The sequence below is a fragment of the Rhodococcus mengyinensis genome (genome assembly GCF_048381435.1).
GTDB classification, from domain to species: Bacteria; Actinomycetota; Actinomycetes; order Mycobacteriales; family Mycobacteriaceae; genus Rhodococcus_F; species Rhodococcus_F opacus_D.
In genome coordinates this window covers 55,086-99,930 of sequence record NZ_JBLWIT010000087.1, presented here as the reverse complement: position 1 = coordinate 99,930, position 44,845 = coordinate 55,086, and the positions used below count along the sequence as shown (strand labels likewise).

General features: G+C 67.5%; 35 protein-coding genes. 12 read left to right on the top strand and 23 right to left on the bottom strand.

Features of this window, described 5'->3' with window-relative positions; all coding sequences use genetic code 11:
* Positions 1-224 precede the first annotated feature (224 nt).
* The 5 genes from ACNJ7E_RS16405 to mobF form a co-directional block, all read right to left on the bottom strand.
* The gene (locus ACNJ7E_RS16405; RefSeq protein ID WP_418340445.1) at positions 225-806 is read right to left on the bottom strand and encodes a DUF6262 family protein; all 582 of its coding nucleotides are present in this window, start codon (positions 804-806) and stop codon (positions 225-227) included.
* On the bottom strand, positions 803-3,409 hold the full coding sequence (locus ACNJ7E_RS16400) for a site-specific integrase (protein ID WP_241962424.1): 2,607 nt from the start codon (positions 3,407-3,409) through the stop codon (positions 803-805). Before ACNJ7E_RS16400 ends, ACNJ7E_RS16405 begins: the two co-directional genes overlap by 4 nt.
* Positions 3,406-3,993 (bottom strand): tyrosine-type recombinase/integrase, encoded by a 588-nt coding sequence (locus ACNJ7E_RS16395; RefSeq protein ID WP_418340444.1) that lies wholly within the window; start codon positions 3,991-3,993, stop codon positions 3,406-3,408. The genes ACNJ7E_RS16400 and ACNJ7E_RS16395 overlap by 4 nt, the downstream gene beginning before the upstream one ends.
* Positions 3,956-11,422 (bottom strand): DEAD/DEAH box helicase family protein, encoded by a 7,467-nt coding sequence (locus ACNJ7E_RS16390; protein ID WP_418340443.1) that lies wholly within the window; start codon positions 11,420-11,422, stop codon positions 3,956-3,958. Before ACNJ7E_RS16390 ends, ACNJ7E_RS16395 begins: the two co-directional genes overlap by 38 nt.
* A 645-nt stretch (positions 11,423-12,067) precedes the next feature.
* Complete coding sequence (gene mobF, locus ACNJ7E_RS16385) at positions 12,068-17,728, bottom strand: MobF family relaxase (protein ID WP_418340442.1); 5,661 nt, start codon at positions 17,726-17,728, stop codon at positions 12,068-12,070.
* A 219-nt stretch (positions 17,729-17,947) separates the two neighbouring features.
* Here mobF and ACNJ7E_RS16380 point away from each other — a divergent pair, with 219 nt between their 5' ends.
* The 3 genes from ACNJ7E_RS16380 (at position 17,948) to ACNJ7E_RS16370 (ending at position 19,389) form a co-directional block, all read left to right on the top strand.
* On the top strand, positions 17,948-18,433 hold the full coding sequence (locus ACNJ7E_RS16380; protein WP_418340441.1) for a hypothetical protein: 486 nt from the start codon (positions 17,948-17,950) through the stop codon (positions 18,431-18,433).
* A gap of 190 nt (positions 18,434-18,623) precedes the next feature.
* Positions 18,624-19,136 (top strand): hypothetical protein, encoded by a 513-nt coding sequence (locus ACNJ7E_RS16375; protein ID WP_418340440.1) that lies wholly within the window; start codon positions 18,624-18,626, stop codon positions 19,134-19,136.
* Positions 19,137-19,188: 52 nt separating this feature from the next.
* Entirely contained in the window at positions 19,189-19,389 is a 201-nt protein-coding gene (locus ACNJ7E_RS16370; protein ID WP_418340439.1) for a hypothetical protein, read from the top strand.
* A 143-nt stretch (positions 19,390-19,532) separates the two neighbouring features.
* Here the strand turns inward: ACNJ7E_RS16370 and ACNJ7E_RS16365 are convergent, their stop codons facing one another.
* Positions 19,533-20,528 (bottom strand): DUF4192 domain-containing protein, encoded by a 996-nt coding sequence (locus ACNJ7E_RS16365; RefSeq protein ID WP_418340438.1) that lies wholly within the window; start codon positions 20,526-20,528, stop codon positions 19,533-19,535.
* 435 nt (positions 20,529-20,963) lie between these two features.
* On the opposite strand from ACNJ7E_RS16365, the gene ACNJ7E_RS16360 reads away from it, so the two are divergent.
* A complete protein-coding gene (locus ACNJ7E_RS16360) occupies positions 20,964-22,286 on the top strand; it encodes a hypothetical protein (protein ID WP_418340437.1) in 1,323 nt (440 codons plus the stop codon).
* 154 nt (positions 22,287-22,440) lie between these two features.
* Here ACNJ7E_RS16360 and ACNJ7E_RS16355 read toward each other — a convergent pair whose 3' ends face one another.
* The 7 genes from ACNJ7E_RS16355 to ACNJ7E_RS16325 form a co-directional block, all read right to left on the bottom strand.
* On the bottom strand, positions 22,441-23,880 hold the full coding sequence (locus ACNJ7E_RS16355; RefSeq protein ID WP_418340436.1) for a ParB/RepB/Spo0J family partition protein: 1,440 nt from the start codon (positions 23,878-23,880) through the stop codon (positions 22,441-22,443).
* A gap of 94 nt (positions 23,881-23,974) precedes the next feature.
* On the bottom strand, positions 23,975-24,322 hold the full coding sequence (locus ACNJ7E_RS16350) for a hypothetical protein (protein ID WP_418340435.1): 348 nt from the start codon (positions 24,320-24,322) through the stop codon (positions 23,975-23,977).
* Between the two features lie 129 nt (positions 24,323-24,451).
* Positions 24,452-24,856 (bottom strand): hypothetical protein, encoded by a 405-nt coding sequence (locus ACNJ7E_RS16345; protein ID WP_418340434.1) that lies wholly within the window; start codon positions 24,854-24,856, stop codon positions 24,452-24,454.
* A gap of 27 nt (positions 24,857-24,883) precedes the next feature.
* Positions 24,884-25,099 carry a hypothetical protein gene (locus tag ACNJ7E_RS16340; RefSeq protein ID WP_418340433.1) on the bottom strand — a complete coding sequence of 72 codons (216 nt, stop codon included), beginning with the start codon at positions 25,097-25,099 and terminating at the stop codon, positions 24,884-24,886.
* 502 nt (positions 25,100-25,601) lie between these two features.
* Complete coding sequence (locus ACNJ7E_RS16335; RefSeq protein WP_418340432.1) at positions 25,602-26,855, bottom strand: zinc-ribbon domain-containing protein; 1,254 nt, start codon at positions 26,853-26,855, stop codon at positions 25,602-25,604.
* Positions 26,856-26,941: 86 nt separating this feature from the next.
* Entirely contained in the window at positions 26,942-27,118 is a 177-nt protein-coding gene (locus tag ACNJ7E_RS16330) for a hypothetical protein (protein ID WP_418340431.1), read from the bottom strand.
* 11 nt (positions 27,119-27,129) lie between these two features.
* Positions 27,130-27,765 carry a DnaB-like helicase N-terminal domain-containing protein gene (locus ACNJ7E_RS16325; RefSeq protein WP_418340430.1) on the bottom strand — a complete coding sequence of 212 codons (636 nt, stop codon included), beginning with the start codon at positions 27,763-27,765 and terminating at the stop codon, positions 27,130-27,132.
* Positions 27,766-28,133: 368 nt separating this feature from the next.
* Between ACNJ7E_RS16325 and ACNJ7E_RS16320 the strand changes: the two genes are divergently transcribed.
* Entirely contained in the window at positions 28,134-28,508 is a 375-nt protein-coding gene (locus ACNJ7E_RS16320; protein ID WP_418340429.1) for a hypothetical protein, read from the top strand.
* Positions 28,509-28,977: 469 nt separating this feature from the next.
* Here ACNJ7E_RS16320 and ACNJ7E_RS16315 read toward each other — a convergent pair whose 3' ends face one another.
* From ACNJ7E_RS16315 to ACNJ7E_RS16300, 4 genes are all read right to left on the bottom strand, one after another.
* Entirely contained in the window at positions 28,978-29,412 is a 435-nt protein-coding gene (locus tag ACNJ7E_RS16315) for a hypothetical protein (RefSeq protein WP_418340428.1), read from the bottom strand.
* 40 nt (positions 29,413-29,452) lie between these two features.
* The gene (locus ACNJ7E_RS16310) at positions 29,453-29,929 is read right to left on the bottom strand and encodes a hypothetical protein (RefSeq protein ID WP_418340427.1); all 477 of its coding nucleotides are present in this window, start codon (positions 29,927-29,929) and stop codon (positions 29,453-29,455) included.
* A gap of 405 nt (positions 29,930-30,334) precedes the next feature.
* Entirely contained in the window at positions 30,335-30,667 is a 333-nt protein-coding gene (locus tag ACNJ7E_RS16305) for a hypothetical protein (RefSeq protein ID WP_418340454.1), read from the bottom strand.
* The gene (locus ACNJ7E_RS16300; protein WP_418340426.1) at positions 30,667-31,464 is read right to left on the bottom strand and encodes a hypothetical protein; all 798 of its coding nucleotides are present in this window, start codon (positions 31,462-31,464) and stop codon (positions 30,667-30,669) included. The genes ACNJ7E_RS16305 and ACNJ7E_RS16300 overlap by 1 nt, the downstream gene beginning before the upstream one ends.
* A gap of 172 nt (positions 31,465-31,636) precedes the next feature.
* Here ACNJ7E_RS16300 and ACNJ7E_RS16295 point away from each other — a divergent pair, with 172 nt between their 5' ends.
* The 3 genes from ACNJ7E_RS16295 to ACNJ7E_RS16285 all read left to right on the top strand — a co-directional run bounded on the left by ACNJ7E_RS16295 (position 31,637) and on the right by ACNJ7E_RS16285 (position 33,138).
* Positions 31,637-31,798: a hypothetical protein gene (locus ACNJ7E_RS16295; RefSeq protein ID WP_418340425.1), complete on the top strand. Its 162-nt coding sequence runs from the start codon at positions 31,637-31,639 to the stop codon at positions 31,796-31,798.
* A 135-nt stretch (positions 31,799-31,933) separates the two neighbouring features.
* The gene (mihF, locus tag ACNJ7E_RS16290) at positions 31,934-32,257 is read left to right on the top strand and encodes an integration host factor, actinobacterial type (RefSeq protein WP_418340424.1); all 324 of its coding nucleotides are present in this window, start codon (positions 31,934-31,936) and stop codon (positions 32,255-32,257) included.
* A 383-nt stretch (positions 32,258-32,640) separates the two neighbouring features.
* On the top strand, positions 32,641-33,138 hold the full coding sequence (locus ACNJ7E_RS16285; RefSeq protein WP_418340453.1) for an N-formylglutamate amidohydrolase: 498 nt from the start codon (positions 32,641-32,643) through the stop codon (positions 33,136-33,138).
* Between the two features lie 133 nt (positions 33,139-33,271).
* On the opposite strand, the gene ACNJ7E_RS16280 is transcribed toward ACNJ7E_RS16285, so the two are convergent.
* On the bottom strand, positions 33,272-34,228 hold the full coding sequence (locus tag ACNJ7E_RS16280) for a hypothetical protein (RefSeq protein ID WP_418340423.1): 957 nt from the start codon (positions 34,226-34,228) through the stop codon (positions 33,272-33,274).
* A gap of 367 nt (positions 34,229-34,595) precedes the next feature.
* On the opposite strand from ACNJ7E_RS16280, the gene ACNJ7E_RS16275 reads away from it, so the two are divergent.
* From ACNJ7E_RS16275 to ACNJ7E_RS16265, 3 genes are read left to right on the top strand one after another with little or no spacing between them, the layout of a single operon-like run.
* The gene (locus ACNJ7E_RS16275) at positions 34,596-35,675 is read left to right on the top strand and encodes a tyrosine-type recombinase/integrase (protein WP_418340452.1); all 1,080 of its coding nucleotides are present in this window, start codon (positions 34,596-34,598) and stop codon (positions 35,673-35,675) included.
* Positions 35,672-35,995 carry a helix-turn-helix domain-containing protein gene (locus ACNJ7E_RS16270; protein WP_418340422.1) on the top strand — a complete coding sequence of 108 codons (324 nt, stop codon included), beginning with the start codon at positions 35,672-35,674 and terminating at the stop codon, positions 35,993-35,995. The genes ACNJ7E_RS16275 and ACNJ7E_RS16270 overlap by 4 nt, the downstream gene beginning before the upstream one ends.
* Positions 35,992-37,611 (top strand): hypothetical protein, encoded by a 1,620-nt coding sequence (locus ACNJ7E_RS16265; protein ID WP_418340421.1) that lies wholly within the window; start codon positions 35,992-35,994, stop codon positions 37,609-37,611. Before ACNJ7E_RS16270 ends, ACNJ7E_RS16265 begins: the two co-directional genes overlap by 4 nt.
* Before the next feature lie 144 nt (positions 37,612-37,755).
* On the opposite strand, the gene ACNJ7E_RS16260 is transcribed toward ACNJ7E_RS16265, so the two are convergent.
* From ACNJ7E_RS16260 to ACNJ7E_RS16250, 3 genes are all read right to left on the bottom strand, one after another.
* On the bottom strand, positions 37,756-38,745 hold the full coding sequence (locus tag ACNJ7E_RS16260; protein WP_418340420.1) for a tyrosine-type recombinase/integrase: 990 nt from the start codon (positions 38,743-38,745) through the stop codon (positions 37,756-37,758).
* 104 nt (positions 38,746-38,849) lie between these two features.
* Complete coding sequence (locus ACNJ7E_RS16255) at positions 38,850-39,878, bottom strand: alkylmercury lyase family protein (protein WP_418340419.1); 1,029 nt, start codon at positions 39,876-39,878, stop codon at positions 38,850-38,852.
* Positions 39,875-40,276, bottom strand: coding sequence for a MerR family transcriptional regulator (locus ACNJ7E_RS16250; protein ID WP_418340418.1), 402 nt, complete (start codon positions 40,274-40,276; stop codon positions 39,875-39,877). The genes ACNJ7E_RS16255 and ACNJ7E_RS16250 overlap by 4 nt, the downstream gene beginning before the upstream one ends.
* Positions 40,277-40,628: 352 nt before the next feature.
* Between ACNJ7E_RS16250 and ACNJ7E_RS16245 the strand changes: the two genes are divergently transcribed.
* The gene (locus ACNJ7E_RS16245) at positions 40,629-41,435 is read left to right on the top strand and encodes an alpha/beta fold hydrolase (protein WP_418340417.1); all 807 of its coding nucleotides are present in this window, start codon (positions 40,629-40,631) and stop codon (positions 41,433-41,435) included.
* A gap of 136 nt (positions 41,436-41,571) precedes the next feature.
* Here ACNJ7E_RS16245 and ACNJ7E_RS16240 read toward each other — a convergent pair whose 3' ends face one another.
* Together ACNJ7E_RS16240 and ACNJ7E_RS16235 are read right to left on the bottom strand one after the other, a co-directional pair.
* Positions 41,572-43,149, bottom strand: coding sequence for an alkaline phosphatase D family protein (locus ACNJ7E_RS16240; RefSeq protein ID WP_418340416.1), 1,578 nt, complete (start codon positions 43,147-43,149; stop codon positions 41,572-41,574).
* 324 nt (positions 43,150-43,473) lie between these two features.
* Positions 43,474-44,145 carry a M23 family metallopeptidase gene (locus ACNJ7E_RS16235; protein WP_418340415.1) on the bottom strand — a complete coding sequence of 224 codons (672 nt, stop codon included), beginning with the start codon at positions 44,143-44,145 and terminating at the stop codon, positions 43,474-43,476.
* Positions 44,146-44,845 lie beyond the last annotated feature (700 nt).

Genomic DNA, 44,845 nt, shown 5'->3' with positions numbered 1-44,845 from the left:
TTTACCGACCGCGGACGCCCGGATACGCCTTTGACCTGCGAGTATGCGTAGTTTACATGTTCGCGATGATGGCTTGGGTTTGGCGGCGCGGCGTGTCGGATCGAGTTTTGCGCGTAGGGGGCCGGGTTGGTCGAATCCCGAATTCGTCCCGCGAAGATGGTTCGGGATTGCGGGGAGTTCGACGGTCTGGCAGGTGGGCGGATCAGAGCGTGCCGGAGTGGTGATCATGGGCGAGTCCGTGCATCGGCCAGTTGTGCTTCGAGGTCGGCGATTCGCCTGTCTTGGAACCGCAGGTTGGAACGCGCGGCTGTCAATCGCTCGTCGAGGCCGCGGTTGTCGCCGGCGAGTTGGTGGACGCGTTGTTTGAGCGTGGTGTTCTCGGTGGTGACGCGCTGGATGGATTCCTCGGTCCATTCGGCTTCCAGGTCACGGATGCGGCCGAGGAGTTCGCCGATGCGGGTGCGTTGAGTCAGGATTTCGGTGTTGGCGGACTTGAGTCCGTGCTCGGCGTTGAGGGCCCGCTCGCGCCAGGTCGCCTCCTGCCGATCGTCGGGTTCGTCGCGAGGTTGGTGATGTTGTTCGCCTGCTGCGGCTTTCGCTGCGTCGATCGCGGTTCTGGCCTCGGCGTTGGTGTAGAGAAACGTTCGAGAAACTCGTGCGTGGCGGGCGACGGCGGCCGTGCTGACGGGGGTTCGTTCGCGGCGGAGCCGGGCGATGGCGTCGTGGACGCGGTCCACGGCGGCTTGGGTGGCGCGTCGGCGGGAGGCCAGCGCCGCGGCGGTGCGTGGCTGAGCCGGGGTGCTCATGCGTCGGTTTCTCCTTCGCTGTGGTCGTTCTCGGCGTGCGCGGCATCGGTGAGGTCGGCGGCGCGGAAGGCGACCGTCCAGACGCGGTGGAAGTAGTCCTGGGGTTTGCGCAGGTCGACCGCGAGTGCCTGGTCGAGGAGGCCGAGCCCTGCCAGGGCTTTCTCGAGTCCGTCGATGGCGCGGGCGGTGGGTTCGAAATGTTGGTGCAGGTAGTCGGCGGTGGCGTCGTCGGGTGCACCCTCGGCGAGTTGCCGCCATTGCTCGCGTTTGCGCCGCCAATACAGCAGGTCCGCGCCGGACAGGACGAACTTGTCGCAGTTGTGGCAGTCCAGGTTCCAGGGGCAGCTGCCGCCGTCGACGACGGGCTGGAAGGTGCAGAACCCGCCCTCGGCGGGGGTGCTGCGCCGCGACAGGTCGACCGCCAACGCCTGCGCCTGCTCACGGGTCATGGGTGTAGCGTCTCCGGCGAGGAATTCGCCGGGGCTGACCGCGCCGGGACCGGCGACCCAGACGTGCGCCAGCACCTCCTCGAGGTCTGAATTCGACAGGTGCACATAGTGTTCGGCCATTCGGTCGCTGACCTGACCCAGGTAGGTGCGGATGTGGGTGAGGGACGCGCCGGCGCGCAGCAGATTGGTCGCCAGGGAGTGTCTCGCCTGGTGGGGAACGGCAGGGCCGATGTCGAGGGAGTCGACCCATTCTTTGAACCGGCGGTGGAACCATTGCCTGCTGATCGACATGCTGCCGTCGGGGTTGAGGCGGGTGGCCGGGAACAATGCCATGCGTGCGCTTTCGGTGTCGGTGGGCCGGCGGCCGTGTTCGGCGATGAACCGGTCCATGGTCTTGCGTTTCCGCTCGGCGAGCAGGTCGTGGAGTCGTTGGGGGATGCGGATGGCGGCGTCGTAGTTGCCGACCTTGGTCTGGTCGTGCCAGAACATCGGCAGTCCGCCGTAGCGGCCCAGGCAGTCCCATCGGACGCCGACCACCTCGCCGATGCGGCGGCCGGTGATGACGGTGGTCTCCCAGATGTCGCGTAGTCCGCGGTCGAGCGGATCATGGATGTCGGCGAGGCGACGCAGGTTGTCGGGGTCGGCCAGGGCCCGGGCGACCTCGTCGGGGAACGGGCGGCGTGGGGTTCGCCCGGTGGTCGCTCCGGCGGTGGGGACGGCGACGATGAATTCGCGGCGCAGCCCGATCCGGTCGGCGCTGCCGTCGTCGAGGGCTTCCCGCAGTATCTTGCGGACGGCGTTGAACACCAGTGACCGTGTCGTGGTGGTCACGGTGCTGGCCGACCCGTCGGGGCGTTTCACTGCCAGCGACGCCAGGCCGTCGCGTTCGCGGCGGCGTTGGTCGGCGACGAACCGGCGCATGTGCTCGGTGCCGAGCACTCGTGGGTCGTGGCCGCCGTCCGGGGCGTCGATCTCGAGAAACGCTCCCAGTTCCACTGCTGCCCTGCGGGTTGCGTCGAACACGCCGCCGGTGCGGGGGCAGCGCGCAGAGGCCAGCAGGCCGGCCAGGTGGTCCCAGGTGAGGTCGCGCAGCCAGCGTTGGCCGATGTCGGTCAGATCGAAGTGGCTGCCCCGATGCGGGAACCGGACCCCAAAGTGATCGGTTTCGAGGAACCCGGCGTCCTTGGTGTCGGCCGGGGTGAAGTAGACCAGCCGCAGCTCGCGTTGCACTTCCTTGATGATCGCCGCGGCCGGTACCGGGGCCTCACCCGCGCTGCGGTCGAAGTCGGTCAGGGTGTCCAGTTCCAGGGCGCGGCAGGTGGTTACCAGCGAGCGGATCCATCCGAGATCCCAGCGTTGGGGCCGGGCGCGCCGGGCGTGGATGAAAAGGCCCCACTTGAGCTCCGCGCGCACCAACGGCCGCAACCCGAGCAGGTTGATCTGCCCGCGGAACGGCGGCGCTGCCGCGGCGGCGCACCACCGTCGGAATTCCTGCTCGTCGTCGTAGCCGACCGGGACCCGCCGGCCGTTGTTCTCGTAGCGGTGCCACCAGCTGCGCGGCAGTGCCGCGCCGCCGGGCTTGCCGTCTCGGGTGTAGCGGGCGCCGTGGCGAGAACACAGTCCCAACGGTGAGTCCGCCCGGTTGCCACACACCACCACCTGGCATGGCCCGTATCCGGGCAGCGCCTGCTGCCCGGTCAGCCACGTCTCGAAGTCGCAGCCTGCGCCTTCCGCCTTGCGGTCGCGGAGCCAGCGCATCGAGTGCGCTCGGCACAATTGTTGATCGGTCTGGGCGACCGGGCGGTCCGGACAGAGCCGACACGCGGCGTCGGCGACCCGGACGTGACGTGCCAATCCCGTCGCCGCGCTCAGGAACGCGGCCTTCCCGACACCATGTGCCCGCTCACGCGCCCACTGCTCACGATGCTGACCACACAGATCCAGGCCAGCGCTGGCGGGCCGCTCACAGTCGGCGACAAGACATTCCCACCGATAAACCGGATGACCCGGCGGAACCTCGATCACGTCGGGACGGAAGATCGGGTCGAACGACGGGCCGTTGATCAGCGCGGTCAGGATCTCCAGTCGGTCACGGCCCTCCCGGTCGTCTGGCTGTGTGAGGGCGGCCGGCAACAGTCCGATCGGGGCGTTCACCGCTGCCCTCCCCAGACCTGCCGCAGCGCTGCGTCGAATGCCGGGTCGTGCACGTCGATATGCCCGTAGACCTCGCCGACCATCGCCGCCGATGCCCAGCCGCCCGCGTCGCGGGCGATCAACAGGTTGCCCTTCGAGGCGTCGAGCACGGCACTGGTGAAGGAGTGCCGGAATTGGTGTGGTCGCACCTTTCCCAGTCCCGCGCGGTCTCCGGCCCGCGCCAGCATCCGGCGAGCGGCCACCGGCGCCCACGGCCGCCCCGCCGCGGCGCCGTGCAATTGCACCAGCAGCATTCCGTGATCTGTTCCACCACAAGGGTATTCGCCGGTGATGTAGTCGAAGTAGGTGTGGATCATCGCCGGGCTGACCCGCTTGACCAGGCCGCCGGTGATCACGCCGTCGTCGACGCGCCACGGATGCTTCGTCTTGGCCTCGGCCCGGTTCGGATTGTCCGGCCGGTGACACACGTGCAGGTGCGGTGCCCGGCACTGCCCGCAGTCCGCATCCTCGCGCAGATGCAGGTCGACCAGATGCAGCCCGCACAACTCACCGATCCGCAAGCCGGCATCTCCAAGCCAGGTCACCACCATGGCGTCCCGCGCCGAATTCATCACCGGCAGAAGAGCGTCCCGCGCCCCGTCCGGCAGCATCTTCGGATGTCGCCGCCGCGGCCCGGTCGGCGCCAGCGGATTCGCCGGCAGCGATGTCGCAACATGCCCCAGAAACGAGCGCCGCCGGTCCGCCCGGGTCGGCAGTCGGCGTTTGTCCAGGCCCGCGCCCAACTCCGGATTCATCCCCAGCGCGGCCTGATGCAGGTAGAACCCCTTCACGCACGCCGCCGCGGTCGTCAGTGCGGCATGCCCGTACGGGCGTTTGCCGACCCGCCACGGCTCGCCCAACGGCATCGCCACCTCGGCGCCGACGATGCCCATGTACCGCTCCAGATCCCGCAGCACCACCTTGTCCAACGTCAGGCACTCGCGTTCCAGCCAGCGCAGATGATCCACCAACAAGTAGGCATACGTCCGCTGCGTGCCCGACCCGTCGAAACAGCGCAGGAACCGGTCCGCCTCCCGATGCTCGCGCCCGTCCGGCCAGACGATCGTCCACGATCGCCGCCCGCCGGCGCGGTCGATCCGCTGAACCCGGAGGTCCCCGACCACCATTCGCAACACCACACGCCCTCCAAATCTCGACCCGAACATGACGGACATCCCGATCCGTGGTCGGTAAACAACCACGGGATGTCGGTGAAGTCACGCAGGACGAACGGCGTGTACGGATATATCTGCGGTCGGTAATGTCGACCCAGATTAAGTCACAACCGGACTGCTCGAATGTGAGTCCGACGTCGGATGCCTTGGACCGCACGAGCCGGTTCTGCTTGGTTTTCTCCCGTTGGATCGCCTTCTCGATTTCCTTGACGGTGTGCGGATTTCCGGCGGTCTTCGCGGAGTCGAGCGCCTCCCGCAGCTCCATCAGCTTCGTGTCGATGTAGTCGAGTTCGGTTTCCTTCGTGACGCCGATCAGCTTGAACACCGACTCGGGGACGATGACGAGATCCCAGTCGGTGACCGCGGTCTGCCCGATGAACCGTTGCCGGTCCCGGAAGCCGTCGAGGTCGGCGCCGACGAGTATCTTCGCGGCCGGGTAGGCGTCGCGGACCTCGCTGGCCCACTGGTCGACGAGGTGGTTGGGGGCGACGACCCACGGTTGGCGGACCTGTCCGAGACGGCGCATCTCCATGCTCGCGATCGTCATGGTGAGGGTCTTGCCGGAGCCGACGCAGTGGTCGAGCAGGATCGTCTCCCCGTGCAGCAGCCGCTCGACCGCACGCCGCTGATACTCGTAGGGCCAGTACTTCTCGGTGTTCAGGCCGGGATATTGCTTGTGGGCGGTGTCGTAGTGCGGGGTGACAAACCGGTTGAACCGTTCGTTGTAGACCGCCTTGAGGTGCTCGTACCGCTGCGGGTTCGACCACAGCCATTGCACGAACTTCTCTTCCAGCCGCACCGCCCGGTTGCGCAGGTCGGTGGTGTGTTTGGGGTGAAACCGCGGTTTGGGCTGAACGTCGAGTTCGTCATCGGTCTTGTTGACCTCGACCGGCTTGTTGTTGGCGATGGTTTCGAACAGATCGATGCCGGAGTAGCGGCCCGGGATGCCCCAGGTGTCGTTGTATCCGGATTCGGCGTTCTCCCAGTTCGCCAGCAGGTCGGTCTCGACCTTCCAGCTCGCGCTGACCGGGGCGTAGGAGACGCGGATCTTGTCGGCGGGGATGCCGAATTCCTCGGCGAGAAACTGCTTGTGGAGGTCGGTGCCGACCCATTCGGCGCCGGGCCGCACACCGATGCGTCCAGGGTCGAGCTCGGGCGGCACGACTTCTTCGAGGGCGTCGACGATGCCCTGGTAGACATCGGGGTTCTCGGCTTCGGCGATGCGGGCGCGGGCCAGCTTGCTGCGCACGTCACCGGAGAGGAATTCCGCGGCGAGGACGCAGCTGTTCGGGTCGGACAGGGACGGGTAGATCTTGCCGCGGGCCTGTTCGAGGACGGCGGTCGCATCGGTGCCCAGCAGCACCGCCATCCGGTCGGGATCGACGCGGCCGAGTTCGTCGACGCTGATCGCGATCGCCTCGTCGATGGTGCCGGCGGACTCGGCGACCCGCGCGGTCAGGGTGGCGTCCTCGGTGAAGATCGAGGTCTTCGACGCCTCCTGGGTCTCGTCGTTGAACAACTCCAGCGAGCGGACCATCGCGATGCGGGGATCGAAGCTGATCGCGCCCTGCAGGTGGTAGCGGTTCTTCCGCGGCCCCTGCGCCGGGGTGCGGGCCTGCTCGTGCAGGTCCTGGCGCACCTCGTCGGGCATCGTCCCGTCGTATGGCTCCAGGTCGAGATCGTCGAGCTCACCGGGGTCGGCACCGTTGTCGACGGCGAGGTTGCGGGCGGCGTGGATCCGCCACTGCGCTTCGAGTTTGGTGAAGTTCGCGGCCGTCTTCTCCGGGCTGTTCTCGGTGGCGTGGCTGGTCCAGGTGAACCGGTTGATATAACCGTATTTGCCGACGTAGTCGTCGTATTGGCGGCCCAGCTGGTCCCGCAGCCGTTGCCGGTCATCCGGGGTCGAGGACAGGTCGCGGGCGGCGTCACCGATCGCGAGGACGGAATCGCCCATGGCAAGCAACCGCTGCCATTGGTCGTTGACGGCGCGGCTCTTGCTCGGGGTGAGCACCCAACCGGCGCCGACCTGGTACTGCTCCCACCGCTGCGTGCGTTCGTCGAACCGCAGGGTGCCGGGCACCGCGGACTCGGCGTCAAGGCGGGTGTGCAGGCCGGGTTCGTCGAGGACGAGGGGCAGGGTGCGGTCGGGGGCCTTCGCGGTCACGTGTTGGCCCGAATCGAGTGCGGTGTCGATGATCCGGTCCAGGACCCGGGTAACAGCCAACGGCAGCGGCTCGGTGTCGTGGGCGATGACCTTGAGGGTGGCCGAGGAGTACATGCCGTGGCCGACCTCGTACCGGCCGAGCACCTGGTGCGGGCGGGCCTGGAAGTAGCGGTTGACCCGCACCTCGACCCGTTCGTCGCCGTGTCCGGTGGGCATGGGGGCGGACACGGTGTCGATCCACTGCTCGGTATCGACGCTCATCGGCCGGTCTTCCTCGCGCCGGCGGAAGATCAGGATGTCGGTGAGCACGTCGGTGGCGGCCTGCCGCCGGTGTGCGGTCGAGGGCAGTCGGACGCCGCCGACGAGGTCGCCGAGTTCGGCGATCTCCTTGCGCGCGTCCGCTCGTGCGGCGTCGGAGGTGAAGGCGCTGGTGATGACGGCGACGTACCCGCCGGGGGCGGTCAGGTGCAGCGACTTGATGAGGAAGTGGTTGTGGATCGTGCGGCTGTTCGGGTTGTGGACGTCGTCGTAAACCGGGTAGTTGCCGAACGGGACGTTGCCGATGGTGGCGGTGAACGTGCCGTTCTCGGCGAACTGGGCCTCGAAGCCGTGGTTGCGCACGTGCTGGCTCGGATAGAGCTGGTGCGCGATCCGGGCGGTGATCGGGTCGAGTTCGACGCCGACCATCCGGGCAGTGGCCGGGGCCAGCCCGAGGAAGTGGCCGCTGCCGCAGCCGGGTTCGAGGACCCGGGCCCCGTCGGGCAGGCCGGCGCGTTCGACCGCCCGCCACATGGCGGCCACCAGGGCAGGGTCCGTGTAGTGCGCGTTGACCGTGCTCAGTCGGGCCGCGTCGTATTCCTGTGGGGAGAGCAGCAGCCGCAGTTCGTCCCGCTCGTTATCGAACTCCGACTTCGCGGTGTCGAAGATCTGCGGGACGCCGCCCCACCCGGACCATTGCGCGAGGCTGCGTTGCTCGTCTGGTGTGGCGGGCCGGTTCTCGTCGGTGAGCGTCTGCACGACCGCGAGGGCGTCGAGGTTCGCCCGTGCCCGCTGTTTGGCGGCGGAGGGCGCAAGCACCTCGGTACCCAGGGCGAAGTTTGCGGCGGCAGTCGGGTCGGTGTCCGGGGCCTCGGGTTCGGTCGTTTCCTCGGCGGTGTGCCCGGCGACCGGGGTGATCGGGTCACCGCCGGGTTCGGGTGTGCCGGTGGTCATCGACTGGTCCCGTGCCTGCGGATCCAGTGCGGTGTCGGTGCCCGGGTCGGGGTCTGACTGCGGGGCGTCTGCGGCCCGGTACCGGTCGGCGGCCGCGGGCGCGAGGTAGACGGTGGATCCGTCGGGCCGGCGGGCGGGGATCAGGGTGCCGTTACGCCAGTGCGGGCTGGTCAGCGGCTCGCCGCGCTCGTCCTGAGGGACCTCCACCATCTCGTCGCCGGTCGCCACTTCCTCGTGGGTGGAAACGTCCTGCCGCTCTTCGATGCTCGCCGCGGCCGCGGTGTCGTCACGTTCGACGTCAAAACCGGCGGACCTAACGCTTCCGGACTCCGGCGCGGCCGGGGTGGTGGCGGCCAGGCGGGTGTCGAGGGCCTGGCGGGAGCGCCGCACCCCGTGCGTGATCTTCTCGTGCAGGGTGCGCAGCGGGTGGTGCTGGTCGGTGTCGGGGTCGCCGTCGCGGATCTCGGTGACGGCGGCATCGAGGGCGGTGAGCCGGTCGACCGTGGCACGCAGGGCGTCGGTGATCTCGTCGCTGCTGATCGTGCGGCTCGTCATCCGGCGCTGCGCTGCGGCCGCGGGGGAGAGAGCCTGCCCGAAGGCATCGGAGGTGGTGTCGGTCAGGGCGGTGAGATAGTCGCCGTCAGTGGAGAAGCTCTCGGCTGCTGCGGCCTCGAGGATCTGCCGGTAGTGCTCGGTGGTGTGGGCGTCGGCCAGGTCGGGTGCGGGTTCCGGCGCCGGGTCGGCTGCGACCCGGGTGTCGGCGGCCACCTCGGCGGCCGGGGTGGGCTCGACCTGTGGTGTGCCGGAGTGAGTACGCAGATGTTCCCGGGCCAGGGCGAGTGCCTGTCCAAACGGCAACCCTTCCGGGTGATCGATGCCGCGCAGGCTCCACCCGCGCGTGGAGTGCAGGTCCTGCAGGGTCACGTGGGTGCCTTCCGGGTCACCGACGATGGCGGTCCCGGCCCGGCGGATGAAGACCACGTCGGTGGGGAAGTCGCGGGTGAACAGCCCGCCGTCACCCTCGACCTCGGCGTAGAGCTGACGCAGCGCGGGCTGAATGGAGTCTTCGAGGAGCACGTGCTCGAGCGGGAGACCGGTCGAGTCGAGGATGGCCACGTCCTCGGAATGTTCCTGTCGCAGCCGTTCGATGGCCGTGGCCATCGCATCCCGGACGGGTGTGCAGTGGACGGCGTTGCTGATCCCGTACGGGTCGTGGCGGAAGACGTCGGAGGCGGCGACGATCTGCACGTGTTCGTCGTCGGTGAGCAGGTCCCGGGCGCGGGCGGCGAGCTGGTCGCGGGCGACCCGGACCTGCTGGTAGAGCTGTTCGCTGACCGGGTTCGGGTTGTCGCGTCCGGCGGCGTCGAACAGCGCCGCCATTGCGACGCGGTGGTCTTTGCCCCAGGTCCGGGTCTGTCCCCACCCGTCGGTGGTGACCTCCCAGAACGTGTCGGTGCGCGAGTACCGGTAGGCGACGCGGTAGTCGGGGCGACCGGCCACTGCCCAGCCGTCGTTGTCGTACAACGGCTCTCCGGTCTTGTCGCCGTGGCCGCGGGCTTCGTTCTCGTCGGCGAAGGCTTCGGCGATTTCCTGCCGGATCGCTGCTTCGACGCGGGGGCGGGTCTCGGTGGTGACCGCGGCCGCGAGGTCGGGGTGGGTGTGTGCGAATGCGGAGAGCCCGTCCTCGACCATTTCGTCGAGGACTCGGAGTCGCTCTCCGTTGATCAGGTACCGCAGGGCTGCCCGCGCGAGCGGGTCGGCGCGGAAGTGATCGAGTGTGAAGGCCCGCCAGGTGCTTTCGTGCTTTGGGTTGGTCCAGGGCAGCGGTCCTGCCTGGGCCAGAGCTCGGGCGACCGCCGGGCGGGCGGCGATCTCGGGGTCGGTGAAGTAGTTGTGGTCGCGCATGTGGGCGAGCGCGGCGGCGCGGGTGAGGTCCCCTTGGTCGTCGAGTGCGGCGATCTTGTGGGCGACGAGGTCTTCGAAGTCGTCGGCGTGAGCGAGTTGGCGTGGTCCGCGGCCGCGGACTATCGCGATCACGTCCGGGTCGGTGCCGATCTCGTGGGTCAGGATCGCGGTGCGGGTGGGTTCGGTGAAGGTGCGCCGCCCCGTGTCGTAGCCGGCGGTGAACTGCTCGCGTAGTTCTCGGGCCGTCTTGCTGTGTGCGCGGACGCTGGCGAGGACCTCGGCGGCGACCGGGTCTGTCGCCGGGTCGGCGGGCGCGAGGGGGTCGGCGGGATCGAATGCGGCGCGGCCGCGTTCGTGCCAGTTGGTGACGGTGACCGCGTCGTCGTCGGCCAGTTCCCGCTGGGTGCGCTGTTGGCGGGCGATCTCGCTCTCGGGCGTCAGGTCGGTGGTCTCGGCAGCGTCGCCGATCTTCTCGGACGGCGGTTCCTCGTCCAGTTCGGCGCGGGAGTCGGCGTTGTCCTGCCAGATCTGGTCGACCCATTCGTGGCGGAGGGTGTCGAGGCGCGACGGGTCGGCGAGCAGGTCCTGCGCGGCGCGGGCGAGCTCGGGGGAGGAATCGCCGGTGTCGGGGTCGACGAGGTCGGCCAGGGTGAGGGTGGCGCGGTCGCGGACTTCGTCGGCCGCCCAGCTCTTGAACTGGGCGAAGCTGTTGGACGGGGTCGATGCGGCCGCCACCAGGTCGGAGTCGGCGAGGAGTGCGTCGCGGACGCGGTCGAGGACGGCGGTGTCGTACTCGGTGGCGGTGAGGGTCTCGACGACGGCCAGCTCCGGTGCCGTGTCCTCACGTTCCCGGAGCGGCGCTGCACTCAGGTCGGGGGTCGATCCGGTGAGCAGGGCTTTGATGGCGGTGTCGGCCTGCCCCTTGGTGATCCGGGCGTCGAGAAGGTCCGCGGCCAGTCCCCGGGTGTCGAGCATCCGGCGCAGCGTGTCGATCTGCTTGTCCGTGGCCGGGTCGTCGACCCAGGTCGGGGAGGGTCGCCGCTGCGCCCGGTCGACGCGCTGTGCAAGGTCGCGGTCGATGGAGGCGGGGTCGATGCCGGCCGCCACCAGCTGGTTACGCAGGCGCCCCTCGGTGACGTCGGCCTCACCGAACTCGCCGAGCAGGCGTTGACGTTTGACCGACAGGTCGGCTATCCGCTGGGTCAGCGCGTCGATGCCGGCCTGGTTGTTCTGCTGGCGGGCCCGGTCGAGCGCGGTGTGCGCGGCGTCGAGGTGCTGCCGGACCCGGGCGCCGCGGCGCAGGATTTCGGTGCGGGCGGTGCGGGCGGTGGCCCACTGCGCCCGCAGCGTCAGAACGGAGTCTGTGGCGGGTTGGGGCCGATCACGGCGGCGATCTGCGCTGCCAGTTCGTCCGCCAGCGGATCCATCGCGTTCGTCGGTGTCGGCTGATCGTCCTCGAGTCGCTGCTGGATCAATGCCTGCGCCAGCAGGGTGAATCGGCCGGTCTGCCCCATCCACACCCGGTCGACGATCGTCTCGGCCAGCGGGCTGACCTGGACCGACAGGTCCTTCCAGCGATCCGGGTTCCGGGAGGTGCGCTGCTGGTCGATCGTCTCCTGGCGTTGATGCTCGATCATCTCGTCCGCTGCGGTCACGCGCTGGTACACCTCCTCGGTCACCTGCGGATACAGCTCCTCCGCCAGTACTTTCGAGCGTGCCGACACCCACGCGGTGCCCATCAGGGAGGCCACCGTCTGGTAATCCGGTGTCACCCCCGGATTCTCGGCCCGCCACCGATCGAGCAGGAATCCGTGTCCGCTGTCCCCGACCGCTTCCTCGACCATCTGCGTCAGACGGGCCGCTTCCTGCTCGATCCGCTGGTCCCGTTCGGTCTGATCCAGCTGCGGGTCCATCCCCACCCACTCGCCCCAGATCCGGCGCACCTCGTCGCGAATCACCAGATCCACGTTCTCCTGCGTCATCACGCGGTTCCTCTCCCATCGAAAACAGTGACGGCTGATCGTCGTGGCGCGAGGCCATGTCCCTCCCCTTGGCTCGTGGCTGGTGCGCGCGTTCCACCTGGTGCGCCACCGCGCTCGATCGGCGCGGTCACCGTGACTGCGTGAGTTGTTCGGCATCGTGTCATATCCGTCTTCATCCCCCTCATCGGTCGAGTCCGCGATCACGGTCACGGCGTGGGCCGGTGTCCGGGGTGCTGCGTCCGCGGTCGGTGCGTCGGTTCTGTTCGCTCAGGCGCTGGCGCACAGCGTCTTCGACTGTGCGCTCGTCGCGGGGCAGTTCGGCGCGGCGGGTCAGCTCGCCGCGGTAGCGGTCGACGGTGGCCTGACCGGTGTCGGTCGGGTTCATCCGCTGCGTGAGCATGGTCTGCTTGAGCTTCGACTTGAGCTCCGCGCTGGGCATCTGAACGGCCTTGTTTCCCTGTATGACCCGCGCTTCGACCGCGGCACGGTCGAGTTGCGGCCGCGCCTCGTCCTGGGCTCGGGTCTCCTGCTCCTCGTCGAGCTCAGGTGCGGTCTCCAGGTCCTGCGACGGCGCGACCGGCTGGTGTACGGCGGTGGGACGCTCGATGCCGCGGCGCGGGCCTGCCTGATCGACGTCCAGTCGCGGAAGGGTCGCGGTCGCTGCGGTTCCACGGTCGACTGGGCGTTGCGGCGCGGGCAGTTCGGTGTCGGCGGCCGCGTCGTGGGCGGCCAGGTGTGCGGCGTGGGTCTCGACGCGGACCAGCGCTCCACCGAGTGCGGTGACCTTTCGCCGGGCGGCAGCCAGGGCCTGCTCGTCGAGGTCGGCGGCCACGGAGCGGGCGATCTCGGCGTCGGAGGACGTGACGATGCCGGTGGGTCCGCCGGCGGCCTGCTCGAGCTGCTCCAGGGCGGTTTCGTACTCGCCCCGAGAACGCGCCTGCACCGCTTGCGCGTGCTCGCGCATGATCTCCACCAGGGACAGTTCCGCCTCGGCGGAGAGGGCATCGAGTTCGTTGCCCGCGTCCCGAAGCTGGCCAGCGGAGCGGGTGATCTCGGCGCACCGGTGGTCGAGGTCTTCGAGTTCCTGGGATGCGGTCATCCACACTTCGTGTGCGTCTTCGGCGGCGAAGTACAACGGCCGCAGGGCGTCGGCGCGCTCACGCATCTCGCGGATCATCGGCCACGCCGCGTTCATGTAGGTGCCCCGGTTCGCGCGCACGGCCGCTTCCTGCGCGGTCAGGTCGGCGCGGGCCGCAGCCAGGTCGGCGTGCAATGACGACAGCTGATCGTGGGTGTCGAGGTCGTGGTAGCCGTCCTCGGGCAGCGGTGCGGCCGCCACCGGGTGCGTGGCGTCCAGAGGCAGCTGTGCGGGCTCGTAGTCGTACTCGTCCGGCGGCGGCGGGAGGTCCGGGTCCGGCGGCACATCGGCGTCGGACAGCGGCGGGTAGTAGTCCGGCTCCGGGAGCGGGGGAAGCTCGCGGGTCGGTGTCGCTTCGGCGCCCGACAGCGGCGGGTGAAGGTCCGTCCCGGTGCTGCGAGGGGCTTGTTCGGCATCGGCGTAGGGGTCGTTTTTGCCTGCTCGGGCCGCGGCGGCCAGTTCCTCGTCGGGGTCGACGGGGGTGTGCTCGGTCAGCGGGATGTCGGTGTGCGCAAGTTCGTGGTGCGTCAGGGCGCTGATGCGCCAGGCGAGGGCGCGGGTCAGCTCGGTCGGGCGCAGCGCATCGTGATCGTCGCCGTCGGTGTCGGCTGCGTCGGCGACCGCGTCGCGGGCGAAGGTGAGGATCTCGTGGTGGGTCCGGTCGAGCGGTGCGGCGTCCATTGCGGATACAAGTGCAGGCCAGGCGGAGTCGTCCCGAACGCGGCGGGCGAGGTCGTCACCGAGCACGTCGTCGAGGACGTGCGCCCAACTCGGGGTGAGGTGTCGACCCGACGTTCCGGTCGCCAGCGCGGCGGGGGAGAGGGTCCGCGACAGCCGCCACCACAGTGCCGCCCCGGGCATCTCGTCGGGCAAGGCACTGTCGGCAGTCACCGACCGCACGAGCGTGGGCACATCCAGTCCGGCCCGGCGGGCGGTGGTCAACCGGAGCGCGAGCACCGGCCAGAAGGGGTCGGCGAGGATGCGGGGTTCGACCTTCTGGATCAGCTGCCGCCAGGTGGCCATCGCCGAGTTCGGTGATCCCACGACCTTCTCGACCCGGCGGTCGAGGTGACGTTGGTGGGCGCGGTGCGCGATGGCGTACTGCTCCGGCCCGGTCGGGCGCAGGTCCACGTCGGCGATACCGCGGGCCGCCCGCCAGACCGCCAGATCGGCGATCAGATCGGCATCGTCGAGCAGCGCCCGCGCCCACACCGGGGCGGTGTCGCTGTCCCAACTGCGGGCTCGCGCGGAGATGTCCTCGGACAGCTCCTGCATCAATTCGGATCGGCGTGTGAGGTAGCTGCCCCAGGTCGGGTCGTCGGCCAGCGCGGTGGGGATGCTGGGCAGCCACGGCAACTGGCCACTGCTGCGAGAGTGGCTTCCGCTGTGGTCGAGTCGCCAGTCGAGGACTGCGGCCACGTCGGCAGCGGTACCGAGTTCCCGTGACTTCGCGGACGCTGACAGCGCGGCCAGCGCGTCATCCCCGGACACCGCGATCGTCGCCAGGTGCTTGCGCAGCACCGGCCAGGCGGCCGCCTCGGTAAGCCCGGGATGACGCTGTTCGGCACCGGCGTCGATACGGGCCATCGCCTCGGCGCCGAGCACGTTCTCGGCGGCCGTGCCGACCGCGTCGTCGTACGCGGGCGCGGCGAGCGCCAGCCGCTCGGCGGGGTCGGCGAGGCGACGGCCAGCGGTGGTGGCGGATTCCTGCGCGCCGTCCCGGGCGAGGATGCGGGTGAGCAGATCGACCGCGGTCGGCGGTGCCAACGCGTCCGGGGTGATCATCGAATGGTCGTCGCCGTCGAGGGTCGACGCGAGATACGCGTGGTTGCCGAGCTTGCCGCGGGTGAGCGCGACGTAGAGAAGTTGCCGTGACTCGGAGCCGGTGAAGATCGTGTGGCAGGTGTCGGCGGTCAAGCCCTGGGCCGCGTGGATGGTGCGGGCGTAGCCGAGTTGGACGTGCTCGGTGACGTAGCTGGCGGGCAGCGTGATCTTGCGGCCGTCGTACTGCCGGTGCACGGTGAGCGCCCCGTTCTCGTGCACCAGGTCGACGGTCCAGCGGTCGCCGTTGCGGACGAAGTCGGTGGCCCCGATGATGAGTCGGCGATCGTTGCGCCGGGTGGTGATGATGTCGCCGGCCGATGCCGCGAGTCCGTCGGCGAGAACCGTCTCCGGACCGTTGAACTCGCTGCCGGTGGACGCGATGCGGTCTGCGCGAGCGCGTTCGTTCAGTCCTCGGGCCGTCTCGCGGGTTGGTGCGAGCATGACGGCGTCGAGCCCGTTGTCTCGGTCGTTCTGCCATGCGCTGTAGACCTGGTCTTCGGCCGAGAGGACGTCGCCGACGTGGATCCGGCCGTGGTCGATGTAGAAGCCGATCGCTTCCGGGTTCCCGTCGCGTAGCGCGAGGGAGGCGTTGCCTTCGGCGGGGTCCTTGAACCGCACGACGTCGGTGAGAGTGGCCGATCCTGCGGTGGCGTCGATGTCCCGCAGGACACCGCCGGACGAGACGGAGGCAAGCTGCTGGTCGTCGCCGACAAGGCGGACGCTGCCCCCGCGGTCGAGGACGAACTTCACCACGCGATCGAGGTCGGCGGTCGATGCCATGCCCGCTTCGTCGATCACCACGAGGCTCTTGTCGTCGATCGAGGAGAACCAGCCGGGCACCTTCACCGGCTCGCCGGAGGCGGTGTCGAGGTCGTCGAGGGTGTGGGTGAGTTTGTTGAGGGTGTCGGTGGTGGCGGAGAGGTCCTTGGCGAGTGCGGCTGCGGCCGCGGCGGTCGGTGCGAGCCCGAGCACGGTGCCGCCCTCGGCTTCCCAGGCCGAGCGGAGCACCGCCATCGCGGTGGTCTTGCCGGTGCCCGCCGGGGCGAGCGCGAGGTGCACGCGGCGACCGGAGGTCGCCAGATCGCGGACCATCTGCGCCTGCGAGGATTTGAGTTCGAACTTGTTTGCCGCGTGCTCGAGAAGGGCGAGATCGACGGTGAGGTCGGTGACGGCGCGTCCGCCGGTCTGCTGTGATGCGTCGATCAGTCGTTGCTCTGCGGCGAGCATCGACTCGCTGGTGTAGAGCTGGGATCCCTCGGTGGTGTAGACGCTGGCACCGTTCTTGCGGCGCAGTGGGCCGGGCTCGCCGAGGTCTTCGTCAGGACCGAGCCTGACGGATCGGGTCGTGTCCAGAGCGGCGTTGGTGATTGCGTCGATTGCTTCGTTCATGTCAACGCGGGTGACGTTCTCCGCGCGGACGATTCGGGCCGCTTCGGCGCGTATGTGCCAGGGTTGCCAGCGCGCTCGAGAGGCACTGACCGCCTTGAGTGCCCGGTCGGCGCAGGCACTGATCCACTGATCGTCGATGGTCACTTGGCCGGTGCGCTGACGCGGCATGGTCGCGGCTGCCACCATGACGGAGACGTCGTGTGAGGTGCCGAGAACCTCGATTGCTTCCTGCCGCCACGCGGCGCGCTGCTCGGCCAGTGAGCGGGGTTCGTGCTTGGCTTCGCGGGTCTCGAGGTTGGCTCGTTGCGCGAGTTTGCGCATCTCGCCGGCGGTGGGCTCGCGGCCGTGATCGAGCTGGAACTGCGCTGCGAGTTCGCCTCGGCGAGTGGAGATCGCCGCGGATCGGGATGACCAGCGCTCGGTCAGTCGGGTGTCCACCCCGACGATTTCCCGGATCGGTCGCTTCGTCGGATCGGTGCCGACGCGGTCGGCGAACTCGACTCCCAGCCGCTCTCGAAGGTATCCCTCGAGGCGGGTGTTGTAGGTCTCGGAGATGGCGACCATGGACTTGTGCAGGGGGCGCCCGTCGACGGCGAGCCACTTGTCCTGCCCGGCCACCTTGACCTTGTTGCTGATCGCGACGTGGGTGTGCAGATCGGGTTCTCCGGCGCGGGAGTCGCGGTGGGTGAACGCCGCAGCGAGCATGCCTTCGACCTCGACCTGCTGCACCCCGTCGGTGCCGAGACGGGTGAAGAGTGCGTTCTTCTCGAACCACTCCATCGCGTCGTTCGACGCGTCGTGGTGGCACTGCTCGATGATCTCGGAGATCTCCCGAGGCGATATCGCCCACAGGGTGCTGACCGACTTCACCGGGGAGAAGGTGACGTCGAATCCGGCGACCGCGGTCGTCTTCTGACGTGAGTTCTTCGCGACCCAGCCGCTGAGTTCACGCTCGTCCAGCGGTGCGCGACCGAACTCCTTGGCGAACATCGACTGGGCGATATCGGTGCGGATGCGGGCCCGTTGATCGTCGTCGATCGCGGCGCTCCACTTGCGTCCGGAGGCAAGGTTCTGGGCGACAAAGGCTTCCGCAACGGCTTGGCGGAACTCGGTGGCACCGGTGTGGATCCGGTACGGATTTCCGAGTTTGGTTTCGCGGAGCGCGATCCGGGAGGCCGCTTCCATGCTTGCGCCGTCCGCTACCAATTCCTTGATGCGGCGCTCTTCGATCTCGGTGGCGTTCGGGTGCCGTCCCTCGCCGAAGAGGGCGAGCATCTGCGCCTCGCTGACTCGTTCTCCGGCGTTGAGAGTGCTGACCTTCGGGAGACCGGCCAGGCCGGATCCCATCCAGATGCCGGGGGATTCACCCTTCGCGGAGTAGTAGTCGGCGAGCGCTCCGCGTCCGCGCTCGGTCGCGTCATGCGCCGCCACCTGGCGAGTCAGGTAGGTGTACCCGTCTCCCGCCGTGAGCTTGTGCATGGTCGCGGTCACATCAAGATCATAACCTGCGTTATCGTTTCGTTATCCTTAATGCAAGAGGTGTGTGGCTTGACTCGCGACTGGATGTGGGAAGTGGGTGGTCAGCCTGGATTTCGGCGTCGGAGCCGGGGGATCGCGGACTGGGGTGGTCATCGGTCTGGGGCTGAATGACATGCGGCCTTGCGGTGTTGCACCTCGAGAATGTCGGCCGGCGCCGGTACGATCCCAAACATGGCGTCCTCCAACAAAGCAACAATCAGCGCGCGCGAGCGTGTCCGAAAGGCCAACGCGGAGCGGCTCGCCGCCGAACAGGCCCGATTGAAGAAGAATGAAGACGATCTCGTCTCCTACTTCACCGCGTCCGCCGACTTCGACAAGGCGGACTCGGACCTCGAGGAGAAGATCCGCAAGCTCCGGGCGGAGGCGGAGGAGAAGAAGCAATCCGCACTCCACCGTCAGGCCACCGCACTCCTCGATCTCAAAGAGCGCGGCGAGTCCACGACCTCGATCGCGGAGCTGACGGACCTGACCGAAGCGAAGGTGCGTGAACTCATTCGCCTCGCGAAGCCGAAGACCAAGTCGCAGCCGCCGACCGAGACGGCCGCAACGACGGACACCGAACCCAATGCTGCGGCTCAGAACGATGCGTCGTCGACACCCAAGGCGTCGCCAGCTCCTGTCGGCACAGCTGATGCTGCTGAGCAGATCGCGTCCTGACCATCCACCGCAACTTGCGGGAGGAGGTGCGTGATGGACTGGAACTACTTCATCCATCCGGACATCTACCAGTGGCTCTACTGGCTGAACGACATGAGTCTGTTGTGGTGGTGGCCGCGATGACCATGAACGAAACGTACGCATCAGAGGGTGAGGCCCTGACCATCACGCGCAGCTCGGAAGGGAACCGATGGCATCGGAGCGGTTGACGCTGCCTGGTCCCAACGACGCCGAACGAAAGCGGTTCGACAGCTACGTTGTGCGTGGGCCGCGCCAGACTGATTGTTTTCTCTGGCGAGGCTCGATCTCCGATGACGGCTACGGCCGCTTTTGGATCAAGCGTGATGGTCGACAACGGGTGGTGCGACCGCACCGGTACGCGTTGGCGATCGAACTCGGCCGGCCCCTCGAACCGGACGAGGTTGCGTTGCACGAAGTCTGTGACAACCCTATCTGTGTTCGGGCGACGTCGGAAGCGTTAGGTCGTCCGCACGTTGTGCTCGGAACGCAAGCACAGAATCTCGCCGGGATGGGCGCGAAGGGACGCGGTGGCGGTCGCGGGCAGACGTGGCATTGGTACGGGCCCGATCGTGCGGCGCGGGCGGCGCGCTCGCGGGCATTGAGGGAAGCGATCCGCGACGGGTGGGATGATGAGAAAGTGCGGTCGGCCTTGTTGCGGACCGACGTCCCGACCTTGTTCTGACAGACACCTGACCGGGTCGATGCCGGGAAGCGTTAGGTACGAAGGGGAGAGCATGGGCGAGGACAGAACAGCGGTGCAACGCTCGGCGGTTGAGTCCGCGTTGTATCAGGCCACCAAGCACACCTGGGCGGTGTCGGACACCGACCTCGAGGCGATCGTTGACGGCGAGCGTGCCGGACCGCTCAGGCGTGCCGACGTGACGGGCGTGGATGTTGCGTTTCCGGACCCGGACTCGTTGCGGGGCTTGATCTAGACCGGAGCCCGCGCAACACGGCGGTGTTGCGCACTTCGCATGCGCGGAGGGTGTTCGGGCTCGATGCCCGAACACCCTCTACGCTCACCGAGGGCGCACCCCCGAACCTAGGCCGTTCGGGGGTGCGCCCTTTGTTCTGTGTGTCAGTCGAACTCGACGCCCAACTTCTCCGCAACCTCAACACCGATCGTCACGAGACGGGCGATTGCGTCCGGGCGGATGCCGTCCTGAATCGCAATCTCGAGCATGTCGAGCAGCCCGACATTCGCCTCCGGCGCGGTCTCAGCGGTGTCCCGCGCGGCGTCGAACGCGATGCCCGCCTCCGCACCGCGACCGTCGAGGTACGCGAACATCCCGGTGATGGTGAGGGTCTGCATACGGGCTACGCCGCGTACCTGGTTCGCGACCAACAGCATCGCCGCGTGCGCGTCAGCGGCACCGTAATGGGCGAGGGAGAGCAACGCGTCCCGCAGTGCGGGGCTGATCGCGGCGAGCAAGCCGACGCGAGCGGCGAGATCGGCGCTTGGGGTCTCCCGGCCCTGCACAACGGCGGCCAGTTCGGTGATGGTGGTGCGGGGGAAGTCCTCGCCCTGTTCGGCCGCTGATTCGGCGGCAGCGCGGGGATCTGCCTCGGCCGCGACTCCATACCGGGCGGCGAGCGCGGCGCGGGTGGTTTCGACGCTGCGTCCCTCCGCGACGGCCAGGGCGGTCACTGCGGACGTGCGCGGGTCCGTCACCGCGCCGCGTTCGAGGGTCTCGAGGTTGATCCACTGGGCGCCTTCGGTGAGCTCGGCGGTGTGCAGCGACATCACCACCCGTGCGCCGTGGGCCTCGAGTCCGTCGGCGACCATCGCCATGTTGTCGAGCGCGGTGGACGCGCCCGGTCCGGCGACGACGGCGGTCAGGATCGCGCCGGTGGCGTTCTCGCGGACCGCGATGCCGCTCAGCTGGTACGCGATCGACGACACGTGCGTGTCGGCGTCGTATCGGGCGGCGAGGATGACGCGAGTCACGGTTGTGCCGTCGGACTCGGACTCGGACTCGCCGAACAGGATCGCCACGATGGACTGCACAGGTACGAATCCAAGCATCGCGGGGATTGCGGCGAGTACTTCGGTGGCGGTGGAGAGGCGGATCATCAAACGCTCCTTGCGTGGGATAGGTGGGCCGAACCGAAGTCCCTGCCCGTTCTTTTTGCCCTGCTGGCAAGGGAGGTTCGGATCGGCGGTATCAGGACGGGGTGCAACCCCTGGGCCGAGAAGTTTCTCTGCGAGCGAAGCGAGTGCGGGTTGAGAAAGTTCTCGGAGCCTTGTGCCGGCGCTTGCGCCGCCAGGGGTTGTTCCCCGGCCGCCGTCGATCAGAATCGGAAGGCCAGCAGGTCAAAAGAACGATGTTCTTCACCAGAGCGGAGCGCAGCGGAGCTCCGATCGGGGGACACCGCAGGTGGCCGGCACCGGCCCGGAGGGACGGTGACACGCACCCGTTGCTATCTGCCGAGCCCTGCATCTCACATCGCCATATCGTTTCGACCAGTCGATCGCCGTGTGGCGCAATCCGGGTGATTCACTTGTTCCATGTCGTTCAATGCTGTCGGTGTGGTTGTGATGATCTCGGGCCCCGGTGACACAGCCGGTGAGGTTGCAATCGCTCGTGAAGTGATAGCGAAATGGAACAGCGATCATTCGGCTGACCGGGGCGTGGTGTTCATTCCGAAGCACCACAGCTCGGATACTGTGCCGGTTTACCGCAGAGGTGTCGACGGGCAGGCGGTGATCAACGAGCAGATCACTGAGCACAGCGACGTCGTCCTGTGTCTGTTCAAGTACCGGCTCGGCACTCCGACGCCGCGGAACGAGTACTCCGGTACCGCTGAGGAAGCGGATCTCCGCGAGGCTGACGCGAGGGTCCACATGTACTTCTGGGACGGTGATGCGGTCCCGAAGTCGGTTACCGAGGGGACGAATCGGGAACAGTGGGATCGACTTAACGAATTCCGCGAGTCGTTCTACGCCAACGACAAGGGACTCTTCGACACCTACGACTCTGACGAGCATCTGCGCGAGAAGCTGGAGCGCGCACTGTGGAGCGACGCGCGGAACTTCCAGAAGACACGGGAGACTGCGAAAGCACCGGCAGCCCTTACCTCCCCGAGTGCCACGCCCTCGATCACGGTCTCGGTAACAGAAGACGTGTGGCGAGTGCCCGAAGCCATACTCGGGAGGTTCCTCGAAGATCTGATCAGCAATGACATCCGTGAGGAGCAAGAGTTCGCGGCATCCTATGGCGACCGGACGGATCCGCGTTTTGAGGCCGCCCTTGCGACGACTCGCGGCTATGTTCGCCGTGACCCGAAAACGGCGGCACAGATTGATGAGTGGGCGCATGGGGTTCGCGCGAGGCTCCGCAGCTTCGATAGGGAGGTAGCTTCCTCCGCTGCCCTGCCGATCGAGATACTGCTCAACACTGACAGGCGCCTTGAGGGCGTGGAGGTCGAGCTAGTTTTCGAAGAGGTTGTCGGCGTCGAGGCAACCACGAGGACCATGTCTGATATTTGGACGCCTTTGCACGTTCCACCGAAACCAGAAACCTCGCCTCACGCTGACGTTTCCGCGTCCTGGCCGGATGTCCCTGACTGGACCCAGGACGGGAACGATGTCGTCATGATTGTCGATGCAGGCGAACTTCGGATTCGGCGGCTACCGGTTCCCCGCTTGTCCTCGTTGGTTCTGATGGTCCCCTGCACCGTTCCTGCTCCCGCACCGTCAGAGATCAAATACACGTGGAGGGTGACCGCAGCGAATATCGATCAAACCTTGGCCGGAGAGGGAACCATCCCGGTAATGACGGATGGCGATCGCGCCCTGGCGAGATGGTGGGCCCAATCCGAGCGACGCTGAGCGCGGACGCCGGTACTGCGGTTGCAAAGTGCTTGGTGTCGATGTCGCGCTGCGGGTTGGCGCTCGATGCCCGGCGACCCGCAACAGGGTGGCGGGCTAGGTAGGCCACCCCAGACCTCGTTGGTGACGAGGCCCGGGACGGCCGGTGGCGACGCTAGTCGAACTCGATGGTGTTCGGATCGAGCCTCCCGGCGATCGCCTGCTCGACGTCGGTCAGTTCGTGGCCGTTGGCGGCGAGCATCTCGAGGTAGGCGGCGGCGCCCCGTGGGCGGTGCCGCCATCCATCCTTGACCATGCGGCCTTCCATCGCGGCGACGACCAAGGCGGAGGTAAGGACGTGGGCACGGGCCTCGCTCGCCTTGTCCGTCATGTCGGCGACTTCCTTGCCGGTGTCGTATCCGGTGATGCCGAGAAGGTCTCGAACCTGCTCATCGGTGCGGTACTCGCCGAGTAGCTGCATGTCGGTGGCCAGGGTGGCGGCGACCCAGGCTGCGGCGTTCTTCGGCGGGGTCTTGCGCGCGAGCAATGTGGTGCGGAGGAAGTCCCGACGCACGGTGGTTGCGGCCTCGGCGAGCTTGTTCAACTCCCGGACCCGGCGGCGTTCCTGACGCTCGGCGTCCTGGGCGGCGGCGTCTTCGGGTGCGAGTTCGAATCCGTTCTGGTCGAGCGTGCTCGGATCGAGGAGAACGTACTCGGGCGCCCATTCCGGCGAGGTCTCGGCGGTGTCGTCGTCGCCGTGGTTACGGTCGTGGGTTTCGTTTTCTTCGAGCCAGACGCCCCACAGTTCGGGGTGTTCGGTGGTGTGTTCGGCGGTGACCGGTTCGCCGTCGCTGGTGCGGAGGTTCGCGAGGGTGATGTGGTCGGTGGGCTTGGGTTGTGCGTCGAGGATCGTGTATCCCCATTCGGCGAACGGGAGGGCGGCCTCGGCGCGGGCGGCGCGCTGGGCGCGGTCGCGGCGGAGCCGTTCGGCGGTGTAGCGGTAGTTCCAGCAGTGGCGGGAGAGCAGTTCGGCGACGGCTTCGTCGTCGCCGGCCGCGTCGAATTCGGCGACGACTTCGGCGTGCTCGAGCGAGAGCTGCTGGCTGTCCAATCGTTCGCAGGCGGTGCGGGAGACGCCGACGGCGGCGAGGGCTTCGACCTGGTCGCGGGGGAGCTGGACTGCTTTGGCCACCTTGGTGATGCTTGCTCCGAGGTCGAGCATCTCCGCGATTCCTGCGGCGCGCTGACCGGCGGTCAGGTCGGTCCTGTGGTCGTTGGCGGCGATCTGCTGCCCGATCCGTTGGATGCCTCGTTCCTTGTCGCTGTGCGCAGTGTCCGGTGTGACGTGGGCGGGGATGCTGGCCAGTCCGGCGTCGCGGGCGGCGAGCGTGCGGCGCTGTCCGTCTCGTACCCGGATCGTGCCGTCTGCGTAGCGGATCGCCTTGATCGCCAGGAGGACACCGTGTTCGCGCAGCGATTCGGTGAGTTCGGCGAGCTCGTCCGGGTCGACGGTGGTCCGGGCGTTGGGTTCGAGCACGATCTCGTCGGGGTGCAGGTGGACCAGTTCCTCGGCGGCGTTGGTGGTGGTCCGGAGGTTGGTGACGGTCGCGGTCATTTCTCTCTCCTGTACTGTTCGGGCGAGAACACCGGGCAGGTAGCTGCTGCCCGGTGTTCTCGTCTATCCGGGTCCGTGTCTTGGTTCGGGCAGGTCAGCGGAAGGTGATGGATTCGCGCGTCGGGTACACCCGGACGAATCCGGCTGCGGCGACGGCGTACGCGATCTCGCCGTAGAACAGAACGTCGCCCTTGCTCAGTGACCGGTTCCGCTCGGCCCGGTATCGGCGGACTACTTCGAGTCCGATGAGCCGGGGGCCGGGTTCGTTGAATGCGTCGAATACCTCTTCGAGGTTTTCTTCGAGGTCGCGGCGTGGATCCATCTCGAACCGGATCACCTCGCGCAGCGGGTCGCCGTCGGTGTAGCCGATGAGCATCGCGTCCCGTGCCTCGTTGTGCAGCACCCGCATCGGCACGCTCGGTGCTCCTGGTGTCACGTTCATTTGCGGTTCCCTTCGGTGGTGATGGGATCGGGTCTTCCGGTCCAGGTCGTGTGTGTGGTGTCCGATTGTCGGTGGGAACCGGGCAGATAGCTGCTGTCCGGTTCCCACCGACGTTTCGGATCGGAGTGCTTACGCCGCCTGGGCGGGGCGGGTGCTGCGGCGGGCGATCAGTGCCTCCGCGACCGGTGCGAGGATCGGTTCCGGGTTCTCGTCCCATCCGGCGACCAGTACGGCGCGGCCGCGAATCGGGCGGTCGGTGGCCGGGCCGTACCGGCGGACGATCGCGGTGGCTACCGGGTTGACCGGGACTGCCGGGGCGTCCTGGTGGTTCGCCCCGACGAGCAGGCTGGCCGTGCCCTGGTGGGGGCCGCGTCCGAGGACGAATCCGGCCGTGCCGACGTCGCCGACGACGTCCAGGGCAGCGCCGATACCGGCCGGGATGCGCAGGCTCGCCCACAACGGGTCGACCGGGAGGTCCTGGGCGGTCATGGTGCCGTCGATCTCGATGACGATGGCGGAGAAGGTGGTGCGCATGTGTGTCTCCTTCGAAGGTTTGGTGTGTCAGAGGCCGAAGTTGGCCGGGGTCAGCGGGATCGCCGCCGCCTCGATGTACGGGTCGGTCGGGGAGAGTTCGAGGACGATGCCGATAAGTTCGGCGCGCATGCTCGTGGTCAGGTCGTCGAAGTGGGGGTCCTCCTCGACCCACAGGTCGGCGTAGATCGCGCGTGCGACCGCGATGGGGTCGATGACCTTGTCGAGGACGATGGTGGTGCTCATATGAACCTCCGATGCTCTGCCGGACCACTCCTGCGGCCCCGGCGTTCTTTTTGCCCTGCTGGCAAGGGAGGTTCGGATCGGCGGTATCAGGACGGGGTGCAACCCCTGGGCCGAGAAGTTTCTCTGCGAGCGAAGCGAGTGCGGGTTGAGAAAGTTCTCGGAGCCTTGTGCCGGCGCTTGCGCCGCCAGGGGTTGTTCCCCGGCCGCCGTCGATCAGAATCGGAAGGCCAGCAGGTCAAAAGAACGATGCTCTTCAACAGAGCGGAGCGCAGCGGAGCTCCGATCAGGGGACACCGCAGGTGGCCGGCGCCGGCCCGAAGGGACGGTGGCACGCATCGGTGGCGGCCGTGGCGACGGTGAGAACACGCAAACCCCGAGGTCCCGGTCTCATTCGCAGAAAGGCCCCGCACTGGTGTGCGGGGCCTCGTGCTTCGGTGTGCTGTGGAGAATCGCGGCGTCGTTGCCTGGTAGGGACAGTCCGATGTGGGACTGGCGCCGAGGTTCAGTCGGTTCCGATGGTGCCGTAGGCCAACGGATTCGGTGTATGTAGTGGATCGGGTTTGCTGGTGAGTGGATGGTCGGGGAGTGGTTCGCCGAGGATGGCCAGGCCGCCGCGGTGCAGGGTCAGGCCGGTGATCGATGCAACCAGCACAACCGTCTTGTCGTGGACCAGCAGCATGATCTTCGATGCGGCGACGTGATCGGCACGGAACTTCCACACTCCGCGTCCCCGCTCCCACAGTTCCTGCGGCGTGAGATCTGGGGAGTAGCCGACATGCGTTCGGCCGAGGGGGTCGTCGGGTCCGGCGGGTGAGGATTCGTCGAGCGCGACCCGTAGGGCAGTTATCCGTGGTGGGAGCTGCTTCGGCCGGAATCGCTGCAGTTCGGTCTCTGCCCCTTTCTCGCGGTCGCGAGGAAGGTGGATGAAGGCGGGATAGTGCCTGTCTGCGAGGTTGACCGGCGGGAGCTCACCGGTCGCGGAGAAGCGTTGTCGCTCGCAGAATTGCACGCGTCGCTCGATATCGTCCGGTAGCGGTGTGTCGAGGATGTCGAAGCCGAGCTTCTTGAGCGCCCATCCGACCTCGACCGTGTGCCGGCCGGGAAGATACGTGGAATGCATGTGTCCGGCGTCTTCCGGTACGGCCGTGTGCATCTCCTCCCGACAGTCCTGTCGTAGCGCACCGAGGATGCGCAGCATGCACGCGCCGAGCACGCTCGATGTCGGCTCGCTTAAAGCGGGACGATGCTCGACGGTCGCGATGGCGACGTACACGCTGACCATCCGCACGAAGTATGCCTCCACCAGTGGGAAGATCTCGTCCCACCACTCGACTGTGTCGGCCGCTTTGCTGCAGAACAGGGCGTAGTGCGGGCTCTCATCGAGGATGCGGACCGCGGCCGCGGCCGAATCGTCAAGGGCGTCGAGGATCAGTTGTGCGTGCTCTGCGCTCTCACACTTGTCGCACGGGTGGGCCAGCACACGAAAGGTGGATTCACTGCGCCGAAACCTGCGATGACCGCAGCTGTAAACAAGGCAGCCAGGAGCTACGCAGTACAGGCATGCGGTGTGATCCCCCTTCTTCCACATCGCGTGTGATCGACGTTGCAGCGGTGTCTCTCGCCACTCGTGACCAACCGGACAACGCCACCACAGCATCTCGTGCGAGGAGGCCGTGGTCGAATCAAGATCGACCCCGACATTGCGGGCCCGATGTAGTTGCCGAAACAGTTCTGGGTGCTCATCTTTGAGACGCATACGCGCTGTCGTAATCTCCGTCGTGACAGGTGTGTTTTCTCCCGCCAGTGTGCCGGATCGGTCTGGCAGGGGTTCAGCTCACGGATTCAGAACAGGGCCGTCTGGTGTTCCGCGGCCGCGGCGTCGGTACGGCGCTGATAGGCGGTGGCGAAGGATTGGGCCGCGGCCGCCGTGCACCCGAGTTCGCGGGCCACCTCACTCCAGTCCTTGCCCTGCTCACGCAGGATGTGAGCGTCCTTGATGTGGTCGTCGTCGACGAACATTGAGGTTCCCTTCATTCGATGGTGGCGCAGATGGCCGCGTAGCGGGCGTGGGCGTCTCGCTGGCGGCGGCCGAGCTGGCACATGTACTCGTACAGGTCGTCCGTAGCCATGGTCTCGGTCGCTTCGCTGAGCGCCTGGGCCGTGGTTTCGAAGGAGCGCCGGTAGGACTGGGCGATGACGGCTTTGGCGTAGTGGGCCGCACGTTCGGGAAAAGGTGCCGAGCCGATGATGCGGACGAGCTGTTGACGCAACGGCACTCGGTGGTGCTCGATGCCGGCAGGTCGACTGTCGATCTCGTGGGCGACCATGACGTAATCGTGTGGCTGTTGCCTGCGGATCAGGCCGTGGATCAGCCCGTAGAGGGCGGCGTAGGCGGTGTGGGTGAAGTCATCGCGGCTGAGGACGTCGGCGATCGGACGAGCCTTGTCCGCTGGGATCTGCATCAGCGCGGCCAGGCAGCACGCTTCGGCATTGAGGTGCGGTGCGGTATCGGTACGCACGGGCAATTCCGTGCCGCTGACCATATCGTCGATCGCCGGTGCGATCCGCAGTGGCGATGCCATTGTTCCTCCCCTTCTTTGACAATTCTTATTGTAGTCGATAAAGCGAAATTGTCCACGGTTTTCGCAGGTATTTGTAGCATTCATTCGCGTTATTGTTGGCGCACAAATTCGGCCCACAAATCTTGCACCCACACCGCCGTCACCAAGCCTTTTACATCCCGCCGGGACGTATCTAGGCGTTTCTTGTTTTCGGACTAGAGGCGGGGTTGCGGACCTATACAGCGGAGCTGTCGCAATCGAAACAATCGCGCCTTATCAAGTGCCACGAGGATTCATTAAGAGTCGAATTTGAAATTGATCCGAATTATGAAATGAACAATTCCCGGAAGCGCAGAGCGCCTCCACCGGGCTCTTGTTCGGGAAATCCTGTAGTTCCGTCCGGTGCGGGGTATGGGTGTGTCGGTGGGTGGCGGCACAATGCAGGGACGTGCGTGCTGTAGGAGGGATGGGTCATGAGCGCTCTGGCGGGGATTGCGCTGGTCGTGGTGTTGGTGTGGATGTTCGGTTCCGGCTTGGCCCGGTTCGCCGGCTTCCTGCTCGCGTTGTCGGGTTTGATCCGAGTCGCTGGTGACAATGCGACTTCGGCTGCCGTGTGGTCGATCGTCGGCGGTGTGGGGCTGTGGTTGGTCGGCCACTGGCTGTGGGCGGTCAAGCACAAGCTGTGGCGGACTCGACTGGCGTTGTCAGTGTTCAGCCTGCCGGGATTGCATTTCCTTGCCCCGATTCCCACGAATCACCAGCCGCGCCGGCGGCCTACCTGGGTGGATTCGGCATCGCGTCCGCACTCCACTGATTCGCCCTCCCCGTCGGGGACCAGCGCCTACTGAGTAGCGGCAGGCGAGTGCCCGACTACATCCGCATGCAGTCTCCGCATTCCCATTGGCCGTGCACTTTGGTGCAGGTTCGGCGTTCCTCGCATAGCCAGCACCGCTGATTCGCCTTCCGTTCGGGCTCGCCTGGGTTAGCGGCTCGAGGCGGCGTGTTTCGCTCCGGGATGCTGGTGGAGTGCGCGGGCTCGAGCTGCGTTGGGGCGCACGGTGCGGCGGGTCGCAGCATGTCGCCGAACTCGTCCAGGCATCCGGCACACACCTTCTCGGTCTCGACGACTGGGAAGTCGCAGGCGTGGACAGCGCATGGGGTGAAGAGGTCGAGCTGGGGAAGTTGGTATCCGGGCTCGGTCATGGTGAGTCGCTCCCTGTACGGTTTCGGCGAGCCCACCGGGCAGATAGTTGCTGCCCGGTGGGCTCTTCCGGCGGGTCGGGATGTGGCCGTCAGGATGTTCGGCCGGGCGTCGGATTAGTGGGCTTCGGCCACCTGGGCGCTGGCCGCGGCTGCGGATAGGTCGATGATCACCTTCTCCAGCGCGTTCCGAGGCACATTCCAGTACCGGCCGTCTTCGCCGCCCAGCTCGGCGATCTTCACCTTGGCGCCGTTGGCGAGGACCACGAACAGCGTCTTCGGATCGATGTTGGGAGCCCGCTTCACCCGGACCGTGGAGCCGGGCGACAAGGGTGCGACCGCGACGATCGGCTTCGCCAGCAGTTCCGCGGGGGCTGGTAACAGCACCTGCGGTTGCGCCCGCACCAAGGGGCCGACACCGTCGAGTGGCTTGAGGTCGTAGTTCACCTTCAACTGGCGAACCACCTCGAAAACGCGGCCCTGCATGTCCTTGTTCGCGACGACGGGGTCGATGATGACGCGGTCGCCTGCCTGGAAGATGTTCTTCGACATAGTTTTTGTTCTCCTTCGGTGATGGGTGTGTGCGGTGTGGTTATGCGGGGATCCAGGTCACGCCCTGGTCTCCGATGAGAGGGACCTTCCCTGCCGGTGCGCCGCCGGTGTACTGGTGCAGTGCCGTGCGGGCGCGGGTGACCGCGCAGCCGAGTGCGTCGGGAGAGTCGCCGAGTGCCTCGACGCCGGCTTCGCCCATTGCCAGGGCGACCGAGTCACCCTGCGTGTCGTACAGGCCGACGGTCCAGCTCGTGATGGGTTCACCGGTCGTCAGTGCGGGATCGCCGTTGGTGGTGGCGAGGAGGTAGATCGATCGGCCGTCGGGGGCGTAACCGGCGTCGCCGGTGAGGGCGTAGCAGTTTCCGCCGGTCGCGGTCACGTCGGGATCGGCGACCCCGACCGCCGCCAGTCGGAACAGTTCGCGGGCGTAGATCTCCTCGAGGGTTCCGTAGTGCCGGTAGTCGAGTACCTCGGATGTCTCGACGGCGGAAGTGACGGGTGATGTCGGTGTGCCCATGTGGCGGGGACCTTTCGTCGGAATCGGACCACCTGCGCGGCCCGATCATTTTTTGTGCCCTTCTGGCATGGGAGAGGTCCGCCGGTATGAGGGGGCCGGAGTGCAACTGTCGAGCCGAAAAATCTTGGGGGAGCGAAGCGGAGGAGAGAATTTTCGGAGCCGCAGGCCGCCCTGGCGTCGGCGGTGGCGCGCAGGTCACCGCCGGCGAGACTCGGAAGGCCAGAAGGGAACAACAAGAACGCTTTTCACCGGGCGGAGCGCAGCGGAGCATCCGCTTGGGGGACACCGAAGGTGGCCGGGCCGCCGGGCAGGCGGATCACCAGCGGCAGATGAGTTTCGCTCGGTATCGGCGGCGTCACGTCGCGACGGGGCCCCGCCGCCGGTGGTGTCCGATGTTGTCGGCGGTTACGGGGAGGGTGGTTCGCTGATGGCGTCGGCGGTGACGATCATGTCGAGTTCGAGGCTGTTGCTGCCTGCGGCGTCGGTGACGTACACGGTGATCGCCGCACACCACTGGCCATCGAAGATTTGGAACCAGTGCGTTTGCAGCGCCGGTAGCAGACCGGACAGGCAGACCGCTGAGCTCTTCACCCGCATGCTGACGTAGTCGGCGCGGGCCGCTCCGCCGCGCCCCAGGGGCAGCGCCTTGCCGATGTCCACCCGGACCGGGCGCGGCGGGTCGAAGGTCCGGATGACCGGGTGTTCGGGCCATCGTTCGGTCCAGCCGTCGGTGTTCATCACAGCGCAGCCCGCAAGGGGGCGAGGCCGGTGGTCTGGGTCTCGGGGACGGTGCGCCAGGCCACCGACCCGGAGTCACTGCGGAGCTCCACACGGAGGGTGCGCCGTTGAAATCCCTTGCCGGCGGCCGCCACGTCGAGGTGGACCCCGGTGACCCGGCCGTACTTGTCGCCGAGACCGGTGTATCCGGCGACGCGGGAGTCGATGCGCAGATCCACCCCGTCCCAGCGTCCCTCGGTCACCAGCAGGACGGCGCCCTTCGAGCGTGCCCGGGCCACCACCGCCCGGGCCCGCGACGGCGGCACGGCCACGCCCGCCAGCCCGAGAATCACGAGATCGATTCCGTCGAGCAGGATCGCCGCGACCTCGACCGCGGTGTCCTTCGGCGTGGGCACGAGCGCAATCTTGGACAGGTCCGCGCCCTGTTCGACCGCGGCGAGCAGACTCAGGTTCGGCATTCCGATCACGGCCGCGTGCGAACCGCCGGCGGTGACCGCGGCGAGCAGGCCCACCAGTACCGACGTCGCTCCGGCGACGCTGGCCACGGTGCCCCGGGCGAGTCCTCCTCGTGGGAGAAGGTCCGCGATCGGAGTGGGCACGGGAAGGGTGCGCAGCGTGGTCTGAGCGGTGGCCACGACCGGTGTCGGTTCGTCGGCGGACCGCAGAATCACCGCGGGCATGGCCGGTCCGGTGTCCTCGGATCGGGCCGGAATTGCCGCCATCTTCCGGCGCAGCTGGTCGAGTTTCTCCGCTTTGGTGAGCCCGTTCGAGGCGGGCGCAGTGGGCAGTTCGCTCATCCTCGCCGCCTTCGCACATCTTCGAACCCGATCGGTCCGCCAACCAGACTACTCGAACACACGTTCGATATTGAGGTATTGTAGGCGGGCCTCGTCCGGAAGGGCACTCGGGGCGTTTCACTTCCGCCGTTGACCTGGCGTCATCGGCGGTTCTAGGCACGGAGGAACAGGCGTGATGATCGGCCAAAAGGTGCTGCTCCACCCGGAGGGTAAGTCCACGTTTACGGTTCTCAGCGTCGAGGAGGAGGACGCTCTGGTCGAGAGCGTCATCGACGCGCCGGGGAAATTTCCGTTCCGGGTGCCCGTGAAGTTTCTCGTGCCTGCCGACTCCTGAATCCGTGGCATCACGGCGACAAGTGTCAAAGAGCAGTGCGTCGGTGGCTCGGAATCGTAAGGGTCTGGGCGTCTAGCCTGGGCACGGTTTAGGGGGCCGGATCCGCTGGCCACCGCGAATCTATGAGGGGGAACTATGGCTGTGCCCGTATTGACGGACGAGCAGCGCGCGTCAGCGCTTGCGAAGGCCGCCGAGGCGCGCAAGGTGCGCAGTGAGATGCTGGTCGCCGTCAAGGCCGGCAAGCTCGACGTCGCCGCGGTTCTCGAACGCGCGGAAACCGAGGAGATCGTGAAAAAGACCAAGGTACTGGCCTTGTTGAAGGCCCTTCCGCGGGTGGGTGCGGTGAAGGCCGCGAAGCTCCTCGAGGACCTCTCCATCGCGGAGAGCCGCCGTCTCGGTGGTCTCGGCGAGAACCAGCGGCAGGCCCTGATCGCGGCCGCGGCCGCCTACCCTGCCTGAGAATCAGCGCAGCGCATACGGCTCGTGGACATAACGTGTCCACGAGCCGTGCTGTTGCCGCATGCGGGTGATCGCTCACCGACGACCCTTGGTGAGTGAACCCGTAGTCTTTCCACGCGTTCAGCGTGGCGCCCCAGGTTTCTCGTCCGGTGTGGACTCCCTCCGAGGCGAACTGTCGGAGGGACGATCTATTGTGACTCTCGCGACGAGCAACAGGTCGCCACTCACTGCCCAGACCGGTGATCCGTCACCCGTCCTGATCTGCGGGGTTCCGTGGATTGGTGTGTGGCGGCCTGTATCTCTCGAGTCGGTGCCACAGGTGGCCCCCGTAGCCTTTCCTGGTGCCCGCTCCCTCCGGTGACCTCCCCGCCGAGCATCCTCCGGTGCTGCCGTCACTGACCACGCTGGCCCCGTCGGCGGACCCGCACGTGTTCACCGTGCCCGCGCGGACCGGCACGAACATCGAACTGCGGATCCACACATGGCTCATTATGTTCGAGGTCGCGGCCGCACCGTGGGCGCCGGCGGCATCGGGGTTCGTGGTCACCGTGCTCGTGCACAGCGTCGACGCCGCAACGGGTCTGCCGCGGTATCTCCCACCCGCCGAGCCAGGCGAGTGGGCGCGGGCGATCTTCGCCGAGGTCGACGCGGCGCAGGGGTATTTCCTCGGCGCCGTCGCCCCGGACACCGGCGAGCATCGGGACGGGCAGTTGGCCTACCGGCTCTACCTCGACGCCGACCGGCGGGCGATCCGAGTGCCCCGTCAAGTGGTCGCCTGTCCGCACTACCGGATGCGCACCGGTGACGGCGATCCCGAGATTCGGATCGTCACCACCGCCTCCACACCATGCGCTGATCACGAAGCCCCGACCGGAGCCTGAACGGTCCTCGCGCACCCCACCACTCGAAGCGAAGGTGACACTGGCCCGCGATCCCGAGCCCCATACGAGCCCGGCTCCGACCGGTACCTGCGGCACCGGTCCGCCAGGGCCGATCCCAGTAGCCGGAGTGGGTTCAGGTGCCGGCGCCGCGGCCACCCGATTGCCGCCGTAGTTCCTCGATCGTCTGCTCCGCGGCGCGCAGTGCGGTGGTCAGCGCGTCGACACGGTCGGCGGCCGATTGCCGGACCTCGGCCAGTTGCGCGGCGTGATCGGCACGCACCTGGTCGCGATCCGTACGGGCCTCGGTGCGTAGGTCGGCGAGTTCCCCGCGAAGACGGTCCACATTCTCGCGGCTTTCCTGCACGGCGGCCTGCGCTGTGGCGGTCTGCGTCTCGGCGCGGGTCTGGGCGAGCTGAGCCTCGGACTCGGCGGCCGCGATCCTCTCCTCGGCGTCGGCCTGGATGCGCTCGAGTTCCGCGCGTGCCTCACGTTCACGGTTCGTCGCGTCCTCCACGGCGGCAGCGGTCTCGGTCTGGGTCCGCGCCAGTTCCGCGTATGCGTCCTCTGCGGCGGCGTCGGCCTCCTCCCGTGCCTGCTGATGTTCACGCGCCCGGGTCTCGGCGTCCCGGCGGCGACGTTCCTCCTCGCCCCGCAACCGTTCCGCTTCGGCTACCTTCGCGAGCGCCTCGGCGTGCGCCTGATCGACCTCGGCGGCGACGGACTCGACATCGGTCACCGAGGCGATCGTCTCGGTCATGGTCTCGAGGAAACCACGGAACTCCACGAGACGGCGGGGTAGCTCCTCGAGCTGCACACCGAGGGTGGCCCGTGCCATCGACACCGGCGCCGTCACCTCACCCTCATCTCCCGCTGCCGGCGGTTCGGCCTGCCCCGCGCCGACGGTCGCGAGCCGGCGGCGCTCCTTCCACGCGTTGCCCTTGTTGTGCACCGGGCCACCAGGATCGGCCTGCCCGCAGTACTTCGACGGGCGCCCCGTCTTCGGATCGTCCAGGCTGGGTCGACTGCACCCGCCGGGAAACTCGCACATGCCCCGGCGCGCGCCCGCGGCGTCGATGTCGTTAGTCGTCACCGCACCGACTCTACACGTTTCGTCGCTTTCGTATCCATAGTTTCGTTTAGTTTCGTTTCTACCGATGCGTAACCAAAGATGCTTAACTAGGTTTCCGGCGATGAGATCGCGGGTGGTCGGCGCCTGTCGGTTGTCGTCTGATCTGGCGAGTTCTCAGGTGATCTGTCGGCGCGGTGGCGAGTTCTCATCGAATGTGTATGCGATAACCCGCGAGTTCCTTCGTCCTGCGGATTAGCTTCTGGCCTGGTGCCTGGGAGTTCTCTTCGTCTGGATCGTTTCTGCGTGTCTTGATCAGATTTCGGGAATTCTGAAGTATGTTCGGCTTGTCCGAGTGATTGCGGTCTGAGCTGAAGGTGAGGGTGTCGTGTTGAGCCTGGCAGCGGTGCGGGACCTGCGTGAGCAGCGGGAGCTGGCGAGACCGGAGGAGCTCTCGGCGTTCGAAACCGACGTGCTGGCGGGATTCGTGCTGGCCCGGGCATCGGCGGGACTGTCGGACGGCACGATCAACTCGGACGTGAACCACATCGAGCAAACACGTGCGTGGTTCGAGCGGCCGTTGTGGGAGATGGAGCCGCGGGATGCCGACGTGTATTTCGGGAAGGTGCTGCGTGGCGCGGCGAAGGCGACCCGGCAGGGCCGCGCGCAGGCCCTGACGACGTTTTTCGCGTTCCTTGAGTTGCGGCACAAGGTCGAGATCCATGCGATGACCGGCCGGGTGGTCGAGTGTCCGATCGACGAGATGAACAAGCCACGCGGCCGTAAACAGGCGGCGTTGCGGATCCCGCCGACCGAACCGGAGATGAAGACGTTGTTCGCCGGGTGGCGGGAGGAGTTGACGACGTGCCGCAAGTCCGCGCCCACTGCACGAAATTATGTTGCTGCACAATTGATGTCGAAGGTCGGGCTGCGGGTAAACGAGGCCCGCAGCCTGGATCTGGCGGACATCAAGTGGGAGCTGGGCAGGTTCGGCAAGTTGCACGTCCGCAAGGGCAAAGGCGCCCGTGGCAGCGGCCCGCGGGAGCGGATGGTGCCGTTGATCAACGGCGCTGACCGGGTGCTGCGCTGGTTCGTCGAAGACGTGTGGGGCCACTTCGACGACGACTATCGCCGTCCCGGCGCACCGCTGCTGCCGTCGGAGCGCAAGAACACCGATGGCAGCTGCCGCCGCGTCGGCGACGACGCCCTGCGGGCGGGGTTGGCCGCAGCCGCCGCCGCGCACCTGCCGACCTGGGCGGACACCCTCACCCCACACGTCCTGCGGCATTTCGCGGCCAGCGAGCTCTATCTGTCCGGACTGGACCTGCTCGCTATCCAGGAACTACTCGGACACTCGTGGATCTCGTCGACTCTGAATTACGTCCACGTCCACCGGTCCCGGATCGAGGACGCCTGGATCGCTGGCCAGCAACGCGCTGCTCAACGCCTGGAAGGGCTGTTGCCGTCATGAAATGGAACCTACGGCTGGCGGCCGCGAACCGCGGCATCTGGAAGGCCAGCGAACTGCAGCGCATGCTCGCCGACCACGGCTTGGTGATCAGCGCCGGGAAGATGTCGGGCCTGTGGTCGGGCAACCCCGCCAGCATCAAACTCGACGATCTCGACGTCATCTGCACGGTGTTGGGCTGCCCGATCGGGGAAATCCTGATCCCCGAACCAGAGAAGGTTCAAAAGCCCGTCGCGACACCAACTTCCAGCCAGGCAGTCGGCAGCGGAATCGCCGCGGTGACACCCAAGCGGCGCGACGGCCGGTCGCTGCCACCCGAATGAGTGGCAGACGGCTCGGACGAGCGATCACCTGCGCCGATTGCCTGGCCTGGGGACCGAACTACGCCCGAGGATTGTGCCTGGCCTGCTACCTGCACACCCGCGACCATCCGGTTGACGACTGCATGGGCTGCGGCCGCCGAGTCGCGGTGAAAAACCAGTACTGCAGGCTGTGCTGGAACCAAGCTCGAATCCTGGCCCGGGAAGCCGGAAACCGGTCGAAGACCGCCTGCCGGTATCTGCACGATGTCCGCGAACATCAGCTGTTCTTCGCCGACATGTATTCCATCCGCGGTGCCTCGACCACCCCGAGGCCGCGCGGCCTCGGGCGCGGCAGGCCACCCAAACCGGCGCCGCCGCCAGCGAACAGGCCGGACACCACGAACACCCAGCTGGCATTGTTCGGGCCCTTGGTGCGCGACTACACGCGATTCGACGAATCCGCAGACCACGGCGCCGACAATCCGTGGCTGCAATGGGGACGCTACCTCGCACATCAGCTCGCCGAACGCCGCGGCTGGCACAGGAAAACACGTGAGAGTGTCGATCGAGGGCTGCGAATCCTCTTGGCGCACCACGCCGCCGGCGACGTCGTGCACTACACGGCGATGGCTGCCGGCCTACGGCATCACGGACTCACCAGCGAAAGAGCTGCCGACGTCCTGCACGAAATGGACATCCTCATCGATGACCGCCGAGCGTCCTTCGAGGACTGGCTCGCTACCAGACTCGATGGTCTAGCCCCTGGCATCGCCCAGGAAACCGAACACTGGCTGCGTTGCCTGCGCGACGGCGGCCCGCGCACCAGACCTCGCAACATCGCCACCGCCTGGAACTACGGCACCAGAATTCGCCCCGTGTTACTCGCATGGTCGGCCCGCTACGACCACTTGCGCGAGGTCACCCGAGACGACGCAGTGGCCGCGCTGGACCAGCTCCACGGATCGGCCAGCGAGAATCTGCTCATATCCTTTCGTTCGCTGTTCCGGCACTGCAAGAGGAACCGAATCATCTTCCGCGACCCCACCAGCCGGATGCGGGTCGGCAGCCGGACCGGCACGCTCGTCCAGCCTCTGGACGACGAGCAGATCAACCACACCGTCGCCGCGACGACCCGCCCGGCCGACCGCTTGATTGTCGCCCTGGCCGCAATCCACGCCGCCCGCACCAAGAACATCCGCGAACTCCGGCTCGACGAGATCGACATCGGCAATCGACGCCTCACGATCGCCGGCAAGGTCCGCCCGCTCGACGAGCTCACCTACCGGCTGCTGGTCGACTGGCTCGACTACCGGCGAGCCCGCTGGCCGGCCACCGTGAACCCGCACCTGATCATCAATCAGCAAACTGCGCCGAAATCCACCCCGGTGAGCCGGTTCTGGGTTGGGGAAACCTGCCGCGGCCTGGACGCCACCGTCGAGCGGCTCCGCGCCGACCGGCAACTCGAGGAGGCGCTGGCCCACGGCCCGGATCCGCTTCATCTCGCCGTCGTCTTCGGCGTCGACCGCAAGACCGCCATCCGCTACGCCGACTCCGCGCGGCAACTGCTGCCGACTCCCACCGAGGACCACACACCCAAGTCGGAACCAACCCAAGCACCGAATCCACCGATAAGCTGAATCGACCCTTGGGTTCGCGCCGAAGAGCCTTCAGTAACCCTGAACTCACGGAACTCACGAGGTTCCAGTAGTAATGGCGCAAAAAACAACGAAGTTCGCGTAGTGCCTGGTCAGCGGGTAGACGGACGCTCTTGTTGGTGGCCGTTATCGGTGGCTGCGGTCGGGGCCGATGAGGCTGGTGATGCCGCGCATGGCTGCCGGTGAGGGTTTGAAGTAGCGGCGTAGGTTCTCGGGTTTGCGGTGGCGGGACTTTGCCATCAGCTCCACCAGGCTGGCACCGGCCTCGCCGAGATGCGTCAGGCCGGAATGCCGAAGTTCGTGCAGATCCCAACCGGTGCCGGGCCCATTCGTCGCGGTGGCGGCATCCAGCACGGCGCGGGCCTGGCCGTAGGACAGCCGTGCCAGCCCAGTATCGGGGCAGATGTCCCGGTCGGCGGCGGCCTTGCCGGGGCCCGGTCGGCGGTGGGTGACGAACAGCGGTCCGCGGGTGCGGCCCTTGGTGAGGCGTGGCAGGAGCCGGGCGGTGCCCGCGTCCCAGTACACGAGCTCGTGCGCGTACTCGTGGTAGGTGGCACCGCGGCGGCGGGTGCGGGGCTTGGCGCCCTTGGACTTCACCGGGGCGCAGCGTCGGGCCAGGTCGAGATCTTCGATGTTGACTTGGAGCAGTTCCTCGGTGCGGGCGCAGGTTTCGTACATCATCCGCCACAGCGTCTTCTCCCGGAGGGCGATGTCGCGGCGCGCGATGAGCCGGTCGATCGCGGTGCGCGAGCGCACCGGGGTGGTGGAGTCCGGTGGAGTGGAGCGTTTCACCCAGGCCGGGACCGCCGGGGCGGTGTGCCCGTGCTCGCGGCACCACGCCGGCCACGACGCGACCGCGGCGCGGCGGGCGTTCCAGGTGTTGACTGCTGAGGAGCCCCACAGGGTTTCGAGGGTTTCGAGGGTTTCGCCGATCTCGTCGTCGGCGACGTCGGCCAGCCGCCGGATCTCGCCGAGCGTGGCGGTGGTCTTGTCGACGGCGATGGCGTAGGCGCGGCGGGTGTTCGGGGAGCCGATCGAGTCAGAGGAAGCTGTCGCCGGCGGCGCGGACGGTGATCCCGGACGACAACATTGTGACCTCCCTGGCCTGCTTGCCACAGATAACAGGGCCGCTTCGCGCACCGCCGGAGCGGAGTCGTCGCAGGCCGGATTTCATGGTGCCACAGATAACGGGGTGTTATCCGTGGCAAGCCCGGGTGCGGTCAGCTGTGCAGCAGGTGCCCGAAAATGGTGGTGCCAAGGTGGTGGGCGTCGAGGAGTTCGACGATGACGCCGCCGATGCCGGAGTGGGTGTCTGCCCAGCCCTGGGCGCTGGCGCGGTCGGTGAAGAAGTTGAGGTAGTGGCAGCAGGTGTCGGCGGACGGGCCTTGACCGGCTTGTGCGCCGACGAAGACGACCGTGGTGGCCGGTTGCGCGGTGACGTGCCCGCCGTCGACGGTGACCGTGATCGGGTCGGCGGTCACCGGGTCGGCGGAGGTGATCGTCACCGGCGTGTCGAGCATCGCGGCCATACCGAGCGCGTCGACCGCGCACATGGCGGACACCGTTGCTCCACCAGCGATCCGGACCCGATGCGGCGTCGGTGTGGACGAGAATGGATACGCCGCCGCGATGCCCCCGGTCGCGTCGAGCCGGACGATGTCGGCATCGTGCAGGCGGCGCAGGAGCTGATCGACCGGCACGTCGGGCCCGCCGGCTATCTCGGTCAGCTCGTCACCGGTTATCTCGGTCAGCTCGTCACCGGTCGGCGCCCGCCCATCGGTGGCGAAGGCACGCAGGATCGCCTGGTGCACAGCCTTTTCGGCAGGGTCTGCCGGTTGCGCGGCGGCGCGCCAGGCGCGCAGCACCGTTGCCGGGGATTCGGTGGCGGCGGGTGGGATGCAGCACGAGGATGCGGTGCCGTCCCCGAGTGCCGCGGTGCCGTCCGGGACGAGCCGCAACGCGGCGCGCAACGCGGCGACCGAGGGTGCGCCGTCGAGCCGCCCGGTGTCTGAGGGGTAGAGGCGGCACGACAGGCTCGGGACCTGGCCCGGCGTTGCGAACGGGTCGTGGCCGTCGACCAGCAGGGTGGGTGATCCGGTCATACCCGCGGTGGCGGCCTGGCCAGGGTCGTCAATCAAGCGGTGGGCGATCGGGGGCTGCACCGGCTGGCCACCTGTCGCCTGCCGGATGCGCTGCTCGAGTACCGCCACGTTGGGGCAGTCGGGAACGTGGAGGATTTCCAGTTTCACGGGTGGTCTCCTTCGTGCAGCGAGGTCAGGATCGGACAGGACCGGCGGTTGCGGGGCAGCTCGCACGTCGCGATCAACTCGGCCAGCGAGCCGCGCATGCGCTGCAGGTCCGCGATACGCCGTTCCAGCTCGGCGACCCTCGACTCGGCCAGTGCACGGGCGGCGTCGCAGTCGTCGGGGCCGCCGTAGGCCAGCCTCAGCAGTTCGGCGACCTCGTCGAGGGTGAACCCCAGCTCCTGGGATCGTTTGACGAACCTGACCACCGCGACCGCCTCGTCGGGGTAGCTGCGGTAGCCCGCCGGGGACCGCGCCGGTCGCGCGAGCAGACCACGGCGCTCGTAATAGCGCAGGGTCTGCACGTTGACCCCCGCCCTGGCTGCCAGCTCACCGGTCCGCATGCACACATTCTCAACCCTGTACCCGAGTACAGGGTCAAGGCCGCACAGCCGCCGATCCTCTCGGCTGGGTGTCTCTCGGTTCCCCGGGTCAGAACAGGACGAGTCTCGATTCTCGTCAACACAGTTGGCATTTCAGCAGGTCCCGTATGACAACTCCACTGACAGCGGACAGACGCTGCGGTATCGACGCTGCACGGGATCCGACAACGACGATTACTCAGCAGAAGTGCAGGACGTTCCAGGCCGCCGGGGCCGGACCTGTGGTCCGGTGGAAGCTCCACCAGTTTGAGACACTCGTCGTGTTCCTTCTGCGAGTACCCGCAGCGAGTACCCGCAGAAGGAACGCGACGAGATGAGTGAGAAACGGACGGCGATGCAGGAAATCGATTACCGCAGCGACGGGACCCGATTGTTCGCCGCCGTGTGTGGGAGCGGTCCGGTTGTCGTACTGTTGCACGGCGGCGGCCCGGATCATCACAGCTTGCTCCCGATGGCGAATCGTCTCGCGGACCGGTTCACGGTGGTAGTTCCGGACGTGCGGGGATACGGCCGCTCGGTGTGTAGGGATCCGGCACTGCACACGTGGAATCGCTACGCCGACGACGTGATCTCCCTACTCGACCACCTCGGCGTTCCGGAGGCTGTGGTCGGCGGGACCGGCTTGGGCGGCACCATCGCCTTGCGCGTCGGGCTGGCGTTCCCTTCACGGGTGGGGGCGGTCGTGGTGATCAGTGCCGAGGATGTTGAGGACGACGAGGCGAAAGTGGCGGAAACCGCGTTGATGGACCGCTTCGCCGACCGGGTGCGGACGGAGGGCATCGAAGCGGCATGGGAGTTGTTCCTTCCGCACCTCCAACCGCTGATCGGGAATCTGGTGCGCTCGGCGATACCGCGCGCCGACCCGGACAGCGTCGCCGCCGCTGCCGCCATTGGCCGTGACCGCTCATTCCGCACGCTCGACGAACTCGGCGCGATCGAGGTTCCGGTACTCATCGTCCCCGGCGCCGACGAGCGTCATCCGGTCGCGCTCGCCGAACGCATGAGCGCGGCCATCCCGAATGCGACACTCGTGCGGACCGTGTCGTTCGACGCGTTGCGGACGGCGGACGATCTCGCCGAGGCCGTCGTCCCGGAGATCCGCCGGTTCCTCGACATCTGAGGCCGATGCCTGTCCGCACTTCGCCGGGCAGGCACACCCACGACTGACTGTTGGAGCTCGGCACGGGAACCTGCGCTCAGCGGTGCTCGGCGCGCGATCCTGGGGTGGATCTGCCGCATCTGGGCGAAGCGGGCCGTCACGCCTCGGTGGCGCTGGGTAGCTGATCCTGGACAACGAAGCTCGCGCGGGTGTGGACGGGCGCGCCCGGGCGACGGATATAGGGAACGACACGGAAGTCGTTGCGCCACAAGTGATGGTCTAGGTCGACGCGCACGTATCCACGCTGCGCGTTGAAGAACTTCATGTCGGGATTGGAGGCCAGCAGGCGGCGCCCGGTGTCATTCATGTCGGCGCCGTCGCCGGCTGAGGTGATCGACGTTCCCGAGATTTCCGCCCCGACGACCGGCGACCCCGGGTCGGCGTAGTCTCGGCGCAGGTCGGCGACGATGTTCTGGTGACGGTCGCCGGTGATCACCACCAGGTTGCGGACGCCGCGATCGGCTGCGGCGCCGAGGACGGTGTTGCGATCGGCGACGTATCCGTCCCACGAGTCGGAGGAGACGACGGTGTCTGGGCCGGGGTCGTTGTCGGTCTGGCCCATCGCCACCTGATTGCCGATGATCTGCCAGCGGGCCGGGGAGCCGGTGAATCCATCGAGCAGCCAGTTACGTTGCTGTGCACCCAGGATCGTGCGGTCGGTGTCGAGCCGCTCGTCGCAGTGCGCGGTGACGTCACCCCCGCAGGCTTGCCGGTCCCGGTATTGCCGTGTGTCGAGCATGGTGATCTGAGCGAGGTCGCCGAAGCGATAGCGGCGGTGCAGCCGCATCCCCGGCCCGGAAGGCCGCTGCGCGATCCGCAGCGGCTGATGCTCGTACAGCGCCTGGAAGGCCGCGGCGCGGCGCCGGCGGAACAGCGCGGAAATTCGGTAGATATCGAAGCCCAGACCCGGCGCATCGGCCGCCCAGTTGTTGTCGACCTCGTGATCGTCCATGGTCACGATCCAGGGAAACGCCGCATGTGCGTCGCGTAGCGGCTGCTCGGCTTTGTACTGGGCGTAGTGCAGTCGGTAGCTGGGCAGATCGACGGCTTCGCCGCGGTCCACTCCCATCGACGTTCCCTCGCGTCCGCGCCTCCACCCGCGCTCGTAGATGTAGTCGCCCAGATGGACGACCAGATCGAGGTCTTCGTCGCTCAGGTGCTCGTAGGCGGTGTAGAAGCCGGAACTCCATGATTGGCAGGAGGCGAACGCGAAGCGCATCCGCGCGGTGGGCTGCCCGGGATCCGGGGCGGTGCGGGTCCGGCCCACCGGAGAGATCGCCGAGCCGGCCCGGAATCGGTAGAAGTACCAGCGGGCGGGCTCCAAGCCGTGGATCTCCGGGTGCACGCTGTGGGCGAGTTCGCGCGTCGCGACCGCCGTACCGCGCGTCACCACCTGCCGGAAGTTCTCGTCGTGCGCGACTTCGTATTCGACCGTCACTGGGTCCCACCCCATGCCGCCGCGCCCGCCGGGGGCGAGGGGATCCGGTGCCAGGCGGGTCCACAGGACGACACCATCGGGTGTGGGATCACCCGATGCCACACCGAGCCCGAACGGGTCATCTCCTCGCCACCGCGGCGCAGGCAACCGGGCGCTGCTCACCGCAGAGGTGCCCACCAGCACCGCCGCCGATCCGGCCGCACCTAGGCGCAACAACTGCCGACGGGAGAGGGCCATACACCACGGTATATCCAGGCTGCGATCGGCGAGCCGGGCCCGGCTGATGGGGATGACCCCGAACTACGGAAGGCATCTGAGTCCGAGAGCACCCGCGATGGCGACGGCACGAGCCGCCGTTAAGCGCACGTCAGTGTGTTGTGAAGGCGCTGTGCTCGCCGGCTGCGGAAGGGACTGCCCCGGATCTGGTTGACCCTGTGAGGGATCCGCCCCTCACGGTGGAAGGATTCTCGACATGCCGGGAACCGCATGTGGGACACGGCCTGCCGTCCCGGCCTGCCGCGCCCCGCATCGTTTGGAACTGACCTACCGCCGGGACGAGTTCTAGTCGGCTCCCCAGGTCGCCGAGACGCCGCGGTCGCGCAGCCACTGGCTCGGGTTGAGCCGGTTGCCGGCTGCGTCGGAGACCTCGAAGTGCAGGTGCGGACCGGTCGACTGTCCACGGTTGCCGACGGTGGCGATCTGCTGACCCGCCGCGACCCGCTGGCCGACGTTGACGATGAACTCGTTGATGTGGCCGTACACGGTGACGGCGCCGTCGTCGTGGCGCACTCGCACCCACAACCCGAACCCGGAGGCCGGGCCCGCGGAGATGACCTCGCCGTCGGCCGCGGACTGGATCGGGGTGCCGATCGGGGCCGCGATGTCGATGCCGCCGTGGTGCGTGCCCCAGCGGGGGCCGTAGCCGGAGGACAGCGTGCCGGATACCGGCTGCACGGTGCGGGCCTTGAGCGGAGCGGGGGTGCCCGGGTTGACCGGCCCGGGCATTCCGGGTGCGGGCGGGGCGGCGGGGAGGTCGGGCAGCTCGATCGCGGGCAGCTGAACACCGGCGGGCAGCAGGCCCGGCGGGATCTCGAGCGGGCGGGCGGCCGCGGACGCGGCGCCGAACTGCGCGCCGCCGATCAGGATGGCACCGGTCGCCGCGGCGACGGTCGCGATCTTCAGGCGGCTAGTAGTGGAATTTGAACGATTTGCCGTCCTGCGGTGTTTCGCCACAGTGTCTTACCTCGTCTTCGTTGGCTGGCCCGCGCTCGTGAGATTCGCGGCCTCGGACCCCCGTCGAAAAGGAAAGTAACAAAACGGTATCGACTGCACAATCGTTACCTAATCGATATTTCAAGATGATCTTGCTCGAATATGCCCACGTCAGAGACCTAGAACTGACCCACATCGTCATCACAGGCAGATAACGACACTGAGATCGCATCCCGTCGAGCGACACCGTGCAAGGCCGAGAAGCCTGCGGCGGCCTCGACATTCGCGGGCTCGGCAATTACAGCGGGGCCGGTGCGACGACATCCGCGACGCGCCGCGAGCCACTTCACGGGACGCCGCAAGCGGACACGCCGCCGATGCGACAAATGTGACGGACACCACAACGCCGGTCCGGTCCGGCGGGACACTCGGACGGGAGAGGGCCTGGCGCGGCGATCCGATCACCACGGCACCGGCGCACATCGCCGCGTCACATCGCTCTCGTCATCGACGACGCTCAGCACCACCGCCCTCGGCCGGATCGAGCGCGACGAAGGGCCCCTGCCGACTGCCATGCCGCTGCACTTCCAGATGCCCAGTACCTGGAAGAACGAACGATCCGTGCCGCATATCTTCCGCAACCGGCCGCTTCCTCAGTCGCGGTAGCCCCGAAAGCCCTCACCGCGGCAGCACGCCCGGCGGACGGTCGTTCGGGCCCCAC

Coding starts and splice junctions, on each gene's coding strand:
- ACNJ7E_RS16310 (WP_418340427.1), bottom strand. CDS start 29,929: ATGGGCACACCGACATCACCCGTCACTTCCGCCGTCGAGACATCCGAG.
- ACNJ7E_RS16340 (WP_418340433.1), bottom strand. CDS start 25,099: ATGAGCACCACCATCGTCCTCGACAAGGTCATCGACCCCATCGCGGTC.
- ACNJ7E_RS16360 (WP_418340437.1), top strand. CDS start 20,964: ATGTCGTTCAATGCTGTCGGTGTGGTTGTGATGATCTCGGGCCCCGGT.
- ACNJ7E_RS16250 (WP_418340418.1), bottom strand. CDS start 40,276: ATGCGGACCGGTGAGCTGGCAGCCAGGGCGGGGGTCAACGTGCAGACC.
- ACNJ7E_RS16270 (WP_418340422.1), top strand. CDS start 35,672: ATGAAATGGAACCTACGGCTGGCGGCCGCGAACCGCGGCATCTGGAAG.
- ACNJ7E_RS16315 (WP_418340428.1), bottom strand. CDS start 29,412: ATGTCGAAGAACATCTTCCAGGCAGGCGACCGCGTCATCATCGACCCC.
- ACNJ7E_RS16380 (WP_418340441.1), top strand. CDS start 17,948: ATGGCGTCCTCCAACAAAGCAACAATCAGCGCGCGCGAGCGTGTCCGA.
- ACNJ7E_RS16305 (WP_418340454.1), bottom strand. CDS start 30,667: ATGAACACCGACGGCTGGACCGAACGATGGCCCGAACACCCGGTCATC.
- ACNJ7E_RS16265 (WP_418340421.1), top strand. CDS start 35,992: ATGAGTGGCAGACGGCTCGGACGAGCGATCACCTGCGCCGATTGCCTG.
- ACNJ7E_RS16245 (WP_418340417.1), top strand. CDS start 40,629: ATGAGTGAGAAACGGACGGCGATGCAGGAAATCGATTACCGCAGCGAC.
- ACNJ7E_RS16320 (WP_418340429.1), top strand. CDS start 28,134: ATGAGCGCTCTGGCGGGGATTGCGCTGGTCGTGGTGTTGGTGTGGATG.
- ACNJ7E_RS16335 (WP_418340432.1), bottom strand. CDS start 26,855: ATGCGTCTCAAAGATGAGCACCCAGAACTGTTTCGGCAACTACATCGG.
- ACNJ7E_RS16365 (WP_418340438.1), bottom strand. CDS start 20,528: ATGATCCGCCTCTCCACCGCCACCGAAGTACTCGCCGCAATCCCCGCG.
- ACNJ7E_RS16345 (WP_418340434.1), bottom strand. CDS start 24,856: ATGCGCACCACCTTCTCCGCCATCGTCATCGAGATCGACGGCACCATG.
- ACNJ7E_RS16325 (WP_418340430.1), bottom strand. CDS start 27,765: ATGAATGCTACAAATACCTGCGAAAACCGTGGACAATTTCGCTTTATC.
- ACNJ7E_RS16300 (WP_418340426.1), bottom strand. CDS start 31,464: ATGAGCGAACTGCCCACTGCGCCCGCCTCGAACGGGCTCACCAAAGCG.
- ACNJ7E_RS16405 (WP_418340445.1), bottom strand. CDS start 806: ATGAGCACCCCGGCTCAGCCACGCACCGCCGCGGCGCTGGCCTCCCGC.
- ACNJ7E_RS16355 (WP_418340436.1), bottom strand. CDS start 23,880: ATGACCGCGACCGTCACCAACCTCCGGACCACCACCAACGCCGCCGAG.
- ACNJ7E_RS16375 (WP_418340440.1), top strand. CDS start 18,624: ATGGCATCGGAGCGGTTGACGCTGCCTGGTCCCAACGACGCCGAACGA.
- mihF (WP_418340424.1), top strand. CDS start 31,934: ATGGCTGTGCCCGTATTGACGGACGAGCAGCGCGCGTCAGCGCTTGCG.
- ACNJ7E_RS16240 (WP_418340416.1), bottom strand. CDS start 43,149: ATGGCCCTCTCCCGTCGGCAGTTGTTGCGCCTAGGTGCGGCCGGATCG.
- ACNJ7E_RS16370 (WP_418340439.1), top strand. CDS start 19,189: ATGGGCGAGGACAGAACAGCGGTGCAACGCTCGGCGGTTGAGTCCGCG.
- ACNJ7E_RS16350 (WP_418340435.1), bottom strand. CDS start 24,322: ATGAACGTGACACCAGGAGCACCGAGCGTGCCGATGCGGGTGCTGCAC.
- ACNJ7E_RS16330 (WP_418340431.1), bottom strand. CDS start 27,118: ATGTTCGTCGACGACGACCACATCAAGGACGCTCACATCCTGCGTGAG.